Below are 54,956 nucleotides of genomic sequence, written 5' to 3'. Positions count from 1 at the left end.
GCGACCGAGGAGAGCCTGGAGGGCCTGGGCGGCTACGAGGAGGACCTGCTCGACCCGGGCGGATGGGGGCAGCCGCCGGAGCAGTTCCCGCCCGTGCCGCCGCGGGAGGCGGGGCCGGACCCGGTGCTCGATGCCTACGCGCAGGACTGCTTCGCCGGCGACCTCCAGGCCTGCGACGACCTGCTCTTCGAGTCGCCCCCGCTGTCGGACTACGAGGAGTACGGGGGCAGCTGCGGCGGCCGGGTCAAGGCCTACACCGTGGGCAGCTGCACCGAGCTGGAGTGAGGCGGGCCGCCGCCTAGCATCGTCGGACGGATCCGAGCACCGAGGAGCACCAGATGTCACAGCCGCCGTACCCGCCCCCGGGTGAGTCCGACCCCGGAGGCGGTGGAGCGGCGGACGAGTCGCCCCCGCAGCAGCCTCAGTACGGCCAGCCCGCCTACGGGCAGCCCGCCTACGGGCAGCAGCAGCCTCCCTACGGTCAGCCGCCGTACGGCCAGGCGGCCTACGGTCAGCCGCCGTACGGGCAGCAGCAGCCTCCCTACGGTCAGCCGCCGTACGGCCAGCCCCCCTACGGTCAGCCGCCGTACGGCCAGCAGCCTCCCTACGGTCAGCCCGGCGGCGCCGTCCCGCCGTGGGGTCAGCAGCCGGCGCCGGCGAGGAGCCGGAAGGCCCTCGTCGCCGTGGTCGCCGCCGTCGCCGTGGTGGTCGTGGCGCTCGCGGTGGCCCTGGTCGTCGGGCTCCGGTCCGACGACGGCGGGAGCGGCTCCGGGATCCCGGATGCGACGTCGGACCCCGAGGGTCTGGGCGACGACCCCGAGCTCGACGGCTACGCCGAGGACTGCCACGACGGCGACATGGAGGCCTGCGACGAGCTGTACCGGTACTCGCCGCAGAGCTCCGCCTACGAGCTGTACGGCGGGACGTGCGCCGGCCGGCAGTCGAACGGCGAGGCCCGGACGACCTACTGCGTGGACGCCTTCCCGCCCGCCAGCTGACCGGCTCCGGCGGGCCGTGCTGCGCGGCGCGCTCGGCTACGGTCGGATGCGTGCCCACCGACGCAGGACTGCCCGCCGTCCCCGGCCCCGACGACCGGGGGACGCCGGGTGTCCGCGCCTCCGACGGCGACCGCGAGGCGCTGGTCACCCGGCTCCAGCAGGCGCTGGCCGAGGGGCGCCTGGATCTCGACGAGTTCGGTCATCGGGCCGGCGCCGCGTACGCGGCGGTGACCACCGCGGAGCTCGCCGCACTGGTGGCCGACCTGCCGGCGGAGCCGCCGGTCGAGATCGTCGGCAGCCGGCGCCGGAGGAGCAGACCAGCGTCTTCGGTGACATCAAGCTGGCCGGGCCCACGGTGCCGCTGCGGGTCTCCACGGTCTTCGGCGACGTGCGCATGGACCTGCGCGGCCTCCGCACCGGCGCCGACCGGCTCGACCTGTACCTCACCACGTTCTTCGGCGACGTCGACGTCGTCGTCGCCGAGGGCGTGGACGCCCAGATCCACGGCCGCACCGTGTTCGGCGACCGGAAGGTCGACCTGGCACCGGTGCCGCGGGTGGCCGGCACCCCGCGGATCGTCGTCCACGCCCGCACCGTGTTCGGCGACCTGAAGCTGCGCAGCCTGGCGCCGGGGGAGTCGGCGAGCCGCTGGCGTCAGGTCATGGAGCGGATCGCCTACGGCTCCCGGTCGAAGGGCACCGCGGAGTAGGCGCGCAGCTTCTCCAGGGAGTGCAGGCTCTCGATCGACCGGATCGTGCCCGACTTCGAGCGCATGACCAGCGACTGCGTGGTGCAGCCGCCGGAGCGGTACTGGACCCCGCGCAGCAGCTCGCCGTCGGTGATGCCGGTGGCGACGAAGAAGACGTCGCCGCGCACCAGGTCGTCGATGTGCAGCACGCGGTCGAGGTCGTGGCCGGCGTCGAGGGCCTTCTGCCGCTCCTCGTCGTCCTTCGGCCAGAGGCGGCCCTGGAACGAGCCGCCCATGCACTTGAGCGCGCAGGCCGCGATGATGCCCTCCGGCGTGCCGCCGATGCCGAGGATCAGGTCGACGCCGGTGCCCTCGCGGGCGGCGGCGATCGCGCTGGCGACGTCGCCGTCGGTGATGAACTTGATGCGGGCGCCGGCGGCGCGCACCTCGTCGACGAGCTGGGCGTGCCGCGGCCGGTCGAGGATGCAGACGGTGACGTCACCGACCGAGCTCTTCTTCGCCTTCGCGACGCGGCGGATGTTCTCCGCCACCGGCACGGTGATGTCGACGACGTCGGCCGCGGCCGGCCCGGTGGCCAGCTTCTCCATGTAGAAGACCGCCGACGGGTCGTACATGGCGCCCCGGTCGGCGACGGCCATCACGGCGATCGCGTTGGGCATGCCCTTGGCCATCAGCGTGGTGCCGTCGATCGGGTCGACGGCGACGTCGCACTCCGGACCGTGGCCGTCACCGACCTGCTCGCCGTTGTAGAGCATCGGGGCCTCGTCCTTCTCGCCCTCCCCGATGACGACGACGCCCTTCATGCTCACCGTGCCGATGAGCGCGCGCATCGCGTCGACCGCGGCGCCGTCGCCGCCGTTCTTGTCGCCACGCCCGACCCAGCGACCGGCGGCCATCGCCGCCGCCTCGGTGACCCGCACCAGCTCGAGGGCCAGGTTGCGGTCGGGTGCGGGGCGGTCGGTGGAGAACGCACTCCCGCTCGAGGAGACGGGGCCTTCGGGAACGGGCAGCGACACGGGACCTCCTGGAGAGGGACCGCGTCCCGTCCGGCCCCCCGTGAGCGCAGGGCGGAACCCGGGACGCAGGCCATGGGCGGCAGGCTGGGGGAGCTCTCCTGCGATCCTATGTGCATGACCGAAGTCGGCCCCACGAGCCCGCGACCCGCTGACCGCCCGGAGGCGCCGGCTGCGGCGGGGGCGACCGTGCAGGCCCCGGCGCCGTCGCCGGCCGTGGAGCGCGCGAACCGCATGAGCGCGGCCAACATGATCCGCTCGCTGGTGCCCCTGGTGGTGATCTGCCTGCTGCTCGTGGCGTGGCAGGCGTTCCGCACGAGCAACGAGGACACCGTCCGCGACGTCGACCCGGCGAGCACCGTCCGGCTGGCCGCGGAGCGCGCCGGCTACCCGGTGCTGGCCCCGGACGGGCTGCCGGAGGACTACCGGCCGACCAGCGCCCGCACCGACGCCGGCTTCGCCGCGCAGGGCGACCCGGTCACCCTCGAGATCGGCTACCTCACCCCGTCGCAGGAGTTCGCCGGCTTCACCGTCAGCGACGACCTGCGCGCCGAGCCGGTCCGCACCGTGCTCGACGGCGCCACCGAGGAGGAGCCCGTCGACGTCGACGGGGAGCCGTGGACACGGCTCACCACGGAGCGGGGGGAGACCGCCCTGACCCGTGAGGCCGACGGCGTGGTCGTCATCGTCACCGGGTCCGCGGCGGACGACGAGCTGCGCACCGTGGCTGCTGCCGTCGCGCCGGTCGGCGGCTGACGACGGGCGTTGTTGCGGTTCCGTGTCGGGTGTCGGAAGAGTCCTCGACACCCGACCGTCCGCGCGGCGGCCGGCGGGCGGCCGCCGCACGATGACCTCGCACCCGGCGCCACCGCGGCTGCCGGCGGGACGAGGAGCCGACATGCTCGACGACGACGTCTGCGCGCACGGTGACCACCGGGCACCGGTGACCGGGGGGTCCTGCCGGTGCGGGATGGTCACCCGCGTCCCGGTGGCCCGGCCGGTCGCGTCCGGGGACTCCCGGGCGCGGGACCTCATCGCCCGGTGCCTCGCCGGGCGGGGCGGCGTGGCCGACCTGCCGGACCTGCGCCTGCGGGCCGACCGCGTGCTCGACGCGCTGGCCGCGGCCGGGCTCGAGGTGGCCCTCCGGCCCGCGGCGGGCCTCCGCGACGAGCGCCGCTCGGCCTGAGCTCAGTCCTCGTCGTCCGCGGGCGCGGCAGCGGCGAGGCGCTCGCGCGCGCGGTCCAGCCAGTGCTGGCAGAGCGTCGCCAGCTCCTCGCCGCGCTCCCAGAGCGCCAGCGACTCCTCGAGCGTCAGCCCGCCGGCCTCCAGCCGCCGGACGACGTCGGCGAGCTCCTCGCGCGCCTGCTCGTAGGTGGTGGTCGGCTCGTCGGTCTGCTCGGTGTTGCTCACGGTTCCTCATCCTCCCGGTCGACCCGGACGTCCAGCCGGCCCCCGCTCACCCGGACCCGCAGCCGCTCGCCGTCGGCGACCTCGGCAGGGTCCCGGACCAGCGCGCCGTCGGCCCGCTGCACGACCGCGTAGCCGCGGTCCAGCGTCGCGGCCGGGGAGAGCGCCGCCACCCGGGCGCGGGCGTGCTCGAGGTCGCGTTCGGCGCCCTCGACGCGGTGGACGACGGTGCGCCGGGCGCGGGTGCGCAGCTGCGCGACGTCGTCCGCCCGGCCGTGCAGCAGCCGCTCCGGGTTCGCCAGCACCGGGCGGGTGCGGACCGACTCCAGCCAGCGCTCCTGCTGCTCGACCCGGGTGGTGATCAGGTGGCGGGCGCGGGCGCGGAGCCCCTCGACCAGGCGTCGCTGCTCACCGATCTCGGGCACGATCCGGTGGGCGGCGTCGGTCGGGGTCGCGGCACGGACGTCGGCGACGTGGTCGACGAGCGTGGTGTCGGTCTCGTGTCCGACCGCGGTCACGACCGGGGTACGGCAGGCGGCGATGGCGCGCACCAGCCCCTCGTCGGAGAAGGGCAGCAGGTCCTCGACCGAGCCACCGCCGCGGGCCACGACGATGACCTCGACCGACACGTCGGCGTCCAGCTTCCGCAGCCCCTCGATGACGTTCGCCGCCGCCTGCGGGCCCTGCACGGCGCAGTTGTGCATCGCGAAGCGGACCGCCGGCCAGCGCCGCCGCGCGGTGACGAGGACGTCGCGCTCGGCTGCGCTGTCCCGGCCGGTGATGACCCCGACGACGGCCGGTGCGAACGGCAGCGACCGCTTGCGGACGACGTCGAACAGGCCCTCGGCGGCGAGCAGCTGGCGGATCCGCTCGATCCGGGCGAGCAGCTCACCGAGGCCGACGGCGCGGATCTCGGTGGCCCGCAGCGAGAAGGAGCCGCGGGCGACGTAGTAGTCGGGACGGGCGCGCACGAGCACCCGGGCGCCCTCGCTGAGCTCGAGGCCCGGCCGGTCGGCGACGTCGCGGTGGCAGGTGACCGGGACGGAGAGGTCGGCGACCGGATCGCGCAGCGTCAGGAAGACGGTGGCCGCGTTGCCGCGTCGCGACAGCTGGGCGACCTGGCCCTCGACCCACACCTCACCGAGCCGCCCGATCCACTCGGCGACCTTCCGGGCGACCGTGCGCACCGGCCACGGTGCCTCGGGGGAGGAGGGGGCGGTCACGATCCGAGGGTGTCAGACGGGTCCGACACCCCGCGCGGCTCCCCGCTCAGGCGCCGCGCGGGGCGAGCGGGCTGGACCCGACCGCCTGCTCCTCGAGCTTCTCCAGCCGGTTGCGCAGCATCCGGAGGTAGTCCGCACGGGCCTTCGTGGCCTCCTCGTAGGCGACCAGGTCGGCGACCGTGCTGAGCGCGTACCCGCGGAGCCGGCCGCGGAGCTGGGCGATGGAGAAGCTGTCGTACCCGTCGATCGGGGCCTCGGGCGACGCGCCGGCCGCCTCGGGAGCTGCTGCGTCGTCCACGGCCGCGCCGGCCGCGATGGGCGCCTCGTCCGCGGTGGCGCCGTCGCCGGTCACGCCCGTGGCCGCGGCGATCGGCCCGTCACCGCGAGCGATCTCGGTGCCGTCGTCGGTGCTGTCGGTGTAGTCGTCGGGGACCGGGGCGGCGACGCCCTCGTCGGTCACCGCGGCGTCCACGGTGGTGATCGCGCTGCCGTCGGCGGTCAGGACGTCCACCGAGGTGGGGATGTCGTCGATGTCCGCCGCGCCGGCGACGGGCAGCTCGACCGCGGTGTCCTCGGGAGCGGTGAGCTCGGTGTCCGACGCGCCGCCGGCGACGGCGGGCGCGGTCTCCTCGAGCGTGGGAGCGGCCTCGATCGCCTCGTCGATGGCCAGCTCCTCGAGGATCTCCTCGGTGGCCGGCGCCTCCTCGAGGGAGGTCTCGACGGAGGTCTGCGCGCCCACGACGTCGGGCACCTCGTCGGGGACGACGTCGGCGCGGTCGAACGCCGAGCCGCGGAAGCCCTCGGCCGGGGCGGCGTCGCCGTCGTCGTCGAAGGTGGCCAGGCCCGGCTCGGCCTCGCCGCGGATCCCGGTGAACAGCTCGTCGCCCCGGGCGACGAGCCCGGCGTACTGCTGCTGCACCTTCATGGCGTGCTGCATCGCCATGCCGATGACGCGCACCGGGAGGCCGGGAAGGGTCTCGGGGAGCTTGCGTGCTTCGTCGACGACGGTCGCAGCCAGGCCGGCAGCGGCGCGGACAACCTCAGGGATCTCACGGGCCATGGGCACACCTTGCCCCAGGAATCGGAGCTCGACACCCCCGCCGGCACGCCGGTGCCCGTCCGGATGGTGTTCTCGGCCACGCTCAGCGGCCTCGGCAGGGGCCCGGGCCCACGTACGCTGGGTGCATGGCAGATCAGCGCGGACGTGTCCTGCTGGCCGATCCCCGGGGTTACTGCGCCGGCGTCGACCGGGCGGTGGTGGCGGTCGAGCGCGCCCTGGAGATCCACGGCGCCCCCGTCTACGTGCGGAAGCAGATCGTCCACAACAAGCACGTCGTGGCCACTCTGGAGCGGCGCGGGGCGATCTTCGTCGAGGAGACCGACGAGGTGCCCGAGGGCTCGGTCGTCGTCTTCAGCGCCCACGGGGTGTCCCCGGCGGTGCACGAGCAGGCGGCCGACCGGCAGCTGCGCACCATCGACGCCACCTGCCCGCTGGTGACCAAGGTGCACCAGGAGGCCAAGCGCTTCGCCCGCGACGACTTCGACATCCTGCTGATCGGCCACCGCGGGCACGAGGAGGTCGAGGGCACCGCCGGTGAGGCGCCGGCCCACATCCAGCTCGTCGACGGCGCCGACGACGTCGCCAACGTGCAGGTCCGCGATCCGGAGAAGGTCGTCTGGCTCTCGCAGACCACCCTCTCGGTGGACGAGACGCTCGCGACGGTCGACCAGCTGAAGAACCGCTTCCCCGGTCTGCAGTCCCCGCCCAGCGACGACATCTGCTACGCCACGCAGAACCGTCAGCAGGCGGTGAAGCAGATGGCCGCGGAGTGCGACCTGGTGCTCGTCGTCGGCTCCACCAACTCGTCCAACTCGGTGCGCCTCGTGGAGGTGGCCCTCGAGGCCGGCTCGCGGGCGTCCTACCTGGTCGACTACGCCGCCGAGATCGACGAGGCGTGGCTCGACGGCGTCGGCACGGTCGGCGTCACCAGCGGCGCGTCGGTGCCGGAGATCCTCGTCAGCGAGGTGCTGGACTGGCTGGCCGCCCGCGGCTACGCCGACGTGTCGACGGTCAAGGCCGCCGAGGAGCGCCTCGTCTTCGCGCTGCCGCACGAGCTGCGGCGGGCCGAGAAGGCACAGGCCACCGGCGACTGAGCACCCGGAACCGAGGAAGAGCCCGTCACCGGACCACCGGTGACGGGCTCTTCTGCGTCCGGGTCAGCGGCGGGCGATCAGCCGGCCGGTCGCGAGGACGAGTGCCACGGCGGTCGCCATGGCCATCGTCGGGAACCCGCGGATCAGCAGCGTGGCGACGGTCGGCAGGCTGAAGGTGGCCGAGGGGGCCAGCCCGATGTTCAGGGCCGCCACGGCGATGAACACCAGCGGGGGCGCGACGACGACGGAGACCAGGTCGCGGCGGCGCACCGCGAGCGTCGCGACGGTGGTCGAGGCGAGCAGGGCGATCAGCGTGATGCTGCCGAGGCCGACGCCGACGAAGGAATCGATGCCGGCCCCGGCGAGGGTCACGAGGAAGACGCCGAGCACCGCGACCGCACCGCGGATGCGGCCACCGGTCGCCGGCACGGTCTGCGCGCGACTCCGCGTCGCCGCCGCGCGACCGTCGACCGGGCGCGCTCCCGCCGGGCGGGCGGTGGACGGCCGCGATCCCGCGGGACCGCGGTCGGCCGGGCGCAGCGAGTCCCGGCGCGGCGGAACCGGCCGGCTCTCGACGGGGCGCCCGCGCGGTGGGACCGGCGGGCGACCGGGACGTGCGCTGCGGTCGGGGTTCATGGCACGTTCCTCACGGGGCATGCGTGACCCGGTGAACGATCGGTCGGGGGAGCCCCCGCCCTGCCGCCATGCATCGGCCGTACTCGCCGTGGCCATGGCGCACCTCCGTTCCACCGCGGTCGGGCCCGGACGGCCGTCCCTCGATGGTCACGGTAGCGAGCGGAATCGCAACTGCGGCGGACGTCGGGCCCGAGTCGCCGGCTCGACCGTGTCGACTCGGCGACATCGCGTGAGACGTGTGCGTGCAGTGTTCCGTGGGGTCCGGGTGACGTCCGTGGCGTGCCGGCAGGTGCCGGCCGCGGAGGTCAGCCGTGCGTCCCGTCCCGCCCGCTGTCGTCGTGCCGGCGTCCGGCGTCGAACCGGTCCTCGCCGTCGAGGACGACGGCGTCGGTGCCGTCGGTCGGCTCCGGACGCAGGGTGCGCACCGTCGCCTCCAGCGGCTCAGGGGTGGGTACCGGCTGCTCGGCGACGCCCAGGTCGTCGAACCGGCGGGCGGCGGTCAGCACCGAGCGCTCGTACGAGCCGACCGTCTCGTTGAACCGGGTCATCGTCGTCCCGAGGGCCGAGCCCAGCCGGGTGAGGTGCCCGGACAGCGTGCTCAGCCGGGCGTGCAGCCGGCGGCCCACCTCGAGCACCTGGTCGGCGTCGCGGGCCAGCCGCTCCTGCCGCCAGGAGTAGGCGACGGTGCGCAGCAGTGCCAGCAGGGTGCTCGGCGTCGCGATCACGACGTCCCGCGCGAAGCCGTGCTCGAGCAGGCCGGGCTCGGCCTCGAGCGCGGTGATCAGGAAGCCGTCGGAGGGGACGAACAGCACGGTGAAGGGGGCGGCCGGCCGGAAGGCGGTCGGGTAGCGCCGGGCGGCGAGCGCGTCCACGTGCGTCCGCAGCTGGCGGGCGTGCATCGCGATCCGCTGGTCCCGGACCGCCTGGTCGGTGGCCTGGACCGCCTCGATGTAGCCGGTGAAGGGCACCTTCGCGTCGACCACGACCTGGCGGCCGTCGGCCAGGGTGACGACGAGGTCGGGGCGCACGCCGGCGCCCTCGTCGTTGGTGCCGGAGGGCTGCTCGACGAAGTCGCAGTGCTCGAGCAGACCGGCCAGCTCGACGACCCGGCGGAGCTGCACCTCGCCCCACCGGCCGCGGACGTGCGGGGTGCGCAGCGCCGTCACCAGTGCCGCGGTCTCCTGCTGCAGCTGGGCGGAGGTGAGGCCGACGGTGCCCATCTGCTCGCGGAGCTCGCCGTGGGCCGTGGCGCGGGCCCGCTCGATGCCGGCCAGCAGCCGGTGCAGGTGGTCGAGCGACTCGTGCACCGGCTCGAGGCCGGTGTCGGTGGGGCGGCGGCGGGCGAGCAGGGCGACTCCGCCGAGGGTGACGGCGGTGGCCAGCAGCGCACCGAGGAGGAGCCCGAGCAGCAGGGAAGCGGCGTCCATGCCCGCGAGGCTGCCCGAAGGGTCCGACAGAACCGGTCAGGCGGCGGCGACCGGCGCGTGCCGCGCCTCGTGGTCCAGGAGCTGCCGCTTGACCGCCGTGCCCCAGCGGAAGCCGCCCAGGCCGCCGCTGGAGCCGAGCACGCGGTGGCACGGCACGAACAGCGCCGCGGCGTTCCGCGCGCAGGCGTTGGCCGCGGCGCGCACCGCCGTCGGCCGCCCGCACCGGGCGGCGAAGGAGGCGTAGGTGTCCGGCTCGCCCGGGGGGACGGTGCGCAGGACGTCCCACGCGTCCTCGAGGAACGGGCCGGAGCGCTGGCGCACCGGGACGGCATCGATGGCGGCCATCTCGCCGGCGAAGAAGGCCTCGACCGCGTCCAGCACCGGGAGCTCGGCGGAGTGCTCGACCCAGGTGGGCCGGAGCGACCGGTGCACCACGGCGAGCAGGTGCGCGACGTCGTCGGTCCAGCCGCTGGCCAGCACCACCCCCCGGTCGTCGGGGCCGTCGGTGATCACGACGGTGAACGGTCCGGGTGGCGTCGCCACGGTCGCGTAGCGGGCGGGAGGAGGGGTCATGAGGCGCTCCGTTCCGAGAGGGCCGGCACGGGAGCCGGCGGGAGTGGGCTCCGCGCGGGTGGGGTCGGGCGGGTGAAGAGGGACGGTGCGGCGAGCGCCCACAGGTGCATCACCGCGTAGGAACGCCACGGGCGCCAGCGTCCTGCGGCCTCGGCGTCGGTGCTGCCGAGGGTCGCCAGCGAGCGTCGCAACGCCAGGTCGCCGGGCAACCACACATCGGGGTCGGCCAGACCGCGCAGGGCGACCAGCGCGGCCGTCCAGGGCCCGACGCCGCGCACGGCCAGCAGCGCGCGCCCCGCCTCGTCGCGGTCGGCGCCCGGGTCGAGCGCGACCGCGCCGTCGGCCAGCGCGGCCGCCAGGGCGTGCACGGCGGCGCGCCGCGCGCCGGTCAGGCCGACGGTGCTCAGGTCGGCCGCCGCGAGCGCGTCCGGCCGGGGGAAGGCGTGGGTGAGCGTGCCGGCCGGTGTGGCCAGCGGCACGCCGGCCGCGGGCAGCAACCGGGCGGTGAGCGTGCGCGCTCCGGCCACCGACACCTGCTGCCCGAGCACCGCGCGGATCGCGAGCTCCGGGCCGTCCGGGGAGCCCGGCACCCGGCGTCCCGGCGCCGCGGCCACCAGGTCGGCCAGGGCGGGGTCGTCCCCCAGCACGGCGTCGACGGCGGCGGGGTCCGCGTCCAGGTCCAGCATCCGCCGGCACCGGCTCACCGCCGTCCCCAGGTCGCGCAGCTCGGCGAGCTGCAGTCGCGCGACGACGGCGGCGCTGCCGTCCGCCGCGGGGGAGAGGCGGACGACGCCGGGCCCGTGCGGCAGGTCGAGCACGCGGGAGAAGGTGCGGCCGTCCCACTCCTCGAGCCCCGGGACGGCGTGCGCGCCGAGGAAGAGCAGCACCTCGGCCGCGTCGTACGGCGCGCGGGCGGCCAGCCGGAGGGTCAGCTCCCCGGGGGTGGTGGCGCCGGGGGCCGGAGCGGGCCGGCGGCGCAGCTCCGTGGGCGTGGCCGCGAAGACCTCCCGGACCGTGTCGTTGAACTGGCGGATGCTGGCGAACCCAGCGGCGAAGGCGACGTCGGCCATCGGCAGCGGACTGGTCTCGATCAGCAGCCGGGCGGTGTGCGCGCGCTGCGCCCGCGCCAGCGCGAGCGGGCCGACACCGAGCTCGCCGACGACGAGCCGGTGCAGCTGGCGCTCGGAGTAGCCCAGCCGCCGCGCCAGCCCGGGGACGCCGGAGCGCTCCACCTCGCCGTCGGCGATCAGCCGCATGGCGCGGGCGACGACGTCGGCGCGCACGTCCCACTCGGGCGACCCGGGCACCGCGTCGGGCCGGCAGCGGCGGCAGGCGCGGTATCCGGCCGCCTGGGCGCCGGCCGCCGTGCTGAAGAAGGAGACGTTGGCGGACTTCGGCGTGCGTGCGGGGCAGGAGGGCCGGCAGTAGATGCCGGTGGTGCGCACCGCGGTGAAGAACCAGCCGTCGAACCGCGCGTCGCGGCCGACGACCGCCCGGTAGCGGTGCTCGTGGTCCGTCGGCGTGGTCACGGCTCCGAGCATGACAGCCCGCGCCGCGGCGGACCGGCGGTTTTCGGACACCGCCGTCGCAGGGTGGCCGCTGCGATCAGGCCCGGTCGAAGCGGACCGGGTGGCGTGCCTGGTCCCTCGGGCTCGTCGGCATGTCGTCCTCGCTGTCAAGAGCCGCCGTGAGGGTGTGGACAGGCGTCTGACCTGGGGAAACAGGTGGTGCGATGGTTCCCGCAGCGGTACTATTCGTACATGTGTTCGAGTGGTTGTGAGACGCCGAGGGAGTGCCTGACCGGCGCTCTGCGTGCGCTCGCCAGTGAGGACCTGAAGTCCTCGTTCGGGCCGGCGGTGATGGCCCGCACCGGTGCGCTGGTGACGGCCCGCAACCGGCTGGATGCCGAAGTCGCGCGCACCGTCCGCGAGGGTGAGCTGACCCAGGCGGCCGAGCACGACGGCAAGGCGACGATGGCGTCCTGGCTGCGCGGGCACCACCGGTTGTCGAAGGCTGAGGCGGGCCGGCTGGTGCGCAACGGCCGCACCCTGGAGCGGCTACCGATGCTGGCGGCCGCGGCCTCGGCGGGTGCGGTGAGCGCGGAGGTGGTGTCGGTGCTCGCGCCGGTGGTGTCGGAGGTGAACCTGGCCCGCGCCGAAGCGCAGGGCGTGGACATGGCAGCGATCGACGTCCTGCTGACCGAGGTCGCGGTGACCGCTTCGCATGCCGACCTCCGGCAGGCGGTCGGGCACTACCTGGCCCGGCTGGACCCCGACGGCACCGAACCCGACCCCACCGAGCAGCGGTCGCTGTCGTTCACCACGCACACCGACGGGACGGTGTCCTTCCACGGGACGCTGGATGCGGTGGGTGGGGAGAAGTTTCAGGCCGCGGTCGAGTCGATCCAGCAGGCCTCCCGCCCGGCCGGCGACACCCGCAGCCGGGCCCGGCGAGCCGGTGACGCGCTCGTGCAGCTCTGCGACAACGCCCTCGCTTCAGGGGCGTTGCCGATCCTCCGCGGTCACAAGCCTCAGGTGCTCGTGACCATCGATCTCGAGGACCTCATGGACACCTCGACCGGCGCCGGGGCCGCCCGGACCGGATTCGGCGGGATCATCTCCGCCGCGAAAGCCCGCTGGCTGGCGTGCGACGGCAACGTCACCCGCATCGTCATCGGCCCCGAGGGCCAACCCCTGGACTTCGGCCAGACCAAACGGCTGTTCCCCCCGCACCTGCGGCGGGCCATCGAGGTGCGCGACCGGCACTGCGTCTTCGCCGGCTGTGACGCGCCGTCCTACTGGTGCGACGTCCACCACGTCATCCACTGGATCGACGGCGGCGAGACCTGCCTGGACAACGGCGCCCTCCTCTGCGAGCGGCACCACACGAAGGTCCACCACGGCTTCCGGATAGAACGGCAACCGGACGGACGATGGCGCACCTGGCGCCCCGACGGCACCGAGATCCTCATCGGCGAACCGTTCCTGATCAGCGCCTGACTCCTCGGACCCTGCGTCCGCTTCTCAGCGTTCGACCTACCCGAGTTCGACTCCGAGCCGACCCTGCCGTGGCACCGGTATGCCGCCCGGCAGGGCCGGCTCGGAGTCGTGCGCGGGGCGCGGTGCGGGCACGGCCGGGCGGCCGAAGTGCCACCCCTGCCCGTAGTCGACCCCGAGCGTGCGCAGCACGGCGGCCTCCTCGGCGGTCTCGACGCCCTCGGCCACGACGCCGGCGCCGAGCCCGCCGGCGAAGTCCACCAGCGACCGGATGAGGATGCTCCGGACGGCATCGGTGTCCACGCCGGCCACCAGGCTGCGGTCGATCTTGATGACGTCGGGGGAGGTCACGACGATGTGGCGGAGCGAGGAGAAGCCGGCGCCGACGTCGTCGATGGCCAGCCGCAGACCCGCGGCGCGGAACGGTGCGAGCACCGCCAAGAGCTGGTCGTAGTCGTCCACCGGGTCGTGCTCGGAGAGCTCGAGCAGCACGCGGTCGACGGGGAGCTGGGCGAGCAGCTCGGCGCAGGCCGGCGTCAGCAGGGTGCCGGGGGAGACGTTCATGGCGACGTAGCCGTCCACGCCGTCGAGGTGGTCGGCCGCGCGGCGCAGGGCCAGGATCTCCAGCTCATCGCCCCGGCCGACGCTGTGCGCCTCCGCGAAGACGACATCGGGGGTCTGCTCCCACTCGACGGGGAAGCGGCTGAGCGCCTCGGACCCCACGCGGACGCCGGTCGCCAGGTCGACGATCGGTTGCAGCGCCACCACCGGGCCGCCGTCGGCGGTGATCGGCGCGAGCCGTCGCTCGATGCCGCTGCGCCGCTCCGCCTCCTTGACCTGCGGCTCGATGATCACCGAGGCGGCCGAGGCGAGGACGTCCATCAGCGCCTTGTCGCGCTTGGTGAGGTCCTTGTCCGAGGTGAGCCCCGCGGCGCAGAACGTGCCGTACAGCGTGCCGTCCGAGAGCGTGACGGGCACCGACACGTAGCTGCGGATCCGCGGCATCCGCGCCGCCGGAAGCGTCATCGCCGCCGGGAAGTCCTTGAGGTTCGGGATCACGGCCGGGAGCTTCTTGTCCAGGATCGCCTGGCAGAGGGTGGTCTCCTGCACCTGCGTCACGCCCTCCTGGAAGAGGAAGGGGACCGACGACTCCACGACCTCGAGGTGCTGGGTGGTGCCGTCGAGCCGGGAGAGGAACGCCACGGACAGGCGCAGCGACTTCTTCGCCGTCCGGAGCAGCTCGGCGATCTGCTGCTCGGCATCGGTGCGGTTCCTGCCCACGATGGGTTCCTCTCGACTGGTCAGGACAGTCGTCGGCCGATCGGGGTCGGAACTGGAGGGGCAGCTCCTCCGGAGGGGGCACGTAACCTGAACTCCCGTGAGCCTCACCATCGGGATCGTCGGCCTGCCCAACGTCGGCAAGTCGACCCTCTTCAACGCCCTGACCAAGAACGACGTGCTCGCGGCGAACTACCCGTTCGCGACGATCGAGCCGAACGTCGGCGTGGTGGGCGTGCCCGACCCGCGGCTGGAGAAGCTGGCCGAGATCTTCGGGTCGCAGAAGATCATCCCGGCGACGGTGTCCTTCGTGGACATCGCCGGCATCGTGCGCGGCGCCAGCGAGGGGGCGGGCCTCGGCAACAAGTTCCTCGCCAACATCCGCGAGAGCGACGCGATCTGCCAGGTGATCCGGGTGTTCACCGACCCCGACGTCGTGCATGTCGAGGGCAAGGTCGACCCGGCCGACGACATCGAGACGATCAACACCGAGCTCGTGCTGGCCGACATGCAGACGCTGGAGAAGGCGGTCCCGCGGCTGGAGAAGGAGTCGCGCAAGGACAAGGACCGCAAGGTCCTGCACGACGCCGCGGTCGCCGCCCAGGAGGTGCTGAACGAGGGGAAGACCCTCTTCGCCGCCGGGGTCGACCCCGAGCCGCTGCGCGAGCTGAGCCTGCTCACCACCAAGCCGTTCCTGTACGTCTTCAACGTCGACGCCGACGAGCTGGCCAACTCGGCGCAGCTGGACGAGCTGCGGGCACTGGTCGCGCCGGCCGAGGCGATCTTCCTGGACGCGCAGACCGAGTCCGAGCTGATCGAGCTGCCGGCCGACGAGGCCGCGGAGCTGCTGGAGTCGATCGGGCAGAACGAGCCCGGTCTCGACCAGCTCGCGAAGGTCGGCTTCCGCACCCTCGGGCTGCAGACCTACCTGACCGCGGGCCCGAAGGAGGCGCGCGCCTGGACCATCCCGGTCGGCGCCACCGCTCCGCAGGCCGCCGGCGTCATCCACACCGACTTCCAGCGCGGCTTCATCAAGGCCGAGATCGTCTCCTTCGACCAGCTGGTCGAGGCCGGCTCCATGGCGGAGGCCAAGTCCAAGGGCTGGGTCCGCATGGAGGGCAAGGAGTACGTCATGGCCGACGGCGACGTCGTGGAGTTCCGCTTCAACGTGTAGATCGGCATAAGACCGCAGGTCAGCGGCTTGTCGATCCCTCCCAATCCACACTCAGTCCACAAGAATCTGCGAGCAAGGCCTGCGCGGCGGTCCGTGTGCGGTCCTCGGCGCTCGGCCACAGGTGGCTGTACGTGTTCAGCGTCGTGGTGGCGGAGGCGTGCCCGAGGGCCCGCTGCACGGTGACGACGTCGCAGCCGGCCGCGATCAGGCCCGAGGCGTAGAAGTGCCGGAGGTCGTGCAGTCGAAGCCCCGCGATGCCGGCGGCCGCGGTGCTGGTGCGCCAGCGGTAGCCGACAGTGTTCTGGTGCGGGGGCTGTCCCGCTTCTCCGGTGAAGAGCCATCCACCACCCGGGCAGAACGCGGCGACATGCGCCGCCAGGATGTCGACAAGCCCTGGGGCGAGGAAGACGACCCGCTCGCTTCCGTACTTGGGCGGCCGCAACTCGACCCGGCCCGCGCCGCCTCGCTGCACCTGGCGGGTGACTGTGAGCGTGCGCCGCAGGAAGTCGATGTCCTCGACCTGGACGGCGGCGGCCTCGCCGAGCCGCAGGCCGGCGAACGCGCAGAGCGCGACGAACGGGCGGAAGGCGTCGTCGGCGGCCTGGAGGACGCCGCCGACCTGGGCCGCGGTGGGCAGGGTCATCGCGGCTGCCGCCCGGCGGCGCCGGGGGAGCGCGACGCCGACGCTCGGATCACTAGCCATCAGCTTGTCGGCGACGGCGCCGCGGAGAACGCCGCGCACGTTGTTCACCCGCGTGTGCACGGTTCCGGGGGCAAGACCTCGGTTGACCATCCCCTTGACCCAGCCCTCGACATGCGAGCGACGTAGCGACCGCAGCGGGACGTCGGCGAACGGCACCGAACCGGCCGCGAGGTTCATCGCGAGGACCGTCCCCGGTGCCCACACCTGTCGGCTGGACCAGGCCGCGTAGAACTCGGCGAACGTCGTGCGGCCGGCGCCCGGGTCGACGTAGGTGCCCCGGACGATGTGGGCGGTCTGCTCGGTCAGCCAGCGCTGCGCGTCCCGCTTGAGCGCGAACCCCTTCATGATTTGGCGGCCAGATGGATCTCGGAATTGCGGGCGGTAGCGCAGCCCCTTGCCGTCCAGCTCCGTGGGCACCAGCCGGCCGGTGGCCGGGTCCCTGCGGCGCCATCGGTCCTGGATGCTCGCCATGGCTCCGCCCTTCAATCCCGATGGAACCCCACCGGCAACCGACGCGACCGAACGTAGTCCGATGGCCTGACACTGCGCTCGTGCCCCGACGTCGTCCGCGGAGTTCGCCCGCGCGCCGCGCCCGGCCCGGCGGGCATCCGGTCAGCTTGACGTGACCCCGGGAAGCAGAGTGAAGGTCGCGACGTGAGCGGGGCGGACGACCGTGAAATGGCGCCGGTCGAAGGTGGCGATCCGATCGATGCGCAGGCGCTCGGCGATGGCGACGAGCGAGGCGTCGGTTCCGCCGAGACGCAGGTCCGCGTACCGCTCAACCAGGTCGGCCACGCGTGCGACGTCGGCAGTGGTCAACTCTGCCAGTTCTAGCCCGCCGGGCCGGATGTCGCGGAGGAACCGGACCTCGGCGCCGGGTCCACCCCACTCGTTGAGGAGATAACAGACCTCCGCCAGCACGGTGGGTGGAACCAGCAGCGGCTCGTCGAGGGTCTCGAGCAGTCGCGCCGCGGCGACGTGGTTGGTGTCGGCGGTCCGGGCAGCGGCGACGAGGACGTTTGTGTCGACGAGAATCACTCGCGGCCGAAGCCTCCCTGCAGGTATTCGTCAGTGCGGCTGGACAGATCCGCGGGACCACCGCGCACCGAGCCGATGAAGTCGAGCCTCGCGCGCATGGGCTGGGCAGCGTCGTCGCCGCTTGATTGCTCCGGCTCCTCGTCCGCGCGCACAACATGCAGACGGTGACCGGGCCGCACGCCGTGACGGCGCAGCTCGGCGAGCAGCTCGGCTGCATCCTCGGGGACCGTCAGGTCCCAGCCATCGACGGAACTCATGATCACAGGGTATCGGGATACTCGGACGACGAGCCTTGATCGCGCTGGAGCCGCTCCCTCCGCGAAAGTATGCCGGCAGTGTTGGGTCGCCGGAAGGGCGCTGCGCGGCCCTCCGGGCTGGGCCTTCGGCCCACCCTTCCCCCGACCCACCCCAACCGGCCAGGCAGCGGTTATGGGGAGCTGGCCGGGATGTGTCCGGCTGTCGCACTCCGGCAGTCCCGTTTTGGGGTCCCGCTACCGGGACTATCAAGTGATGACGCGTTCGGCCGGGCCCGCGTCGAGTAGCCGTCGCGCATCTGCGGCCTCAGCCTCTCCCAGTACCCCCTGGGGAGGGCTTAGAAGGGCACCATGGGCGTGTCGGGCGAACGACACGCGGGTTGCTGTACTCAGCGTTTTCGCAGGTCAGTCCACAGCGGCTCGTGCGTCATCGGCGTGTCGTCAAAATCGGCCATTGACGTGCTAACTGTCTGTCCCTAACTTCCTCCGCAGGCAGTGCTTCCGGCACTGTCACGATTAGGAAGGGGCCGGTCATGACGGTTACTGACGATCGCATTTCGACAAACATCAGCAGGTATGTCGAACAGCAGGCGCTGGCTATGCCGCTCGTCATGCTGATCCACGAGGACGACGCGGTGGAAACCGCCGATTCCGGTGTGGCCACCGTCGGTGGAAACATCAGTCGGTACGTGCAGCAGCAGGAGCTGGCTATGCCACTCGTCATGCTGATCCACGAGGACGACGCGATCTGATGAATGCGGTCGGGATTGGAGCTGTCAGCCGAGAGCGTGTGCAAGCCAACGCCCGTGCGATCGTAGAGTTCGCGGGACTTGCCGCCTCGACGGAAACACCGAGTCGTCAGGAACTTCAGCAGGCACTGAACATGGTGCAGCGCTTTCCCATACCCGTACTGCCGGATGGCCCATCGCTGATATGGCCAGACACGCCGGGATTTGAGGAGCGGACGCTGCTGCGCCTGATGAACGAAGGGGTCCTTCCCGATGGCTGGCAGCTCCGTCCCGACCAGCAGACAGAGCTCGCCGTGGTCGTGCCGGAGAGCCTCAACGCCTTAACGCCTCTTGGCGACACGCGGGCGGCGGTCGATCTGCTCATCAGCGGCTTCTTCGTCGCCCGGCATCCGCGCTTCGGCGGTGGCAGCGTATCGGACGTGATCGGCTGTATCTGGTTGAGCCCCCGGCGATCATGGGACGTTCCGAATCTCGCTGCCGTGATCTTGCACGAGTACGTGCATAACGCACTCTTTCTTGAGGACATGGTCAGGTCGATCTTCTCGGAGTCCGTTCCGCGGATGGCCGAGGCCGACGGTTTGACTCAGAGTGCAATTCTCAAGGAGCGGCGCGGTTACGACAAGGCGTTCCACTCGGCGGCCGTCGCTTTGGAGTTGTATCGGTACAGGCATGAACTGCCGTTCACAGTGCCGGCCCTATCGCTTGACGCCGTGGCTGAGACTCTTCTTGAATGCCGGGAACGCGATCAGTTCTTGACGGGCAATGGCAAGGACGTGTTGGCAAATATGGAGGATCTGCTCGGAGCGCTGCAGGAGTCCTCGCGACCGATGGAGGCGACCCGATGACCGTCAGCGCTTACAGTCTGCTGGACGCCAACCGCGTGAAAGCCAGCATGGCATTACTCGCGGATGCGATGTCGATTGACACGGACCGGCCGTTGGGCGAGCGCTACGTCACGGCGCTCAGTCAGGTGCAGCCACCGCAGCGCACATACCTCGCTACGGAGCAGGTGGACCCGGCGGTCGCCGGAATCAGTGAGCGCGCGGATGACCTGGCCCTGCTGGCCCTGTTGAGCAAGGAGCACCGCTTCGAGTCGGACGCTGCGGGTATGTCGACGACTGAGCGGGACATCCGCACCGTCAAGGCGGCTCTCTCCCGGCTGAAGGGAGTCGCCGCACCGAGTTACGAGACCGTTCGTCTGTTGGTCGGCCGAGTCTTGGTGGCGGCCTCTCGGACCTCTGAGGGAGGGTCGGCAGGCGGCCTGCTGGGCACCATTTGGACTGCGCCGAAGTCCAACCAGCGCGTTGATTCCATCTGCGAGAACATTCTCCACGAGACGTTGCACCAGAGCCTGTTCCTCGAGGAGATGGTTCGAGGGGTCTTCGGGGTCGATGCCGAGCGACAGTCGCAACCAGACGCCCTCGTCACCAGTTCCATCCGCGCAGACCGCCGGCCGTACTACTTGGCCTTCCACTCCGCGGCCGTGTCAGCGGGGCTTCTCTACGCCCTGGGGGAGGGGGAGCTCGCCGACCAGGTCGATCGACTGCGGCCAGCTCTCGACGTCACCTTGCTCGAGCTGCGCGAGCGGGACTGGGTTCTCGACGACAACGGCAAGCGCCTGCTTGGAGAGCTGGAGTCAATCGCCTCGCCGCAGGCGGCGGTCGTTTGACGCCCCTGACGAAGCTAGTCGACTCGGTGTGGAAGGCGGATGCTGCGGGTGTCCGAGTCTGACGCCAGCGGCTTGGCGGCGGCGTCCTACATCAGGCAATGGTTCGACTCGGCCGAAGTGACGTCTGTCGGTGAGGGCGCAGAGTGTGTCACTGACCAGATTGCCTTCTTGCAGGACGCCGCCGCCGGCGGGGCCGCGCTTGAATTCGGAGCCGGACGTGGATGGCTGGCGTTGCAGCTGGCCGCAGCTGGAATCCCGACGCACGCGCTGGACCTGTCGCCGACCTGCACCGCCCACATCGATTCAGTCGCGGCTGCCGCCCGGCTGACCAACATTCGCGCCGTCACGGCGGACATGCGGACGTACAGGTCGGTGGATCGTTATGCGCTCGTCTACTGCAGCTTCAATACGCTGTTCCACCTCTTGACGCTCGAGGAACAGCAAGACTGCTTCACCAGTGCGGCAGCGAACCTGGGCGAGCAGGGCAGGTTCGTCGTGGACTGCAGCCGGGCTGGCCGTCCGAACCGTGAGGTGACGTTTTTCGCGGCGACTGAGGCGGCACTGACCGTGCAGGCGACCGGCTACGACGACAGGACCGGGATTACGACAGCCTACTTCGCCACGCTGGAAGACTCGGCTCCCGTGCGTCTGCGCCAGATCAGACTTCGCTACTCGTCCGCGGCGGAGTTGGACGATATGGCGCAGCAGGCCGGCCTCAGCTTGGCGGCCAGGTATGCCGACTATCGTCGTCGCCCGTGGAGTCCGACTGCGGACCGGCACATCTCGGTGTACGGCAACTAGGTCCGCCGTTCACAATCCGTCGATAAGCAACCTGCGGACGAAGTCCGAGGTCCGCGCGGCCAGGCTGGCTAACTCTGCGCAGCCTCAACCGTTCTATCCGCTTCCGAACCGTTTAGGCTGCGCTGCCGACCGCTCAGAGCGAGTGCGACCGCGCAGAGCGTTGCGGCGCCGCAGACGAAAACCGTCGTTGCACCGTTCAGGTCGATGAGTACCCCGGCGAGCGTCGAGCCCAGGGCGACTCCACCGTTATTTCCGGTGCTGATCCAAGTCGTGGCTTCGGTGCGGTGGTGAGACGGCGACAGTTGGTCGCTGCCCAGAAAGGCCACGATCAGAGCCGGGCTGCTGGCGATGCCGATGACGGCCAAGGCTCCAGCGAGCCAGAAGGCCGAGGGAGCGACGGCGGCCAGCGCACTTCCGGCCGCTAGCACAACCGCCAGCGCTTGCAGTTGAACGGAGCGGCGGCGCCGGTGCTGGCTTCGGCCCCACAGGAGACCGCCGACGGCACTGGACACTGACAGGACAGCGAGCAGGACGCCGGCGAGCTGTGGTCGGCCGAATTCGCTTATGCGCGCCGCTACGGCGACGGTCAGCGGGCCGGTACCGAAACCGATCGCCGCGGTCACGGCAATCAACATCAGTAGGCCGGGTATGCGAAGGACAGACTGGCGTGCCCGCGGGCGCCGGGTCGCGGTGGCCGCGTGGAGGCGTCTAACAACGGGGGCGGTCGCCAAGCCAAGCGTAGCCCCGAGATTCAGGAGCGCAGTTGCGATAATGCTGGTTGATGCTCCGGTCACGGCGATAACCCCGGTCACAGCCAGGGGGCCGAGCGCGTAGGCCAGCTCCTCGACGAGTCCATCCAACGCGTAGGCGCGTTGCCGCTGATCGGGCTGACCGATCAGTTCCGCCCAAACGGCGCGCATAGAGGGGCCCAATGGAGGGGCTGCCAGCCCGGCGATGGCGGCTAGGACCACAAAGGTCCAGCCGCGGGTCGACGGTTGTTCGGCGGCAAGCGCTAAGAGGATAAGTGCCGTAGCCAGGACTACCGACAGTGCGGGCAAGACCCGAGGCTGTCCGAATCGGTCCACCAGTCGGCTCTTGGCCGGCATGGTCAGCGTCGTGATGGCGAACACGCCAAGCGCTGCGCCAGCCGTTGAATAGCTGCTTGCCCCAGCCACCGTTAGCAGTAGCGCCAAACTGAGCATCCCGTAGGAAAGTCGGCCCAGCGCCGTCGCGACGAATGGTCTTCTTACTTGCGGCGACTGTAAGAGTCGCCGGTAACCGAACTCTGGAACCGATTTTCTCATCTCACGCGTCCTTCGTAGCCCGCAAGTCGGGCTGGCGAGGTCCGAAGCTGGGCGGCGGAGGTCGCACAGGGGCGGGGAATGTGCTCTCCGTCAGGTATGTGGATCCAGCCGCAGGCCCTCTGGGATGTGCCGCCTGTGGCCCACATGTCACCCCCCATACTGCTGACGGCTGCGCGCGCGACTAGAAGCGACGAGTTCGCCCCCGTGGGAGGAATGTCTAGGAAGCTAGCGCGCCCACGATACGGACCGCAAGGTTCCGGATGCCCTCGGTATCAGAAGCGGCGGGTGAGGCGAGAACTTGACGCTTCTGCCACCAGCGCTGCCAGCACGCCAGCGAGCGCTTCGGGTGCTCGGCGCCCGAGAGGACGTGCACATGGGTCTGCGCTATCCAGACTGTCCGAAGGGTCCAGTGAGACGGCTGCAGTGGGGGCGCTGGCGGCCGTAGGGCTTGAGTTCAGATCGGACGTCATCGCCCGGACGCTATCGGGCGGGGAGAGGCAGTGCGTCACCATCGTCCGCACACTGGCTCGACCGGCCCAGCCGGCTGGCCGACGAGCCGACCGGCAACCTTGGTGAAGGGCGCTCAGTGTCCCGCGCTGGGTTTAGTGGAGGCTGTGAACTGACTTGTGTCGGGGCGGGGGTTGCGGCGGTAGTGGTTGTCCTCGTGCTCGGCGGGTGGGACGAGCCCGATATCACCGTGCAGCCGTATGTGGTTGAACCAGTCGATGTACTCGGCGACTGTGATCTTGAGGTCCGTCGATGTTCCAACCATTCAACGATCATTGGCCCTCAGGTCAAATCCAACTTCGGCTTCTCGTGCATCGACTCAGGTCGGCTTACCCTGCCGCATCAGAGGATCCCCCCAGGAGACGGCATCAGAGGATCCCCCCAGGAGACGGCATCAGAGAATCCCCCCAGGAGACGGCATCAGAGAATCCCCCCAGGAGACGGCACGCATGCTACCTTCGGGAGGTAGGTCGGGCCCCGCTTCGCGGGGCCCATCGCCGTTTCTAGGGGTGACCTGTTGGTCATTATTGGGTGGCGTTGGAAATGCACGGCGGAATGAAGGTGTACGTCGGCGACCCGGCCGCCGCCCGTGCCTATGTGGAGGCCGACCGGGGGCGGGCCGATGACTACTACCTGGCCGAGGGGACAGGGTTCGCCCGCCGCTTCACCGCCACCGATGCCCGCGTGGCCGACCTGGTCCCGCTGACCGGCGATGGATACGAGACCTGGGTCGCCGGCCGTGACCCGGACACCGGCCAGCCGCGGGGGCGGCTGCGCGACGACGACCGGGCGGTGCGGTTCGTCGAGGTGGTGGTCAACGGCCCGAAGACCTGGTCGCTGGCCGCCGCGCTGCATCCGGACATCGCCGCCGCGTACGAGGCGGCGCAGGACCGGGCGGCCGGGCAGATCATCGGCTGGCTTTCGCAGCACGCCACCACCAGGGTCGGCCCGCGCGGCGGGCAGGTGCAGGTGCCGCTGGAGGTGCTTGAGGCGGCGACGGTGCGGCACTACACCTCCCGCGCCAACGATCCGCACTGGCATCTGCACCTGCAGATCCTGTCCCGAGTGTTCGCCGCCGGGAAATGGCGAGGCCTGCACACCGTCGGGGTCCGGGACTCGCTCGGGGCGATCAATGGCATCGGGCATGCGGCGATGGCGTGTGACCCGGAATTGAACGCCGCCTTCGCCGCGCACGGCTACACGAAGGACGCTACTGGAGAAATACAGGAGCTCGCCGACTATGCCGGCCCGTTCAGCGCACGGCATGCGCAGATCGCCCGGAATGTGGACCGCTACGAAGCCGAATGGACCGCCACGCACCCCGGCGAACGCCCCGGCCCGGCGCTGCGGCGCGCGTGGGACGCCCGCGCCTGGGCCGACGGCCGCCCGGACAAGGTGACCCCGCAGCCGGGGACGAACGTGGCGGAACGCTGGCGGACGAGGGTGTACGACCTGGGCTACCGCGACCCGGCCGGCCCCGTGGACCTGACGCCCACCCCGGTCGGTGCCCTCGACCGAGACCAGCTGGTGCAGCGCACGCTGGCCCGGCTCGCGGCCGGCCGGTCGGCGTGGAACGCCGCCGACGTCCGCGGCGAGGTCGAGCGGCTGATCGCCGCCGCGGGCGTCGTCGCCGGGGCGGCAATGCGTTTCGAGCTGGCCGAGGACCTCACCGCCCGCGCGATGGACCGCTGCCTGCCGCTGCTGGACCGCGACGGGGTGCCCGAGCACCTCCGGGCCTGGACGTCGCAGCTGGTGCTCGAGGTCGAGGCCGACCTGACCGCCCGGCTCGCCGCCCGCGCCGCGACCGGCGGACCGGACGCGGGCCTGACACTGCCGGTCGGCCTCCCGGGCGGCGGCGCGAGGCTGGATGCCGGCCAGTCAGCGGCGGTCGCCGCGCTGTCCGGCGACCGGCCGCTGGCCGTGGTGGAGGGTGCGGCCGGCGCGGGCAAGACCACCACCCTGGCCGCCACCCGGGCCCTGCTCCACGACCAGGGCCGCGGGATGGTGGTGGTCACCCCGACGCTGAAGGCCGCCAAGGTCGCCGCCGCGGAGGTGGGCGCGGCGGCCGGGTCGGCGGCGTCCCTCGCCTACCAGCACGGCTGGCGGTGGAACGCCGACGGCGCCTGGACCCGGCTCGCGACCGGCGACACCGATCCGGTCACCGGCCGGGTCTACGCCGGCCCGACGGAGGCGGGGGCGCGGCTGCGTCCGGGGGATCTGCTGGTCGTCGACGAGGCCGGGATGCTGGACCAGGACACCGCCCGCGCCCTGCTCACCGTCGCCGACGAATGCCAGGTGCGGGTGGCGCTGCTCGGCGACCGGCACCAACTGGCCGCGGTCGGCCGCGGCGGCGTCCTGGACCTTGCCGCCGACGCAGTCGACCCGGCGGCACACCTGACACTCGAGGCGGTGCATCGCTTCACCCGCAGCGACGCCGGCCTGGTGCTGCCCGACACCGAGTACGCGGACCTGACCCTGGCCATGCGCACCGGCGCCGACCCCGCCGCGGTCTTCGACGCGCTGCTGGCGCGCGGGCAGATCCGGCTGCACCCGGATGCGACCGCGCTGCAGGATGCGATCGCGGCGGCCGCCGCCGGCCACCACCGCCGCGGCGAGTCCGTGGCGGTGGTGGTGAACACGCGCGAGCAGGCCGCCGACCTCAACGCCGCCATCCGCGACCGGCTGGCCGCCGACGGCCGCGTCGACGACCAGCGCGTCGCCATCACCGGGGCCGGGCAGCGGATCGGCGTCGGGGACCGGATCGCCACCCGCCGCAACGACCGCGACCTGGGCGTGGCCAACCGCGACATCTGGACCGTCACCGCCGTCGGCCGAAGCGGCGCGCTGCTTGTCACCCCCGCCGGCCCTGCCAGCGGGGACGTTCCCGGCGGTGTCACCCCGGACCCGCAAGGGACGCGGGTGCTGCCCGCCGACTACGTCACCGCGCACGTGGATCTGGCTTACGCGAGCACCGCGCACGGGGTGCAGGGGGAGACGGTCACTGCCACGCACCTGGTGGTTGGGGAGCGCACCGGGGCGGCGTCGGCGTACGTGGGGATGACCCGCGGCCGGACCGCCAACACCGCCCACCTGGTCGCCGCCAACGTGGACGAGGCTCGTGAGCAGTGGGTCGCTGTCTTCGCCCGTGACCGCGCCGACCTCGGCCCCTCCCACGCTGCTGAACAGGCCGCCGCCGAGGCCGCCCGCTACGCCGCACCTCGTCCCCTGGAGCACGTCGTGGCGGACCTGCATCGGGCGTGGACCGTCGAGCAGAACTGCCTGGACCGGCTGGCCTTCTGGCAGCCGCAGCGCGACCAGCTGCGAGAGGTAGTCGCGCTCGAAGCTCCCCACGCCGGCGAACTCGCGAGGTTGGGGGCCGCCCGGGAGCGGGCGGCGATCGCCGCCCAGCAGGCCCACCAGCGGGCCCAGGCCAGCGCGGCCGCGGTCGCCACCGAGGCCGACCGGATCCGCGACAGACTGCTGGGCTCCTGGGACGGCGAACGCGGGGCCGCCCGCGCGGCGGCGAAGGTCGTGCTCGACGGGCCCGGCCGGCTCGGGCTGCGCCGGGGCGCGGTCGCCCGCGCCGGCGAGCAGCTCGCCGACTGGGCCGACCGATGGCGCGCCCACGTTTCCTCCCTGCCCAGCGATGCGAAGGAGCTTGCGCGCCTGGCCGGCTGGTTCGATGACCGACCAGCGCTGTGGGCGGCACTCGACACCTCCGCTCAGCGCGCCGCCGAAGCCGCCCACCCCGAGCACGGCGCCCAGGGCGCCGCCGCCGACGCCGCACGGCAGCAGCACGAGCAGGCCCGGTCCGCGCTGGCCGAGGCCCACGGCCAACGCGACCAGCGACTCCGAGGATTGGAACCAGCCGCCTGGACCCCCGAGCTCGAGGCGCGGCTCGCCGAGCTGGACCGAGACATCGCCGCCACCCGGCAGGAGCTCACCGACGCCCGGGCACGCATCGCCACCCTCCGGGCCGAACACCTCGCCATCCCCGCCGCCGAACCGGCCCAGGCGCAGCCTGCCGAGCGGCTCGCCCATGAGCACGACGCGTGGCGTGCCCGCCGACGGAACGCCGAGCGGACTGCCCGCCGAGCAGGCGACGTTCGGAGAACCCCGAACGAGTGGCCCGTCCATGTGCCACCGCCACCGCCACCGTCGAGCCTCGGACCACGTCCGGGTGCCGGACCGCGTATGGGACGGTGAGCCCCCCGCAGCCCGTCTACCGACGGGCACATTGCCAGCGAGTACCTGCGCCCATGGCCTTTGGGGGAGACGTCGCGACCGTCACGGAGAGTGCGGATGTGCCCGCCTCAAGACGCTCTGCGACACGCCCGAGCGCGTGGACGTCAGGCAACACTCAGTCCACAAGAATTTCATTTGAGGCCGTCGACCACCAACATCAGCCAACGGCGAAAGCGCAGGTCAACGAGGGTTTTCAGTCATGCTCAAGATCGCTCAATCACGCAGGGAACGTTCCGCTTCAACGTCTGACACGTCGAGTCCACGCAGTCTGTCGCTCACGAGCGGTAGCCGGTCCCCAGGATCCCTCCGGGCACGGGCACCTCACCGTCCGTGGCGCCCGGAACGGGCAGGATGACCGCGTGCCTGATGACCACCTCGATCGCCTGACGTACGCCGCGCAGAACTGGTTGCTCTTCGAGGACACGGCACCCGCGGATGACGAGGTGCTCCTGCGCGAGCGGATCGAGCGGATGAAGGCCATGAGTCCGCAACAACGCCGGACGATGTGGCGCTTGTACGACCAGACGTGGATCGGCACCTGGGACGCGCTCGAGATGGTGGCGAAAGACCTCGGGCAGGATCCCGAGTCGGCCGAGGCCTAGAGGTAGTCCGACAACCGCACGAAGCGGAAGCCGTCCGCGGTGAGCCGCGGCAGGGCGGCAGCGACGCCGGCGGCGGTGCCGCCGGTGGGCTGGTTCAGGTGGCCGATGACGATCGAGCCGGGCGAGACCGACTGCAGCGCGGCGGTCACCTGACGGGCCGAGGATGTCGCACCCGCGTCGCCGTTGACGTCGAAGTTGACCACCGTCTCACCCAGCTCACCGGCGATCCGGACCGCGACGTCGTCGTAGTGCGCCGTCCCGGACCGGAAGAACCGCGGGGCCGCACCGGTCAGCTCGGTCAGCGTCCGCCGGTTGCCGTCCACCTCGTCGAACACCTCCCCGGCACCCGTGGTCCCGGCGATCCCGTAGGCCGCGGCGCCGGTCACCGACAGGGGCAGGTGCACCGTGCCGTGGTTGGCCAGCTCGAACAGCGGGTCGGCGGCGAGCTCCGCGGCCAGGTCGGGGTGCGCGCCGATCCACCGCTGGTTCAGGAAGAGCGTGGCGGGCGTCCCGGTCGCCCGCAGCGTCTCGATCAGCGCGGCGTCGTAGCCGCTGCCGCGCGCACCGCCGCACGCGTCGAAGGTCAGCGCCACGACCCGCTCCGACGTCGGCAGCCGGTTCACCACCCCGGGCACGTCGAGCCCGAACGCCGTCGGCGTCATCCCCGCGTACCGGGCGACGACGTCGGCGCGCGTCGGCACGGCGGGTGGGCTCGGCGGCGGCGCGCTCGTCGTCGGCGTGGCAACCGGGCCGGGGCTCGTCGGAGGCGCCGCCCGAAGCGCGTTGCGCGGCTCCGCCGGCGACGCGCAGGCCGCGGCGAGACCGGCGGCGGCCAGCAGCAGGAACGCCCGGCGCCCGGACGAGCTGGGGTGGGACACGGTCGCGCTCGTTCCCGGGGACCGTCGACGCGGTGGAGCCGGCGCTCCGACGACCGACCGCCCAGCGGCACGCCCCCGTGCCCCGCCCGGCGGGCACCGCGAGGGTGCCGTGGCCAGGGAGTATGCCGAACGGCGCCGGCCGGCGCCCGGCCGACGAGCCGGGCGCCGGGTCAGACGCGGCCGCGCAGGATCCGCCGGAAGTAGACCTGCGGCAGCACGTAGCGGTCGAAGAACCAGGCGGACCGACGCGGCACGAACGGATCCAGCAGCGGCACCGACGGGCTGGGCCGTCCGTCGCGGTCCACCTCGTCGAGCATCAGCCTCCGGCGGCTGACGGTGATCGGCATGACCGTGTAGCCGTCGTACCGCTGCAGCTCCTTCCCGCGGGCGACCGCGGCCAGGTTCGCGCTCAGCACGGCCACCTGCTTGCGCAGCGCCCCGCCCGAGGGGCGCGTGGCGACGTCGGCGGCGTCGCCGATCGCCCAGATCGAGTCGTGCCGCCGGGAGCGCAGGGTGAACGGATCGACGTCCACCTGGCTCGACGACGGCGCGGCCAGCCCGGCGTCGGCGATCCAGCCCGGTGCCCGGTAGTGCGGCACGGCGTGCGCGAAGGCGACGTCGTCCAGCACCCGGCGCCCGGCGCGCGTGCCGAGGGTGAGCGTGTGCGCGTCGGGGTCCACCCGCTCGATCCGCGCCTCGCGGAGCACCTCGACGCCGTAGTCCGCGAACGCCCGCTCCAGCACCTCGTCGGCCCGCGGCACGCCGGTCGCGGTGGGCCCGGGCAGGACGAGGCGGACGTCGAGGTCGCCCAGCACGCCGGCCCGCCGCCAGGCGTCGCAGGCCATGAGGAGCGGCTTCAGCGCGGTCGGCCCGCACGACGCCGGCTCCGGCGGCACGGTGAAGACGACCGACCCGCCGCGCAGTGACGACAGCCGCGGCCACACCGTCGGGGTGCTGCCGGGGACGTAGGACGACGCGGCCCACCCGTCGGCGTAGGCCGCCTGCAGGCCCGGGGTCGCGTCCCAGTCCTCCTCCAGGCCGGGGCACAGGACCAGCGTCGCGCAGGACAGCGTCCGGCCCGACCGCGTCCGCACGGTCAGGGCCTCGGCGTCCACGGACTCGACGCTGTCGCGGATCCAGGTGCACCCCTCGGGCACGACGTCGGCCATGGGGCGCTCGAGGTCGGCCATCGTGGCCTCGCCGCCGGCCACGTAGTTGAGCAGCGGCTTGTACCGGTGCACCGGCTGGGCGGCCACGATCGCCACCCCCTCGGCGCCGTCGCGCAGCAGTCGCGCGGCCAGGGAGATGCCGGCATTGCCGGCGCCCACGATCAGTACCTCGACACGGTCCACGGGACGAGCCTGCCCACCCCGGGCCGATCCCGCGCGGCGGGACCGGCGCGTCAGGGCTGCAGGACCGCCGCGCCCACCTCGGGGGCGATCCGCCGGGCGTACTCCGCGGTCAGGTGCAGGCCGTCGCCGTACACCGGGGTGTTCCCCACGAACGTCGGGCACCGGCTGTCGACGCAGAACCAGGCCTCGGGGTCCACCGACCGCGCGCCGGTCAGGGCGGCCACCTCGCGCTCGCTCTCGACCTGGGTGGCGAAGGTGTCGGCGGGAGCGCCGAGGCAGTCGTCGGGCCCGTTGAGGCTGGTCGGGCACGTCTGCAGGCTCTCCGACCCGGGCGGGGCGCCCAGGATGACCACCCGCGCACCGGAGGCCTGCACCCGACGGACCACGTCGGTGAGCCCCTGCTGGTACACCTCTCGCCGGTCCGAGCCCTCGTCGAGCTGGGCCCGCCAGGAGTGGCTGAGCACCACCACGGTCGGCGGGTTCTCCAGCAGGTGCTCGATCGCCCACTCCCGGTGCTCCACGCACTGGACGAAGGGCTCGCCCTGGAAGAGGGTCCGCTCGGCGATGTTGGGGCAGAGGCCGAACGTCAGGCTCTGCACCGCCCACCCGGACGGGACGAGCGCCTCGCGCAGGGCGGGGATCCAGGCGGCGGCGAAGGAGTCACCGAGGACGGCGACCGACTGGGAGGCGTCGGCATCGCCCCACCGGCACGTGTCGACGTTCTTCTCCGAGATGTGCAGGCACCCCTCGTCCCACTGCTTCGTGAGGTAGCCGGGCAGCTCGTCGAGGCTCGGGTCGAGGTCCTCGGGCCACTCCGTCGCGAACGTGGCGGCCTGGATGTCCCGCTGGAGTGCGGTCGGCGGCGGCATCCCGTCGGCGACGGCCGCGGCGTCCGCTGCGGCGGCGGCGCGGGTCGCCTCGAGCTGGGCGTCCCCGTCGCCGTCCTGCGGCAGCACGACCACCGCGACGACGGTCGCCGTCGCGACCACTGCCGCGGCCAGCCCGACCAGCCCCGCCCGGCGGAAGACCGGCCGCGCACGGGCGCCGTCGAACGGCCGGCCCGGCAGCAGCCAGTTGGAGTGCAGCACCGGCTGCTCGATGCAGTAGTAGGACACCGTGGCCAGCGCCAGCGAGACGCCGACGGCCGCCGCGTAGTACTCCGGTGAGTCGGCCGCCAGGAGCACGCCGGCGACGATCAGCACCGGCCAGTGCCACAGGTACAGCGAGTAGGAGATCGCCCCGACGAAGCCGGCGGGTGCGCTGCCGAGCAGCCAGCGGCCACCTGGACCACCCGGGGTGGCGCCCCAGGCGAGCAGCGCGGCCGTGCCGAGCACGGGGACGGCCGCGGCGGTGCCGGGGAACGGCGTCCGGTCGTCGACGACGAACGCCGCCGCGAGGACGACGGCGAGCCCGCCCCACGCCAGTGCCGCGCGCAGCGGCGCCGGCAGCCGGTGCAGCTGGGTCGCCGACACCGCGACGAGGGCACCCACCCCCAGCTCCCAGGCGCGGGTGAAGGTGGAGAAGTAGGCCGTCGTCGGAGACGCGCTGGTCGCGTGCACCGACCAGGCGAAGGACGCCGCCGTCACCGCGCCGAGCAGGCCCCACAGCACCACGCGGCGGCGGCGCGTGCCGATCAGCGGGACGGCGAAGGCGAGCAGGATGAGCGCCGGCCAGACCAGGTAGAACTGCTCCTCGACGGCCAGTGACCAGAAGTGCTGCACCATCGAGGGCGCCGCGGTCAGCTCGAAGTAGTCGGTCCCCTGGACGGCGAAGTTGATGTTCGCGCTGAAGAGGGCGGCCCAGATGACGTCGGTGACCGTCTCCTGGAAGCGCCCGTCGAGGAAGACGGCGTACGCGGCCGCCGTGGTGGCCGCCAGCGTGACGAGCGCCGCGGGCAGCAGGCGGCGGGCCCGCCGGGCGTAGAAGCCGCGGAAGGAGATCCCGCCGGTCCGGGTCCGCTCGCGCACCAGCAGACCGGTGATCAGGAAGCCCGAGATCACGAAGAAGACGTCGACGCCGATGAAGCCGCCGGCGGGCCACCCGGTGACGTGCGCGGCGACGACGAGGCCGACGGCCACCGCCCGCAGCCCCTGGATGTCGGGCCGGTGGTGGCCCTTCCCGGCCGGCTCGGCCCCGTCGGCGGCTCGTGGCTCCGAGCGACGGGAATCGGCCAGGGTGGTCGCGCCCACCATCGACGTCCTCCTGTGTCAGTGCTCGCTGCGTGCCGCAGCGCAGCACCTGCGTCGGCTCCTCCGTTATCGGCGGATCGACGCGCCCTTCGTCCCGGGGGCGTCAGTCTGCCTCGCGCCGGGCCTGCCTGGACAGGGGGCCGCGTCCCCCGGCGGGGGCGGTCGGCTCAGGTTCCGCAGAAGGTGCGGAACGTGGCGCCGAAGTCCTGGGGCGCGGGCTCGGCGTACCGCTCGTGGTCGGGACGCTCGTCGAAGGGCGAGCCCAGGACCTCGAGGAGCTCCTCGAGCAGCGTCAGGTCCCCGGCGGTCGCGGCGTCGAGCGCCTCCTCGACGAGGTGGTTGCGCGGGATGTACACGGGGTTCACCCGGTCCATCGCCGCGCCGTCCGGGACGAGTGCCCGCCAGCGCTCCAGCCAGCCGTCGATCCCGGCCAGGTCGAGGAACAGCAGCCGCACGGGCTCGGCGTCCCCGCGCGCCGCGTCGGCGAGCCGGCGGAAGAACGACGTCCAGTCGACGTGCCCGGCCCGCAGCAGGCCGAGCAGGTCGTCGACCAGGCCGGCCACCGCGTCGTCGTCCGCGTCCGCGGGCAGCCCCAGCTTCGCCCGCATCCCCTCGGCGAACGCGGCGTCGTACCGCGGCCGGAAGGTCTTCAGGGTCTCGACCGCCAGTGCGATCGCCTGCTCGGCGTCGTCGGCGATCAGGGGGAGCAGCGCCTCGGCCAGCCGGGCCAGGTTCCACTCGGCCGCCAGCGGCTGGTTGCCGTAGCGGTACCGGCCGCCCTCGTCGATCGAGCTGTAGACGGTGTCCGGGTCGTAGGCCTCCATGAACGCGCAGGGGCCGTAGTCGATCGTCTCCCCGGAGATCGTCATGTTGTCGGTGTTCATCACGCCGTGCACGAATCCGACCAGCATCCAGCGGGCCACCAGCGACGCCTGCACCCCGACCACCGCGTCGAACAGGGCGAGGTAGCGGTTCCCGGCATCCGCGGCTCCGCCATCGCCCACCACGACCCCGTGCCGCTCGATGGCGACGTCGGCCAGCCGGCGGAGCAGGTCGACGTCGTCGGTGGCGCGGGCGTACTGGAAGCTCCCGACCCGCAGGTGGCTGCTCGCCACCCGCGCCAGGACGGCGCCGGGCAGCAGGGTCTCGCGCCGGACGCTGCGCCCGGTGGCGACGACGGCGAGCGCGCGGGTGGTCGGGATGCCGAGGGCGTGCATCGCCTCGCTGATGACGTACTCGCGCAGCATCGGCCCGACGGCGGCCAGCCCGTCGCCCCCGCGGGCGAACGGCGTGCGCCCGGAGCCCTTGAGGTGCAGGTCGCGCAGGGTGCCGTCGGCGCCGACCAGCTCGCCCAGCAGCAGGGCCCGCCCGTCGCCGAGCCGCGGTGAGTAGCCGCCGAACTGGTGCCCCGAGTAGGCCTGGGCGACCGGCCGGGCGCCCTCGGGGACCGCCGTGCCGACGAGCAGGCGCAGCCCCTCGGGGGCGCGCAGGACGGCGGGATCGAGACCGAGTTCGGCGGCCAGCGGCTCGTTGAGCGCGAGCAGCCGCGGCTCGGGCGCCTCCTCGGCCTGCCAGGGCACGGCCATCTCCGGCAGGCTGCTGGCGAAGCGGTCGTCGAGGCGGAGGGCCTGGGCCGGGAGGACACTCACCTCACTGACGGTACGTCCGTGCAGGGCGTCGTGTCGGGCATCGAGCGCCCGGCGACCCTGAGCCGAGGATGGGGGACGGATCCGGGGATCACCGGATGGTCCGCGGGCCCGGCGGTCGGCAGGCTCGTCCCATGACCGATGCAGCCTTCTCCGGCCCCGCCGACCAGCCGACCGCACCGCCCCGGCTCCGCCCCGAGGCCCGGCGCAGCGGGACCGACCGGATGGCCGGCGGCGTCTGCGGCGGCCTGGCCGACTACAGCGGCGTGGACGCCGTCCTCTGGCGGGTGGGGTTCGTGGCCCTGACGCTGATCGGCGGCAGCGGCGTCCTGCTCTACCTCCTGCTCTGGGTGCTCCTGCCGCCGCCGGCGCCCGCCGCCGACGGGGCGCTCAGCCCGCTCGAGCGGCTGGCCCAGCGGCTCCACGCCGCCGTCAACGGTTCCCGCGCGACACCGCCGCCCGCGTAGTCGGCGATCCGGGCGCACTCCTCGCAGCGGGTGGCGCCCGGGCTGGCAGCCCAGTCGTGGCCGGCGGCCGCGGCGACCAGCTGTCCGCAGACCGAGGACTCCAGCCCGTCGACGGCGGGCCGGGCCACGGCGTGCACGACGTCGGACCCGGAGGCCACGGCGCCCCGCGGGTCGTGACCGGTCCACACCACGGGCGTGCCGGTCACGAAGAGGCTGGCTGTCATGCCACGAGGATGTCCATCCGAGATGTCGATCGGATGACGGCGGACGGAACATCCCGGGACGAGTGGCCCTGCGGGAAGCCTCAGGGGGACGTCGCGGTTGCCCAGGACAACCGACGTGAAAGGCACCTCCCCATGCGCATCCCGCTGTCCATCCTCGACCTGGCGCCGATCAACCGCGGGGAGACCGCGACCACCAGCATCGCCGCCAGCGTCGCCCTCGCCCAGCGCGCGGAGGAGCACGGCTACGAGCGGGTCTGGTACGCCGAGCACCACAACATGCCGCGGATCGCGTCCTCGGCCACCAGCGTGCTCATCTCGCACGTCGGGGCGCACACCCGCACGATCCGGCTGGGTGCCGGCGGGGTCATGCTGCCCAACCACTCGCCGCTCACCATCGCCGAGCAGTTCGGCACCCTCGAGGCGATGTACCCCGGCCGCATCGACCTGGGCCTGGGCCGCGCCCCCGGCAGCGACCAGAACACGATGTACGCGCTGCGCCGCACCCCGGACTCCGCGGACCGCTTCCCGCAGGACGTGCTCGAGCTGCAGGGCTACCTGAACGGCGAGACCCGGGTGGCCGGCGTCGACGCGATCCCCGGCAAGGGCTCGCGCGTGCCGCTCTACGTCCTCGGCTCGTCGATGTTCGGCGCCACCCTCGCCGCCGCGCTCGGCCTGCCCTACGCCTTCGCCTCGCACTTCGCGCCGCAGATGCTCCAGCCGGCGGTCGAGGCCTACCGCCGCGAGTTCAAGCCCTCCGAGCAGCTCGACCGCCCCTACGTCATCGCCGGCATGAACGTCGTCGCCGCCGACACCGAGGACGCCGCCCGCGAGCAGCTGCAGGCCGTCAAGCGGAACCTCGCCATCGGCCTGTTCGGCCGCGGCCAGTCGCTCACCGACGAGCAGGCCGACCAGCTGCTGGCCCAGGGCGCCGGGCACCACGTGAACGGGATGCTCACGCACACCGCCGTCGGCGGCCCCGGTCAGCTCGCCGAGTACGTCGAGGGCTTCCAGAAGCTGGCCGACGCGGACGAGCTGATCATCGCCCACCAGTCCTCGACGGTGGAGGGCCGGCTGCGCTCGGTCGAGCTCCTGGCGCAGGCCATGGAGCCGGTCCGCGCCTGAGCCCCGCGCTCAGTCGTCGTCGTCGCAGATCCGGAGGACCAGCCGGCCGTCCTCGAGCTCGGCCTCGAAGTCGAGCTCGTCGTCGCCCTGCCGGAACTCGACGTCGGCCTCGCTGTTCTCGCTGTGCACCGAGGTGCTCCAGCCGTTGGACGACGAGACGTTCAGCCGCAGCGCCCCGTCCTCCATGCGCAGCGTGATCTCCCCGGCGTCGGCGACGACGTACCGGCCGTCGGCCGACTCCGCCACCGGCTCGCAGCTCCCGGGCTGCGGGCGCGGCACCTGCCCGGGGCTCGCGGCCCCCGGGGAGCCCGAGGCGTCGGGGGAGTCCGACGCGCTGGGCGGGGCGGAACTCGGCGAGCTCTCCTCGGAGGTCGGGGAGGACGACGTGCTCGCGGCCGCGCTCTCCGGTTCGTCGTCCCCGCCGCACGCCACCAGGACGGACAGCGCGAGGACCGGCAGCAGGGCCGCGGGCGACAGGCGCATGGGGACTCCCTACCGCCTCGGGGCCCACGGCGCCAGGGGTTCGGTGTTTGTCCGACCCGCCCGTGCGGGCAGGCCGACGGGGTGACCTACTCGATCGTCGCCCGGGATCCCGAGACAGGGGAGATGGGCATCGCCACCCAGTCCCAGGCCTTCGCCGTCGGCAACAGCGTGCCCTTCGCCCTGCCCGGCCACGGGGTCATCGCCACCCAGTCGATGGCCGAGCCCATGTACGGCTCGGTCGGGCTCGACCTGCTGCAGGGCGGCTTCACCGCGCAGGAGGTGCTCACCGCCCTCAGCAGCGTCGACCCCCAGCCCGAGCGGCGGCAGCTGGCGATCCTCGGCGTGAACGGCGACCTCGCCGCCTACACCGGCGCGCAGTGCGTGGACGCCGCCGGCCACCTCGTCGGGGACACCTGCGTCGCGCTGGCCAACATGGCCGCCTCCCCGCAGGTGTGGGAGTCGATGGTCGAGCGGTTCGAGAGCTCCGGCGGTCCGCTCGCGCAGCGGCTGCTCACCTCCCTGCAGGCGGGGGAGGAGGCCGGCGGTGACTTCCGGGGACGGCGGTCCGCCGCGATCGTGGTCATCCGCGCCACCACCACCGGCCGCCCCTGGCACGACACCGTGGTCGACCTGCGGGTCGACGACGCCGCCGACCCGATCACCGCGCTGCACGACCTGGCGGTCACCCGCGCCCGCTACCAGGACGTCGTCCGCGCCTTCCAGCTCGCCATCGACGGCGACCCGGTCACCGCCGACCGGGAGCTGGAGCTGCTGCGCCCGATGGACCCGGTCACCGAGCCCGACCAGCTCATGTGGCGGGCGGTGGTCGCGGCACTGGCCGGCCGGGAGGACGCCGCCCGGGAGATGCTCGCGGAGCTCGCCGCGAGCGCGCCCCAGTTCCTGGAGGCCGCCCGGCGGTTCGGCAAGGCCGGCCTGATGCCCGCCGACGTCATCGCGCGGATCGTGCCGGCGCGGAGCTGACCCGGGTCACGGCGCCGGGAACGGGTGCTCGGCGAGCAGTCGCCGGGAGGCCCGGCTGGCCCACGCCTCGGTGACCAGCTCGGTCAGGCCCCGGTCGTCCAGCCGGTCCAGGCGGCACAGCACGGCGGGACGGCCGTCGAAGTGCGAGGTCGTGAAGTAGCGCTCGGGCTCCTCCGCGATCAGCGCCGCCTTCGCCCCCTCGTCCGGTACGGAGGCGACCAGCACCGGCCCGGCCGGGGCGGCGTCCCCGAGCTCGGCCAGGTCGACCCGGTGCAGCGGCCGTTCCCGGACGAACGTCTTCCCCCGGACCAGCCACCGGCGCCGTCCCGACGCCGAGACGGCCTCCGTCGTCGCGGGCAGCGCCAGGCACGCCCGGGCGACGTCGTCCAGGGTCAGCACGGCCCGAACCGTAATCCTGTGCCGGGAGCGACGTCCCCCCGTCGGGGGAGCCGGGACCGGGATGTGGGGCACGAGTGCTCCAGATCACGGCGCCGGGAGCCGATGAGCGGTCATGCGAGCAGGGGCAGCGGAGGTCCTCGAGGACCTGTCCGGCGAGGTGCACGACGACGAGCGGTCGCTGCGCGTCGTCCGCCTGCTCGCCCTGTCCCTGGTGGGCATGTGGGTGGTCGCGCTGGCCGCGGTCGCGTTCGGCGCCGACGCCGTCGGTGAACTGCTGGGCGCCCAGGGCAAGCTGTTCTTCCTCGCCGGCTGCGTGCTCGTCCTCGTCGTCCGCGGCGCCGGGACGCGGGCCGACCGGGCCTCCTGGTGGTGCTTCGCCGCCGCCGTCTTCTGCTACCTGAGCGGGGCCAGCCTCTACGAGTTCCACTACCGCGGTCTGGACGTCGTGCCGCGGCCGGCGTGGTCCGACGTCGCGTACCTCGGCTTCTTCCCCCTGGCCTTCCTCGCCTTCCTGCTGCTGCTCCGGGGCCGCGTCGGCAGGCTCACCGCCGGCATGTGGCTCGACGTCCTCGTGACCGGCTGCACCGCGGCCGCCGTCGCGGCCGCCGCGGGCATCGGTGCGCAGCTGCAGTCCGCGGACGGCGGCGCGCTCGTCGTCGCGACCGCGATGCTGTACCCGATCGGCGACCTGCTGCTGCTCAGCCTGATCGCCGGCGGCCTGGTGCTGATCGGCCGGGGCGCCGGGCCGGGGTGGTGGTGGGTGACCGCCGCGCTGACCATCTTCGTCGTCACCGACACCGTCTACGCCTACCAGCTGGCCCACGGCAGCTACACCGTCGGCGGGCCGCTGGACATCGCGTGGGGGCTGGCCTTCGTCTGCTGCGGCATGGCCGCCACCCAGCGCACCCCGCGCCGTGCCGCCGGGCGGGCCGACGGGAGCAGCGTCCTGCTCATCCCGGGCATCTGCGCGCTGACCGCACTGGCGCTGCTGTTCGTCGGCTACCTGGCCACCGGCGACCCCGTGGCCGGCGCCTTCGCGCTGCTGGCCGTCCTCGCCGCCCTGGCGCGCACCGTGCTGACCATCCGCGACGTGCGGGCGCTGGCCGACAGCCGCCGGCAGGCGCGCACGGACGAGCTGACCGGGCTGCCCAACCGGCGCTCGGTGTTCGAGGCGCTGACCGCCGTCGACGACCGGCTGGCCATCGGCTCCCGCACCGCCGTCCTCGTGCTGGACCTGGACCGGTTCAAGGAGATCAACGACTCGCTCGGCCACGCCGTGGGCGATGCGCTGCTGGCCCAGGTGGGCCCGCGGCTGCGCGACGAGCTGCGCACCGGGGACGTCCTGGCGCGGCTCGGCGGGGACGAGTTCGTCGTCCTCGCCCACGAGCTGGACGCGGGTGAGGCGACGGCCCTCGGCGAGCGCCTGCGCAGCCGGCTGCAGCGCCCGTTCACCTACGGCGGCATGGGCCTGAGCATCGACGCCAGCGTCGGCGTGGCGATCGGGCCGGGCGACTCCCGCAGCGCCGCCGAGCTGCTCCAGCTGGCCGATCTGGCCATGTACTCGGCCAAGGCCACCCGCTCCGGGGTGACGGTGTACGACGAGGCGCGCGACGGGCACGGCCGCCACCGGCTCGAGGACGTCGCCCAGCTGCGCCGCGCCCTCGAGCAGGACGAGCTGGTGCTGCACTACCAGCCCAAGCTGGCGCTCCCGACCGGCGCCGTCGACGGGGTGGAGGCGCTCGTCCGCTGGCAGCACCCCACCCGCGGCCTGCTGTACCCGGACGCGTTCATCGAACTCGCCGAGTCCGCGGGCCTCATGGCGCTGCTGACCAGCCGGGTCGTCGACATGGCGCTGGCCCCCGCTGCCGCGCCTGGGCCGACCGCGGCCGCCGGCTCACCATGGCCGTCAACGTCAGCCCGTCCAACCTCGTCGACGAGGCCTTCCCGGACCAGGTGCGGGCCCTGCTGTCCCGCTACGACCTGCCGGCGGAGTCCCTCGTCCTGGAGGTGACCGAGAGCCTGCTCATGGAGGACCGGGAGCGCGCCGTGCGCGTGCTCGGTCGGCTGCGCGAGGACGGCGTCGGCGTCGCCATCGACGACTACGGGACCGGCTACTCGAGCCTGGCCTACCTCGCGTCCCTGCCGGTGACCGAGGTGAAGCTGGATCGCACCTTCGTCGGCGCGATGACCGGCAGCCCGCGGGCCGAGTCGATCGTCACCTCGACCCTGCAGCTGGCGCACGCGCTCGGGCTGGTGCTGGTGGCCGAGGGCGCCGAGGACCAGGAGACCGTCGACGCGCTGACTGCGCTGGGCTGCGACGTCGTGCAGGGCTACCACCTGAGCCGGCCGCTCGCGCCCGAGGTGCTGTGGGAGTGGCTGGAGGACCGGGCGGCCGTGCCGTCGTCATCCTCCGGATGAGACCTCGGCGCCCCTGACCCCGGCGCCGGACACGAGAGAGGCCCCCTTCGATTCCTCGGAGGGGGCCTCTCTCGGTGCTCGTGTCGCTCAGCTCTTGGGGCGGGCCCCCGCGCGCAGGGCGCCGAGCAGGTCGTGGTTCAGCCGGGAGATGGTCTCCATCGAGATGCCCTTGGGGCACGCGGCCGAGCACTCGCCGATGTTGGTGCAGCCACCGAAGCCCTCGCGGTCCTGCTGGGCGACCATGTTGACCACGCGGTCGTCACGCTCGGGCTGTCCCTGGGGGAGCAGGCCGAGGTGGGTGACCTTGGCGGCGGTGAACAGCATCGACGAGGCGTTCGGGCAGGCCGCCACGCAGGCGCCGCAGCCGATGCAGGTCGCGGCGTCGAACGCGTTGTCGGCGTCCTTCTTCGGCACCGGGGTGGCGTGCGCCTCGGGCGCGGTGCCGGTCGGGACGCTGATGTAGCCGCCGGCCTGGATGATCCGGTCGAACGCGCGCCGGTCGACGGCGAGGTCCTTGACCACCGGGAACGCCGACGCGCGCCACGGCTCGACGTCGATCGTGTCCCCGTCCTTGAACGAGCGCATGTGCAGCTGGCAGGTGGTGGTCTGCTGCGGGCCGTGCGCCATCCCGTTGATCATGACGCCGCACATGCCGCAGATGCCCTCGCGGCAGTCGTGGTCGAACGCGACCGGGTCATCGCCCTGCAGGATCAGCTGCTCGTTGAGCACGTCGAGCATCTCGAGGAACGACATGTCGGGGGAGATGTCGGTGACCTTGTAGGTCACCATCTTCCCCTTGACCGTCGGACCCTGCTGGCGCCAGATGCGCAGCGTGAGGTTCATGCCGCGCTTCTCCGGCGCGCCGGCGGCGCCGGACCGGGGGCCGTCCTGGGTGAGGGTCACTTGTAGCTCCGCTGGGCGAGGTGGACGTACTCGTATTCGAGGGCTTCGCGGTGGAGCACGGGGGGCTGGCCCTCGGGCGTCCACTCCCAGGCGGCGACGTAGGCGTAGTTCTCGTCGTCGCGCAGCGCCTCGCCCTCGGGGGTCTGGCTCTCGGCGCGGAAGTGGCCGCCGCAGCTCTCACGGCGGTGCAGGGCGTCGATGCACATGAGCTCGGCGAGCTCGATGAAGTCGGCGACCCGGCCGGCCATCTCCAGCGTCTGGTTGAACGAGTGCCAGTCGCCGGAGACCTTGACGTTGGTCCAGAACTCCTTGCGGATCTCCGGGATCCGGTCGAGGGCCTTGCGCAGGCCCTCCTCGGTCCGCTCCATGCCGCAGAGATCCCACATCAGCTTGCCGATCTCGCGGTGGAAGGACGCCGGGGTGCGGGTGCCGTTGATGCTGAGCAGCTTCTGCACCTCACCCTGCACGTTCTGCAGCGCCTCGACGGCGGCCGGGTGGCTCTCGTCGACCTTCTCGAACGGGCCGTCGGCGAGGTAGCTCGAGATCGTCGAGGGGAGCACGAAGTACCCGTCGGCGAGACCCTGCATGAGCGCGCTGGCCCCCAGCCGGTTGGCGCCCTGGTCGGAGAAGTTCGCCTCGCCGATCACGAACATGCCGGGGATCGAGGACTGCAGGTCGTAGTCCACCCACAGCCCGCCCATCGTGTAGTGCACGGCCGGGTAGACCCGCATCGGCGTCTCGTAGGGGTTCTCGCCGGTGATCTGGGCGTACATGTCGAAGAGGTTGCCGTACTTGGCCTCGATCGCCGGGCGCCCCAGCCTCTTCATGGCGTCGGCGAAGTCCAGGTAGACGCCCAGCCCGCCCGGGCCCACGCCCCGACCCTCGTCGCAGACGTTCTTGGCCTGCCGGGAGGCGATGTCGCGGGGGACCAGGTTGCCGAACGCCGGGTAGATCCGCTCGAGGTAGTAGTCGCGCTCGGCCTCGGGGATGTCCCGGGCGTCGCGGGTGTCGCCGCGCTCCTTGGGCACCCAGACGCGGCCGTCGTTGCGCAGCGACTCCGACATCAGGGTCAGCTTCGACTGGTAGTCGCCCTTGACCGGGATGCAGGTCGGGTGGATCTGGGTGTAGCAGGGGTTGCCGAAGTAGGCGCCCCGCTTGTGCGCCCGCCAGATCGCCGTGGTGTTCGAGCCCATGGCGTTGGTCGACAGGTAGAAGACGTTGCTGTAGCCGCCGGTGGCGAGGACGACCGCGTCGGCGAAGTGGCTGGTGATCTCGCCGGTGACGAGGTCGCGGGCGACGATGCCGCGGGCGCGGCCGTCGACGACGATCAGGTCGAGCATCTCGGTACGGGCGTTCTGCTCGACGGTGCCGGCCGCGATCTGCCGCTCCAGGGCCTGGTAGGCGCCGTAGAGCAGCTGCTGGCCCGTCTGGCCGCGGGCGTAGAAGGTGCGCGACACCTGGGCGCCACCGAAGGACCGGTTGTCCAGCAGACCGCCGTACTCGCGGGCGAACGGCACGCCCTGGGCGACCGCCTGGTCGATGATGTTGACGCTCACCTCGGCCAGCCGGTACGAGTTGCTCTCGCGCGAGCGGAAGTCGCCGCCCTTGACCGTGTCGTAGAACAGCCGGTGCACGCTGTCGCCGTCGTTCCGGTAGTTCTTGGCGGCGTTGATCCCGCCCTGCGCCGCGACGCTGTGCGCGCGGCGCGGGCTGTCCTGGTACCAGAACGACTTGACGTTGTAGCCGGCCTCGCCGAGCGTCGCGGCGGCGGCGCCACCGGCCAGGCCGGTGCCGACGACGATGATCGTCATCTTGCGGCGGTTGGCCGGGTTGACCAGGCGGCCGCGGAACTTGCGCTCGCTCCAGCGCTCGGGGATCGCGACGTCCGTGGGCGCCTTGGTGTCGGCGATCGGGTCGCCTTCGGTGAAGAGTTCGAGAGGCATTCCGGGGGATCCTTAGTCGATCAGACCGAAGAGGATGGAGAAGGGCGTGAGCAGGAAGCCGACGGTCAGGATCGTCGCGATCGCGGTGGCGGCGTAGTTGACGGTCACCTCGCGACGGCGGTTGCTCTGCCCGAGGGTCTGCGTGGCGCTCCAGATGCCGTGGCGCAGGTGCATGCCCACGAGGATCACCGAGATGGCGTAGAAGAGCGTGACGACGGGGTTCTGGAAGCTGGCGAGCATCCGGTCGAAGGGCTCGCCGTCGCTGCCCTCGGCGTTCACCGCACCCAGGGTGAGGTCGAGGAGGTGGAAGATGATGAACGCCAGGATGATGACGCCGCCCCAGCGCATCGTCCGGGAGGCGTAGCTCTGGGCCACGGCCTTCTTGGTGACGTACCGCTCGGGGCGGGCGCTGCGGGCCTGGCGCCACAGCGAGACCGCGGCCCAGATGTGCGCCACGACGGCCACGAGCAGGATGATGCGGATCAGCCACAGCGTGGTTGCGCCCGGCAGTGCCGGGTTGCCGATCGTGCGGAGCCACTCCGAGTAGTGGTTGAACTCGTCGGCGCCCGCGAACGCCTTGAGGTTCCCGATCATGTGCGCGATCAAGTACAGCACCAGGATGATGCCGCTGATCGCCATGACGGCCTTCTTGAAGACCGAGGTGGTCTTCGCCGCCTTCGGTGTCCTGCGCTGAGTCGAGTCCGTCACCGTCACCACGGCGCCCAAACTAGGACGTTCCCGGTCCGGCCACCACGTCAACGCGCGGTGACACAGCTCTCGTAAGGGTTGCCTTACCGCCGCGGGGGCCGTTCACTGGCGGGTCGCACTGCGCTCGGATGGGGAAGAGTGGGCGCATGCCTGGACCCACCCGCGGCTTCCTCGGCCGCCGTCGCGACCGCGATCCCCGCCTGCCACCGGGCCAGTACGACGCGGGCTCCGACTGGCCGGTGCTCACCGCCGAGCCGACCCCGCGCATCGCGCCGGAGACCTGGTCGATCACCGTCGACGGCGCGGTGGAGGCGCCGGCGACGTGGACCTGGGACGAGGCGCACGCGCTGCCGCGGTCGGAGTACCGGGGTGACATCCACTGCGTCACCACCTGGTCGAAGTTCGGCACCTGGTTCGCGGGGGTGTCCGTCGACACCCTGCTCGACGCCGTCCGCCCGACCGCCGACGCGCACTTCGTCATGGCGACGTCGAAGACCGGCTACACGACCAACCTGCCGGTGGAGCACGTCACCGGCGGACGGGCGTGGATCGTCTGGGAGTACGACGGCAAGCCGCTGCCGATCGAGCACGGCGGCCCGGTGCGGCTGCTCGTGCCGCACCTGTACTTCTGGAAGAGCGCGAAGTGGATCAGCAAGCTGACGCTGCTGCACCGCGACCAGCCCGGCTTCTGGGAGCAGAACGGCTACCACGACCTGGGCGACCCCTGGCGCCAGCAGCGGTACCAGGGTGACTGAGGACGCGGCCGTCCTCGGGGCGGGCGTGCCGGATGCCCCGGCCGGCGGCTGGCGCACGGCGACGGTCTCGGGGGTGCGGCGGCCGATCCAGCGCTCGGTGCAGCTCCGCCTCGACGTCCACGACCGGATCGACCACCTACCCGGCCAGCACTACGTCGTCCGGCTGACCGCCGAGGACGGCTACACGGCGCAGCGCTCGTACTCGGTCGCCTCGGCGCCCGGCGACCCGCTGGTCGAGCTGTTCGTCGAGCGGCTGGACGACGGCGAGGTGTCGACCCACCTCGCCGACGTCGTCGAGCCCGGCGACGAGCTGGAGGTGCGCGGGCCGATCGGCGGCTGGTTCGTGTGGGACGGGACGGCCCCGGCGCTGCTGGTCGCGGGCGGCGCCGGCGTGGTCCCGTTCGTGTCGATGCTGCGGCACGCCCGCGCCATCGGCCGCGATGACCTCCTGCGGATCGCGGTCTCGGCGCGCACCATGGCGCAGCTGCCCTACGCCGAAGAGCTGGTCGCGGCCGGTGCGCTGGTGGTCCTCACCCGCGAGCAGTACGGCATCCGCCCGGCGGGCCGGCTGCGGGCGGAGGAGCTGCTGCCGCTGTGGGAGGAGGGCCAGACCGCCTACGTCTGCGGATCGGCGGCTTTCGCGGAGGCGGCGACCCAGCTGCTCGTGGCGTCGGGGCGGCCGGCCGCGTCCATCCGGGTGGAGCGCTTCGGGCCGAGCGGCGGACCCGCCTGAACCGGCGACGGGGCCGGGACGGCACCTGCCGCCCCGCCCCCGTCGCCGTTCCGGATCAGACGGTCGGCGGCACCATCGAGGCGCGCACCAGCGGGGTGCGGTCCCAGGCGCGGTGCATGCCGAGCGCGGCGACCGTGGCGGCGGCCAGCTTGGCGTTGGCCTTCTTCCCGGTGAGGACGCCGGGCGCCGTCGGGTCGATGCCGGCGGTCTTCAGCACCGCGACGCCGTCACCCCAGGCGCCGACGGCCTTGAGGTGGCGGAACGCCTCCTGCAGCATGACCAGCGCGCGGAAGTCGCCGTCCTTGGGTGCACCGTCGGCGACGACGATCGCGTCGAACTCGATCGACCGGCCGGTGGCGAAGGTGCGCTCCACGATCTCGACCGTCGTGCCCTTCACCAGCTGACCGCCGTGCGGGGCGATCACCCGGAGCAGCGCGCCCTCGGCCTCGAGCGCCTTCCGGAGCGTGGCGATGCCCGCCAGGTCGGCGCCGGGGCCGGCGACGACGCCGACGATCCGGCCCTCGATCGGGAACGGGGTCGGCCTGATCTGGCGCAGGGCGGGGGACTCCGACCGGGACTTCGCCACCTTGATCTTCTTCGGCACCGGCAGGCCCAGGCCGGTGGCCACCTGCGCGCAGAGGTCGGCGTCGATGCGGGCGAGCACGGTGAGCGCCCGCTCCTTGATCGCCTGCTCGTAGCACTTGCCGAGCTCGAAGGTGTACGCGTCGATCACGTGCTGCTGCTCGACGGAGGTCAGGCTCTTGTAGAACAGCGCCGGCTGGGAGAAGTGGTCGTCGAACGACGCCGGAGCCGTCCGGCCGACCTCGCCCTCCACGTGCCGCGGCACCTGCACGTAGCCGCCCTCGGACCAGTCCGACGGGAACGGCACGCCGGCGTCGACGCTGTTGGGCGTGTACGGCGCCTGCCCGGTGTGCACGGCCTGCTGGTGGAAGCCGTCCCGGGTGTTGTCGTTCACCGGCGCGTGCGGCCGGTTGATCGGGATCTGGGTGAAGTTCGGACCCGCGAGCCGGGTGAGCTGGGTGTCCAGGTAGGAGAAGTTGCGGCCCTGGAGCAGCGGGTCGTTGGTGCCCTCGATGCCCGGCACCAGGTGCCCGGTGTGGAAGGCGACCTGCTCGGTCTCGGCGAAGAAGTTCGTCGGGTTGGCGTTGAGCACCAGCGTGCCGATCGGCTGCACCGGCGCGAGCTCCTCCGGCACGATCTTCGTGGGGTCGAGCAGGTCGATGCCCTCGAAGGTCTCCTCCGGGGTGTCGGGGAAGACCTGGATGCCGAGCTCCCACTCGGGGAACGCGCCGTTCTCGATGGCGTCGTACAGGTCGCGGCGGTGGAAGTCCGGGTCGACGCCGGCGGCGATCTGCGCTTCCTCCCAGGTGAGGGAGTGCACGCCGAGCTTGGGCTTCCAGTGGAACTTGACGAGGACGGTCTCCCGCTTCTCGTTCACCAGCCGGAACGTGTGGACGCCGAAGCCCTCCATCGTCCGGTAGCTGCGCGGGATGCCGCGGTCGCTCATGTTCCAGATCGTGTGGTGGGTGGCCTCGGTGTGGAGGGTGACGAAGTCCCAGAACGTGTCGTGCGCCGACTGCGCCTGCGGGATCTCGCGGTCGGGGTGCGGCTTGCCCGCGTGGATGATGTCGGGGAACTTGATCGCGTCCTGGATGAAGAAGACCGGCATGTTGTTGCCGACCAGGTCCCAGGTGCCTTCCTTCGTGTAGAACTTCGTCGCGAACCCGCGGGTGTCCCGCACCGTGTCGGCGGAGCCGCGCGAGCCCAGGACCGTGGAGAACCGGACGAACACCGGCGTCTCCAGGCCCTTCTCGGCCAGGACGGCGGCCCGGGTCACCGAGGCGCCCGCGCCGTTGGCGGTGAAGACGCCGTGCGCGCCGGCGCCGCGGGCGTGGACCACGCGCTCCGGGATCCGCTCGTGGTCGAAGTGCATGATCTTCTCGCGCAGGTGGAAGTCCTCGAGCAGGACCGGACCACGCGGGCCCGCCTTGAGCGAGTGGTCGGTGTCGGGCAGGCGGACGCCGTTCGGGGTGGTCAGCTTGTCGCCGGCCTGCCCCCGGGGGTCGCGACCGTCCTTCGGGCCGTCGTAGCCGACACCGGTCGGGCTGACGGTCCGGGGAGCGGACTGGTCGGGCTTGCGTGCGGGAGGCATGGGGGAGCTCCTGATCCGAGAGCGGATGACGTCCCCCGGCGCTACCCGGCGCGGGCTGCTGCACACCCGTGATCCGGACGGCGCCCCAGGTCAGGGTGCGGGGTCCCGGCGGAGCGCGGCGAAGTCGCGGCCGTGCGGGAGCCCGGCCACGAGCGCGAGCAGTGCGTCGTGCAGCACGCCGTTGCTGGCCAGCACCGTGCCGTCGCCGGACAGGACGTCGCGGCCGGAGAGGTCGGTGACCCGGCCGCCGGCCTCGCCCACGAGCAGCGGCAGGACGGCGAGGTCCTCGTAGCCCATCGGCTGCCCGGCGATCACCAGCGCGTCGGCCAGGCCGGTGGCCAGGTCGACGTCGCCCTTGGTCCACGGCTGGAGGTACAGCTCGCGGTGCAGGGTGACCAGCAGCTCCTCGGACCAGGCCAGCGGGTTGAGCATCTCCACCAGGGCGCCGCGCAGCCGTGCGTGGTCGTTGACCCGCACCTGGCGGACCGGCCGGCCGGCGACCGAGTGCCAGCAGCCCAGGCCGCGGCCGGCGTAGAGCACCTCGTCGCTCATCGGGTAGCCGGCCACCGCGACCGCCGGGCCCTCGGCGTCCTCCACGGCCAGCAGCACGTTGAACGTCGGCACCCGCTGGGCGAACAGGCTGGTCCCGTTGATCGGGTCGAGCAGCCAGCGGCGCTCGGCGGTGCCGGCGGTGGGGCGGGCCTCGTGCCCCAGCACCGCGTCGTCCGGGTAGCGGGCGCCGATGCGGGTGCGCAGCAGCCGCTCCACCTCCACCTCGACCGGCGTCGTCGTCCCGTCGTCGGCGGTGCGGACGGGGGCGGCCTCGGTGAACCGGCGGGCCGCGATCCCACCGGCCTCCTCGACCAGCTCCACGGCGTACTCGAGCAGGTCGCGGTCCACGGTCGCTGATCCTGCTGCCCCGGCGGCGCCCGGGCGACCCGACCCGGAGGAGTGGCCCGGCGTGTGGCCGCCCGGGTGGCGGGTAGCGCCCCTCCGCCGCGGCCGCCCCGCGCCCGGCGGAGAAGGGGACCCGTGACCACCGACGAGGCACGCAGTGAGCTCGGGGAGACCGACGCCCCGCAGGAGGACGAGGTCGCCCAGGCGTTCGACCGGATCGTCAGTGAGGGGGCACAGCGGCTGCACCGCACCTGGCGCGAGGTGCTCACCACCGGGCTCGCCGGCGGGCTCGAGGTCGGCGTCGGAGTGGTGGCGCTGCTGGCGGTCTACGCGGAGACGGGGAGCCACCTGCTCGCCGGCCTGGCGTTCAGCGTCGGGTTCATCGCGCTGCTGCTGGCCCGCAGCGAGCTGTTCACCGAGGGCTTCCTGGTGCCGGTGACCGCCGTCGTCTCCGGGCGCGCGGGCGTCGGCCAGCTCGCGAAGCTGTGGGGCGGGACGCTGGTGGCCAACCTGGTGGGCGGCTGGCTGGTCATGTGGGTGGTCGTCCACGCGCTGCCGGAGCTGGGCGCGACGGCGGTCGAGTCGTCGCTGTCGTTCGTCGACGCGCCGCTCGACCTCCGGTCGGCGTGCCTGGCGTTCCTGGCCGGCAGCGTGATCACCCTGATGACCCGCATGCAGCACGGGGCCGACACCGAGGGCGGCAAGATCGTGGCGGCGGTGGCGGGCGCCTTCGTGCTGGCCGGGCTGGTGCTGTTCCACTCGATCCTGGACTCGCTGATCATCTTCGCCGGGATCCACGCCGGCGGGCCGCTGGACTACGGCGACTGGATCGCCTGGTTCTGGTACGTCACCCTGCTCAACATGGCCGGCGGCCTGCTGGTGGTCACGCTGCTGCGGCTGGTGCGCAGCAAGGAGCTGATCGAGCGCGAGCGGGCGGCCGTGCGCCGGGGGGACTAGGGGCGCGCCCCTTCCGCCGCGGTGTCGGGCTGGTCATGCTGTCGCCCGTGATCGAGGTCGAGGCGCTGACCAAGGCGTACCGGTCCAAGGTCGCCGTCTCCGACCTCACCGTCACGGTCCACCCGGGCCGCGTCACGGGGTTCCTCGGGCCGAACGGCTCGGGCAAGACGACGACGATGCGCTGCGTGCTGGGGCTCGCCCGGCCCACCTCCGGGACGACGCGGGTGCTCGGCCGGCCCTACCGCGAGCTGGCGCACCCGATGCGCCGGGTCGGGGCGCTGATCGATCCGCGCGCGCGGCACCCGGGGCGCACCGCCGCGGCCCACCTGCTAGCGCTGGCCCAGAGCAACGGCCTGCCGGCCTCCCGGGTGGACGACGTCCTGGACCAGGTCGGGCTGGGCGAGGTCGCCCACGACCGGGTCCGCGGCTTCTCCCTCGGCATGGGCCAGCGGCTGGGCATCGCGGCCGCGCTGCTCGGCGACCCCGACGTGCTGCTGCTCGACGAGCCGGTCAACGGGCTGGACCCCGAGGGCATCCGCTGGGTGCGCGAGCTGCTGCGGGATCTCGCCGACGAGGGCCGCACCGTGCTCGTCTCCAGCCACCTGATGAGCGAGATGGAGGACACCGCCGACCACCTCGTCGTCCTCGGGCGGGGCCGGCTGCTGGCCGACGTGCCGATGGCCGACCTGCTGGGCGCGCACTCCGCCGTCCGCGTGCGCAGCCCCCAGGCGCCGCTGCTCGCCGCGGCGCTGCAGCGGGCCGGCGCGACGATCGAGCTGCAGATCGACGGCTCGTTGCGGGTGGAGGGCCTCGACCCGGACCAGGTCGGCGACGTCGCCTACCTGGCCGGCGTCCGGGTGCACGAGCTGACCCCGGTCACCGCCTCGCTCGAGACCGCCTACCTGACGCTGACCGGCGACGAGGTCGAGTACCGGACGGCGGCCCGGTGAGCCGGGGCGTCCCCTTCTCGGCGGTGCTGCGCAGCGAGTGGACCCGGCTGTCGTCCCTGCGCTCCACCTGGTGGGCCACGGCGGTGTTCGTGGTCGTCGTGGGCGCCGCTGGGGCGCTGGCGGCCGCCGGCACCGACACCGCGGAACGGGCCGAGGTCGCCGTCCAGACGGCGCTGATCGGCTTCGGCTTCGGTCAGCTGGCGCTGCTGGTGATCGGGGTGCTCGCCGTCACCGCGGAACTCGCCTCGGGCAGCGCGCTCGCCACGCTCGTCGCCGTGCCCCGGCGCACCCGGCTGCTGCTGGCCAGGACCGTCGTCGTCGCCGCGTGGTGCCTGCTGCTCGGGATCGCCCTCGCCGCGGCGTGCCTGCTCGCCGCCCGGACGCTCACCGCGGTTCCGGGCGGCGTCGACCCGACCGATCCGGAGGTGCTGCGCACGCTGGGCCTGCAGGTGGGCGCGGCGGCGCTGGTGGGGGTGCTCGGCGTGGGCCTGGGCGCGGTCCTGCGCTCCACCGCCGGGGCCGTGGGCCTGGGGACGGCGCTGGTGTTCGTGCTGCCCCCGGTGCTCGCGCTCTCCGGCCCCCGGTGGGCCGAGCGGCTCTCCGCGGCGCTGCCCATGCTGCGGGTGGGGCAGGACGCCTTCTTCTCCGTGCCGACCAGCTGGCCGGTGGGGATGGGCGTCGTGGCGGCGTGGGCCGCCGGCGCCTGGGTGGTCGGCGCGGTGCTGCACGAGCGGCGCGACGTCTAGCCGCTCGGCGGCGGGGGTGCCGTGGTCGTGGGTGGCGCCTCGGTGGTGGGAGGCGTCGTCCCGGTCGGGGGAGCGGTGGTGGTCGGCGGGGCGGTGGTCGTGGGCGGCGCCGTCTCGGTCGGCGGTGCGGTGGTCGGCGGCGCGGTCTCGGTTGGTGGTGCGGCCTCGGGCGGTGGTGCGGTCTCGGTCGGTGGTGGCACGGGCGCCGGCGGGACCGGGGGGGCCAGGGGCGCCGTCGTCGCCGCGGCCGTGCGCCGGGCCGCGGGGGTGGACCGCGGCGTCGTCCGCGCGGCGGTCGGCCGGGCCACGACATCCTGCGCCCGGGGGGCAGGGGCCGCCGCCACGGGCTCCGGGGCGGGGGTGGTCGCAACGGCCGGAGCGGCCGGGGGCGGCGCGACCTGCTGCGGCGACCGTTCCGGCGCGAAGGGGCCCATGAGCGCCCCGCCCGACGACGTCGGCGGCCGCGCCGTGGCCACGGGCTCGCTGCCGCCGGCGGCCGCGGCCGTCCCGCTCGACGCCGCGGGGACCGCCACGAGGGCGACCCAGGCGACCGCCGCCACGACGCCCACGACGAGCAGCGCGTCGATCGGCCGCCGCCAGCGCGGCAGGTCCAGCCACTGGGCGGCCGGCTGCTGCCGCCGGCCTGGGGACACCCCCCGGGTTCCACGTTTCTGGGCCACGGCCGCCTCCCCGTGTCGCTGCTGCTGGGCACTGCGACCGCACGATGTCGGAGCCGGTCGGGCCCACGAGTCGTCGCCGTCGTCGCTGCGGACCGGGCCGGCGGCCGCACGGTGAGGCGCCACGCAGCGGCACCGGGAGGATGCGCGGTGTCGCGCGCCTCAGCCGCGCGCGGCCCGCCCGATCGCCGTGAGGTAGCGCCGCGTGCCCAGGCGCTGGAGACCGAGGCTGAGCGGGCCCGCCAGCCGGGCGGCGCGGCTCGCGAGCCGGAAGAACACCCGGATCTCGTAGACGACGTCGCCGTCCGGCAGCAGTCGCAGGGTGAACCGCTCCTCGCCGCTCTCCGGATGACCGGCCAGCGTGCCGTAGGAGAAGCCGCGCTCGTCGCCGCCCGTCTGCGCCCAGACGACCCGGCAGGGCAGCTCGTGGCCCAGCCGGGCGAAGCCGGCCGTGAGGACGACGACGGTGCCGGGCACGCCGGCCGGGCCGCTCGCGCGCACGCGGAACCCGACGCTGCGCTGGGCCCGCCAGTCGAAGACCGCGGCCGCTGCCCGCTCGAAGTCCGCCCGCCCGGCGCCGACGACTGCGGAGTAGCTGCCCGTGCGGTAGCCGGCGGGGAGCTCGGCCTCCCCGGTGGCGCCGACCTCCGGGTAGTTGAACGGCGCGTCGACCAGCCCCGCAGGGTCGGTCGCGCGGAGGAGGCCCATGGGGCGCAGTCTTCCCGTCCGGGGAGCGGAGCGCCCGGGCTGGCAGGCTGCCGGCGTGGACTCGGTCACCGCGACCGCCACGCGGGATGTGCGGTCCGGCGACCCGCCTGGTCGCACGGGCTGATGTCCGGGTACCGGGTGTCGCCGTCCCGGTAGGGTCGCCGGCACTGTGCTCGCCTCCGTCACCGCCACCCGCTACGTCACCCCGCTGCGCGAGGGTGGCTCGCTGCCGGGGCTCATGGAGACCGACGACCTCGGCACCTACGTGGTCAAGTGGCGGGCCGCCGGGCAGGGCGTGAACGTGCTGGTCGCCGAGGTGGTCTGCGGCGAGCTGGCCCGCGCGCTGGGCCTGCCGGTGCCCACGATCGTGACCGTCGACGTCGCCCCGGAACTCGCCGTCGGGGAGCCGGACGTCGAGGTGCAGGAGCTGCTCCAGCGGTCGGCGGGGCTCAACCTCGGTCTGGACTACCTGCCCGGAGCGCTGGACTTCGAGGCCGGCGCCGACGGTGTGGACGGCGGGCTCGCCGGCCGGGTGCTGTGGTTCGACGCGCTGGTCGGCAACGTCGACCGCTCCTGGCGGAACCCCAACATGCTGTTCTGGCACGACCGGCTGCAGCTGATCGACCACGGCGCCGCGCTGACCTTCCACCACCACTGGCCCGGTGCCGAGGCCGCAGTGGCCCGGCCCTACGACGCCTCGACGCACGCGCTGATCGAGTTCGCCCCCGACGTGCCTGCCGCCGACGCCGCGCTGGCACCCCTGGTCACCCGGGAGCTGCTGGACGGCGTCCTGGCGCTGGTGCCCGACGAGTGGCTGCAGGGCGATCCGGCCGACGAGCTCCGGAACCGCTACGCCGGCCAGCTGCTGGCCCGGCTCACCGCCCGGGACGCCTGGCTGCCGGGGCTGGTCGCGGCCGCCGAGGCCGGGGGAGCGGGCCGCCGGCGGGCGCCGCGCGGGGAGAACCGGCCGTCGTGGCTGGGCCCGCCGCCGCCCGAGGGGGTCACGCAGCGATGAGAGACACCTTCGAGTACGCGGTGCTGCGGGTCGTGCCGCGGATCGAGCGCGGGGAGTTCCTCAACGCCGGCGTGCTGGTCTACTGCCGGCAGCGCGACTACCTCGGCTCGCGGGTCCACCTGGACCCCGAGCGGCTGCGTGCGCTCGACCCCACCGCGGACGCCGCCGGGATCGCCCGGGCGCTGCAGGCGGCGGCCGACGTGTGCGCCGCCGATCCGGGTGCGGGGGCGGCCGGCCGGGAGGCGCTGGGCTCCCGGTTCCGCTGGCTCACCGCGCCGCGGAGCACCGTGATCCAGCCGGGGCCGGTGCACACCGGCCTCACCGAGGACCCGGACGCCGAGGCCGACCGGCTGTTCGGGCTCCTGGTGCTCCCCGTCGTCGCCTGATCCCTGACTTTCGGTGCAGAAAGTCCGCGGCGGCACCGGATCGTCTGCACCGGAAGTTCGGTGGGGGCGTCCGGTCAGGGGAGGAGCGCGTCGATCCGGCGGGCGAGCTCGAGGTCCAGCTCGCTCACGCCGCCGGCGGAGTGGCTGACCAGCGACAGGTGCAGGGTCCGCCAGCGCAGGTCGACGTCGGGGTGGTGGTCCAGCTCCTCGGCGACGTCGGCGATCGCCACGATCGCGGCGACGGCGTCCCGGAAGCCGGGCAGCTCGACGGTGCGGCGCAGGCCGTCGGCGTCGCCGGACCACAGCGGCAGCCCGGCCAGCGCGGTGGCGACGGCGTCGGGGGAGAGGCGGGGAGGTCGGGGCATGCCCCGATCCTCCCGCCGATCAGCTCAGGTGTGCAGGCCGCACTCGGTCTTGGTCGACCCCGCCCAGCGCCCCGCGCGGGGGTCCTCGCCGGGAGCGACGGGCCGGGTGCACGGCGCGCAGCCGATGGAGCCGTAGCCCATCTCGAACAGCGGGTTGACCGGCACCTGGTGCTCGGTGACGTAGGCGTCGACGTCGGCCTGGGTCCAGGCCGCGATCGGGTTCACCTTCACCATGCCGCGCTTGGCGTCCCAGTCGACCAGCCGGGTGTCCGCACGGGTCGGGGACTCGTCGCGGCGGACGCCGGAGCCCCACGCGGTGTACCCGGCCAGCGTCTGGGCGAGCGGCTTGACCTTCCGCATCTCGCAGCAGAGGTCCGGGTCGCGATCGTGCAGCTTCGGCCCGAAGGAGAGGTCCTGCTCGCCCACGGTCTGCGGCGCGGTGACGTTGACCAGCGTGATCGGCAGGACGGAGGTGATCCAGTCGCGGGTGCCGATCGTCTCGGCGAAGTGGTACCCGGTGTCGAGGAAGATGACGTGCACGCCGGGGATCGCCCGGCTCGCCAGGTGCGCCAGCAGCCCATCGGCCATGGACGACGTGATGGCGAACCGGTCGCCGAAGGTCTCGCCGGCCCAGCGGAGGGCGGCCAGCGCCTGCTCGACCGGGTCGGCGATCGCGGAGAAGCGGGCGTCGGCCTCGGCGGCCAGTTCCGGTGTCGCTGCCAGTGCGGTCGTCATCCCTGCTGGACCCCCGTTGCGAGTAGGCGGACGGAGAACGCCCGCAGGCAGGCGCCGCAGCGCCAGCCGTCGGTCGAGTCGTCCTCGTAGGGGGTGAGTTCCTCGTCCCCGCAGTACGGGCAGTGGAACACCGGCAGCTGCCGCTGTCTTCCCCCGGACGAGTCCTCGCTCACAGCAGCCAGGCCTCCTCGGCCCGCGAGACGTAGTGGGCGAAGGACTCGCCGTCGGTCCGGCGCTCCACGAAGCCGCGCAGCACGCGCTCGCAGTAGTCGACGGTCTCGGCCTTGGTCACCTTGTGGCCGCGGAACTTGCGGCCGAACGTCGCCTCGACGCCGAGGTGGCCGCCGAGGTGGACCTGGAAGCCCTCGACCATCTCGCCGTTGTCGTCGCGCACCATCGAGCCCTTGAACCCGATGTCGGCGGTCTGGAAGCGGGCGCAGCTGTTCGGGCAGCCGTTGACGTTGATGCCGATCGGCACGTCGAAGTCCGGCAGCCGCTTCTCGAGCTCGGCGTAGAGGTCCTGGGCGTGCTGCTTGGTCTCGACGATCGCGAGCTTGCAGTACTCGAGGCCGGTGCAGGCCATGGTGCCGCGGCGGAACGCGCTCGGCCGGACCTGCAGGTCGTGCGCGGCGAGCGCATCGACCAGCGCCTCGACCCGCTCGTCGGCGACGTCCAGGATGACCAGC

57 protein-coding genes and 1 pseudogene (2 of these 58 running past the window's edge) are annotated in these 54,956 nt (G+C 73.1%); 27 read left to right on the top strand and 31 right to left on the bottom strand.

What is annotated here, in order from left to right; all coding sequences use genetic code 11:
* The 4 genes and pseudogenes from CRP29_RS02550 to CRP29_RS23145 all read left to right on the top strand — a co-directional run.
* Positions 1-285, top strand: partial view of a hypothetical protein gene (locus CRP29_RS02550; protein WP_097193470.1) — the 3' portion only. 315 nt of this gene lie to the left of the window's left edge; the window shows 285 of its 600 coding nt (coding positions 316-600); the start codon falls outside the window, past its left edge; the stop codon is at positions 283-285.
* Positions 286-338: 53 nt separating this feature from the next.
* On the top strand, positions 339-998 hold the full coding sequence (locus tag CRP29_RS22555) for a hypothetical protein (protein WP_176522799.1): 660 nt from the start codon (positions 339-341) through the stop codon (positions 996-998).
* Positions 926-1,207: pseudogene (locus tag CRP29_RS23700) on the top strand (DUF1707 SHOCT-like domain-containing protein); the annotation flags it as partial. The gene CRP29_RS22555 and the pseudogene CRP29_RS23700, both read left to right, overlap by 73 nt.
* Before the next feature lie 146 nt (positions 1,208-1,353).
* A complete protein-coding gene (locus tag CRP29_RS23145; RefSeq protein ID WP_245852511.1) occupies positions 1,354-1,707 on the top strand; it encodes a cell wall-active antibiotics response protein in 354 nt (117 codons plus the stop codon).
* Here the strand turns inward: CRP29_RS23145 and glpX are convergent.
* Positions 1,674-2,723 carry a class II fructose-bisphosphatase gene (glpX, locus tag CRP29_RS02535; protein WP_176522798.1) on the bottom strand — a complete coding sequence of 350 codons (1,050 nt, stop codon included), beginning with the start codon at positions 2,721-2,723 and terminating at the stop codon, positions 1,674-1,676. The two genes, CRP29_RS23145 and glpX, sit on opposite strands and share 34 nt — an antisense overlap.
* Positions 2,724-2,837: 114 nt before the next feature.
* Here glpX and CRP29_RS02530 point away from each other — a divergent pair, with 114 nt between their 5' ends.
* Positions 2,838-3,476 carry a DUF4245 domain-containing protein gene (locus tag CRP29_RS02530; RefSeq protein WP_097193469.1) on the top strand — a complete coding sequence of 213 codons (639 nt, stop codon included), beginning with the start codon at positions 2,838-2,840 and terminating at the stop codon, positions 3,474-3,476.
* A gap of 142 nt (positions 3,477-3,618) precedes the next feature.
* Complete coding sequence (locus CRP29_RS02525; protein ID WP_097193468.1) at positions 3,619-3,906, top strand: hypothetical protein; 288 nt, start codon at positions 3,619-3,621, stop codon at positions 3,904-3,906.
* Positions 3,907-3,908: 2 nt separating this feature from the next.
* Here CRP29_RS02525 and CRP29_RS02520 read toward each other — a convergent pair whose 3' ends face one another.
* The 3 genes from CRP29_RS02520 to CRP29_RS02510 are packed head-to-tail and all read right to left on the bottom strand — an operon-like array spanning position 3,909 to position 6,410.
* Entirely contained in the window at positions 3,909-4,130 is a 222-nt protein-coding gene (locus CRP29_RS02520; RefSeq protein ID WP_097193467.1) for an exodeoxyribonuclease VII small subunit, read from the bottom strand.
* Positions 4,127-5,350, bottom strand: coding sequence for an exodeoxyribonuclease VII large subunit (gene xseA, locus CRP29_RS02515; protein WP_097193466.1), 1,224 nt, complete (start codon positions 5,348-5,350; stop codon positions 4,127-4,129). The genes CRP29_RS02520 and xseA overlap by 4 nt, the downstream gene beginning before the upstream one ends.
* A gap of 46 nt (positions 5,351-5,396) precedes the next feature.
* Positions 5,397-6,410, bottom strand: coding sequence for a hypothetical protein (locus tag CRP29_RS02510; RefSeq protein ID WP_097193465.1), 1,014 nt, complete (start codon positions 6,408-6,410; stop codon positions 5,397-5,399).
* Positions 6,411-6,535: 125 nt separating this feature from the next.
* Between CRP29_RS02510 and CRP29_RS02505 the strand changes: the two genes are divergently transcribed.
* The gene (locus CRP29_RS02505; RefSeq protein ID WP_097193464.1) at positions 6,536-7,504 is read left to right on the top strand and encodes a 4-hydroxy-3-methylbut-2-enyl diphosphate reductase; all 969 of its coding nucleotides are present in this window, start codon (positions 6,536-6,538) and stop codon (positions 7,502-7,504) included.
* Between the two features lie 63 nt (positions 7,505-7,567).
* On the opposite strand, the gene CRP29_RS22360 is transcribed toward CRP29_RS02505, so the two are convergent.
* From CRP29_RS22360 to CRP29_RS02485, 4 genes are all read right to left on the bottom strand, one after another.
* Positions 7,568-7,933, bottom strand: coding sequence for a DUF6542 domain-containing protein (locus CRP29_RS22360; protein WP_141437030.1), 366 nt, complete (start codon positions 7,931-7,933; stop codon positions 7,568-7,570).
* A 512-nt stretch (positions 7,934-8,445) separates the two neighbouring features.
* Positions 8,446-9,567, bottom strand: coding sequence for a DNA recombination protein RmuC (locus CRP29_RS02495; RefSeq protein WP_245852336.1), 1,122 nt, complete (start codon positions 9,565-9,567; stop codon positions 8,446-8,448).
* A 36-nt stretch (positions 9,568-9,603) separates the two neighbouring features.
* Positions 9,604-10,140: a methylated-DNA--[protein]-cysteine S-methyltransferase gene (locus tag CRP29_RS02490; protein ID WP_097193462.1), complete on the bottom strand. Its 537-nt coding sequence runs from the start codon at positions 10,138-10,140 to the stop codon at positions 9,604-9,606.
* A complete protein-coding gene (locus CRP29_RS02485; RefSeq protein WP_245852333.1) occupies positions 10,137-11,669 on the bottom strand; it encodes an AlkA N-terminal domain-containing protein in 1,533 nt (510 codons plus the stop codon). Before CRP29_RS02485 ends, CRP29_RS02490 begins: the two co-directional genes overlap by 4 nt.
* A gap of 231 nt (positions 11,670-11,900) precedes the next feature.
* Here CRP29_RS02485 and CRP29_RS02480 point away from each other — a divergent pair, with 231 nt between their 5' ends.
* Complete coding sequence (locus tag CRP29_RS02480) at positions 11,901-13,139, top strand: HNH endonuclease signature motif containing protein (protein ID WP_097193460.1); 1,239 nt, start codon at positions 11,901-11,903, stop codon at positions 13,137-13,139.
* 36 nt (positions 13,140-13,175) lie between these two features.
* Here the strand turns inward: CRP29_RS02480 and CRP29_RS02475 are convergent, their stop codons facing one another.
* Positions 13,176-14,417 carry a sensor domain-containing phosphodiesterase gene (locus tag CRP29_RS02475; RefSeq protein WP_097193459.1) on the bottom strand — a complete coding sequence of 414 codons (1,242 nt, stop codon included), beginning with the start codon at positions 14,415-14,417 and terminating at the stop codon, positions 13,176-13,178.
* Positions 14,418-14,514: 97 nt separating this feature from the next.
* Between CRP29_RS02475 and ychF the strand changes: the two genes are divergently transcribed.
* Positions 14,515-15,588, top strand: a complete 1,074-nt coding sequence (gene ychF, locus CRP29_RS02470) for a redox-regulated ATPase YchF (RefSeq protein WP_097193458.1) — start codon at positions 14,515-14,517, stop codon at positions 15,586-15,588.
* A gap of 19 nt (positions 15,589-15,607) precedes the next feature.
* Here ychF and CRP29_RS02465 read toward each other — a convergent pair whose 3' ends face one another.
* The 3 genes from CRP29_RS02465 to CRP29_RS02455 all read right to left on the bottom strand — a co-directional run bounded on the left by CRP29_RS02465 (position 15,608) and on the right by CRP29_RS02455 (position 17,586).
* Positions 15,608-16,762, bottom strand: a complete 1,155-nt coding sequence (locus CRP29_RS02465) for a tyrosine-type recombinase/integrase (RefSeq protein ID WP_097193457.1) — start codon at positions 16,760-16,762, stop codon at positions 15,608-15,610.
* A gap of 141 nt (positions 16,763-16,903) precedes the next feature.
* Positions 16,904-17,329 carry a type II toxin-antitoxin system VapC family toxin gene (locus CRP29_RS02460; protein WP_097193456.1) on the bottom strand — a complete coding sequence of 142 codons (426 nt, stop codon included), beginning with the start codon at positions 17,327-17,329 and terminating at the stop codon, positions 16,904-16,906.
* Positions 17,326-17,586 carry a hypothetical protein gene (locus CRP29_RS02455; RefSeq protein ID WP_141437029.1) on the bottom strand — a complete coding sequence of 87 codons (261 nt, stop codon included), beginning with the start codon at positions 17,584-17,586 and terminating at the stop codon, positions 17,326-17,328. Before CRP29_RS02455 ends, CRP29_RS02460 begins: the two co-directional genes overlap by 4 nt.
* 530 nt (positions 17,587-18,116) lie before the next feature.
* Here CRP29_RS02455 and CRP29_RS02450 point away from each other — a divergent pair.
* From CRP29_RS02450 to CRP29_RS02435, 4 genes are read left to right on the top strand one after another with little or no spacing between them, the layout of a single operon-like run.
* A complete protein-coding gene (locus CRP29_RS02450; protein ID WP_097193454.1) occupies positions 18,117-18,335 on the top strand; it encodes a hypothetical protein in 219 nt (72 codons plus the stop codon).
* Positions 18,336-18,373: 38 nt separating this feature from the next.
* Positions 18,374-19,177, top strand: a complete 804-nt coding sequence (locus CRP29_RS02445; protein WP_141437028.1) for an aKG-HExxH-type peptide beta-hydroxylase — start codon at positions 18,374-18,376, stop codon at positions 19,175-19,177.
* The gene (locus CRP29_RS02440; RefSeq protein ID WP_097193452.1) at positions 19,174-20,001 is read left to right on the top strand and encodes a hypothetical protein; all 828 of its coding nucleotides are present in this window, start codon (positions 19,174-19,176) and stop codon (positions 19,999-20,001) included. The genes CRP29_RS02445 and CRP29_RS02440 overlap by 4 nt, the downstream gene beginning before the upstream one ends.
* Positions 20,002-20,049: 48 nt before the next feature.
* Positions 20,050-20,802: a class I SAM-dependent methyltransferase gene (locus CRP29_RS02435; RefSeq protein ID WP_176522797.1), complete on the top strand. Its 753-nt coding sequence runs from the start codon at positions 20,050-20,052 to the stop codon at positions 20,800-20,802.
* Between the two features lie 68 nt (positions 20,803-20,870).
* Here the strand turns inward: CRP29_RS02435 and CRP29_RS02430 are convergent, their stop codons facing one another.
* Positions 20,871-22,106, bottom strand: a complete 1,236-nt coding sequence (locus CRP29_RS02430) for an MFS transporter (protein ID WP_097193450.1) — start codon at positions 22,104-22,106, stop codon at positions 20,871-20,873.
* Positions 22,107-22,689: 583 nt separating this feature from the next.
* A complete protein-coding gene (locus CRP29_RS23745; RefSeq protein ID WP_141437027.1) occupies positions 22,690-22,878 on the bottom strand; it encodes an IS3 family transposase in 189 nt (62 codons plus the stop codon).
* A gap of 290 nt (positions 22,879-23,168) precedes the next feature.
* Between CRP29_RS23745 and mobF the strand changes: the two genes are divergently transcribed.
* Both mobF and CRP29_RS02420 read left to right on the top strand, forming a co-directional pair.
* The gene (mobF, locus tag CRP29_RS02425; RefSeq protein ID WP_097193449.1) at positions 23,169-26,819 is read left to right on the top strand and encodes a MobF family relaxase; all 3,651 of its coding nucleotides are present in this window, start codon (positions 23,169-23,171) and stop codon (positions 26,817-26,819) included.
* A gap of 398 nt (positions 26,820-27,217) precedes the next feature.
* Entirely contained in the window at positions 27,218-27,460 is a 243-nt protein-coding gene (locus CRP29_RS02420; RefSeq protein ID WP_097193448.1) for a hypothetical protein, read from the top strand.
* Here the strand turns inward: CRP29_RS02420 and CRP29_RS02415 are convergent.
* From CRP29_RS02415 to CRP29_RS02400, 4 genes are all read right to left on the bottom strand, one after another.
* A complete protein-coding gene (locus CRP29_RS02415) occupies positions 27,457-28,338 on the bottom strand; it encodes a polysaccharide deacetylase family protein (RefSeq protein ID WP_097193447.1) in 882 nt (293 codons plus the stop codon). The genes CRP29_RS02420 and CRP29_RS02415 overlap by 4 nt on opposite strands.
* A 170-nt stretch (positions 28,339-28,508) precedes the next feature.
* Complete coding sequence (locus CRP29_RS02410; RefSeq protein WP_097193446.1) at positions 28,509-29,690, bottom strand: NAD(P)/FAD-dependent oxidoreductase; 1,182 nt, start codon at positions 29,688-29,690, stop codon at positions 28,509-28,511.
* Between the two features lie 50 nt (positions 29,691-29,740).
* On the bottom strand, positions 29,741-31,882 hold the full coding sequence (locus CRP29_RS02405; protein WP_097193445.1) for an acyltransferase family protein: 2,142 nt from the start codon (positions 31,880-31,882) through the stop codon (positions 29,741-29,743).
* Positions 31,883-32,046: 164 nt separating this feature from the next.
* Positions 32,047-33,528, bottom strand: a complete 1,482-nt coding sequence (locus tag CRP29_RS02400; protein WP_097193444.1) for a protein adenylyltransferase SelO — start codon at positions 33,526-33,528, stop codon at positions 32,047-32,049.
* 131 nt (positions 33,529-33,659) lie between these two features.
* Here CRP29_RS02400 and CRP29_RS02395 point away from each other — a divergent pair, with 131 nt between their 5' ends.
* Both CRP29_RS02395 and CRP29_RS02390 read left to right on the top strand, forming a co-directional pair.
* Positions 33,660-33,992, top strand: coding sequence for a PspC domain-containing protein (locus CRP29_RS02395; RefSeq protein WP_097193443.1), 333 nt, complete (start codon positions 33,660-33,662; stop codon positions 33,990-33,992).
* A gap of 356 nt (positions 33,993-34,348) precedes the next feature.
* A complete protein-coding gene (locus tag CRP29_RS02390) occupies positions 34,349-35,338 on the top strand; it encodes an LLM class flavin-dependent oxidoreductase (RefSeq protein WP_097193442.1) in 990 nt (329 codons plus the stop codon).
* Between the two features lie 9 nt (positions 35,339-35,347).
* Here CRP29_RS02390 and CRP29_RS02385 read toward each other — a convergent pair whose 3' ends face one another.
* Positions 35,348-35,821, bottom strand: a complete 474-nt coding sequence (locus CRP29_RS02385; protein WP_097193441.1) for a hypothetical protein — start codon at positions 35,819-35,821, stop codon at positions 35,348-35,350.
* Between the two features lie 81 nt (positions 35,822-35,902).
* Here CRP29_RS02385 and CRP29_RS02380 point away from each other — a divergent pair, with 81 nt between their 5' ends.
* A complete protein-coding gene (locus CRP29_RS02380; RefSeq protein ID WP_097193440.1) occupies positions 35,903-36,802 on the top strand; it encodes a DUF1028 domain-containing protein in 900 nt (299 codons plus the stop codon).
* Between the two features lie 6 nt (positions 36,803-36,808).
* Here the strand turns inward: CRP29_RS02380 and CRP29_RS02375 are convergent, their stop codons facing one another.
* Positions 36,809-37,201 (bottom strand): MmcQ/YjbR family DNA-binding protein, encoded by a 393-nt coding sequence (locus CRP29_RS02375; RefSeq protein WP_097193439.1) that lies wholly within the window; start codon positions 37,199-37,201, stop codon positions 36,809-36,811.
* A gap of 112 nt (positions 37,202-37,313) precedes the next feature.
* Between CRP29_RS02375 and CRP29_RS23500 the strand changes: the two genes are divergently transcribed.
* Together CRP29_RS23500 and CRP29_RS23495 are read left to right on the top strand one after the other, a co-directional pair.
* Positions 37,314-39,212 carry a diguanylate cyclase domain-containing protein gene (locus CRP29_RS23500; RefSeq protein WP_097193438.1) on the top strand — a complete coding sequence of 633 codons (1,899 nt, stop codon included), beginning with the start codon at positions 37,314-37,316 and terminating at the stop codon, positions 39,210-39,212.
* Positions 39,101-39,619, top strand: a complete 519-nt coding sequence (locus tag CRP29_RS23495; protein WP_097193437.1) for an EAL domain-containing protein — start codon at positions 39,101-39,103, stop codon at positions 39,617-39,619. The genes CRP29_RS23500 and CRP29_RS23495 overlap by 112 nt, the downstream gene beginning before the upstream one ends.
* 87 nt (positions 39,620-39,706) lie before the next feature.
* Here the strand turns inward: CRP29_RS23495 and CRP29_RS02360 are convergent, their stop codons facing one another.
* From CRP29_RS02360 to CRP29_RS02350, 3 genes are read right to left on the bottom strand one after another with little or no spacing between them, the layout of a single operon-like run.
* Positions 39,707-40,522 (bottom strand): succinate dehydrogenase/fumarate reductase iron-sulfur subunit, encoded by an 816-nt coding sequence (locus tag CRP29_RS02360; protein WP_245852330.1) that lies wholly within the window; start codon positions 40,520-40,522, stop codon positions 39,707-39,709.
* A complete protein-coding gene (locus CRP29_RS02355; protein ID WP_097193436.1) occupies positions 40,519-42,465 on the bottom strand; it encodes a fumarate reductase/succinate dehydrogenase flavoprotein subunit in 1,947 nt (648 codons plus the stop codon). Before CRP29_RS02355 ends, CRP29_RS02360 begins: the two co-directional genes overlap by 4 nt.
* A 12-nt stretch (positions 42,466-42,477) precedes the next feature.
* Positions 42,478-43,173: a succinate dehydrogenase cytochrome b subunit gene (locus CRP29_RS02350; RefSeq protein WP_245852327.1), complete on the bottom strand. Its 696-nt coding sequence runs from the start codon at positions 43,171-43,173 to the stop codon at positions 42,478-42,480.
* Between the two features lie 146 nt (positions 43,174-43,319).
* Between CRP29_RS02350 and CRP29_RS02345 the strand changes: the two genes are divergently transcribed.
* Positions 43,320-43,928, top strand: coding sequence for a molybdopterin-dependent oxidoreductase (locus tag CRP29_RS02345; protein WP_097193434.1), 609 nt, complete (start codon positions 43,320-43,322; stop codon positions 43,926-43,928).
* On the top strand, positions 43,921-44,661 hold the full coding sequence (locus tag CRP29_RS02340; protein WP_245852324.1) for an FAD-binding oxidoreductase: 741 nt from the start codon (positions 43,921-43,923) through the stop codon (positions 44,659-44,661). Before CRP29_RS02345 ends, CRP29_RS02340 begins: the two co-directional genes overlap by 8 nt.
* 55 nt (positions 44,662-44,716) lie before the next feature.
* On the opposite strand, the gene CRP29_RS02335 is transcribed toward CRP29_RS02340, so the two are convergent.
* Complete coding sequence (locus tag CRP29_RS02335) at positions 44,717-46,834, bottom strand: catalase (protein ID WP_097193433.1); 2,118 nt, start codon at positions 46,832-46,834, stop codon at positions 44,717-44,719.
* 90 nt (positions 46,835-46,924) lie between these two features.
* Positions 46,925-47,734: an inositol monophosphatase family protein gene (locus CRP29_RS02330; protein ID WP_217991426.1), complete on the bottom strand. Its 810-nt coding sequence runs from the start codon at positions 47,732-47,734 to the stop codon at positions 46,925-46,927.
* A gap of 132 nt (positions 47,735-47,866) precedes the next feature.
* On the opposite strand from CRP29_RS02330, the gene CRP29_RS02325 reads away from it, so the two are divergent.
* Genes CRP29_RS02325 through CRP29_RS02315 form a run of 3 tightly spaced genes read left to right on the top strand, consistent with a single transcriptional unit; the run spans position 47,867 to position 50,384 of the window.
* The gene (locus CRP29_RS02325; RefSeq protein WP_097193432.1) at positions 47,867-48,688 is read left to right on the top strand and encodes a formate/nitrite transporter family protein; all 822 of its coding nucleotides are present in this window, start codon (positions 47,867-47,869) and stop codon (positions 48,686-48,688) included.
* Positions 48,689-48,723: 35 nt separating this feature from the next.
* Positions 48,724-49,638, top strand: coding sequence for an ABC transporter ATP-binding protein (locus tag CRP29_RS02320; protein ID WP_217991425.1), 915 nt, complete (start codon positions 48,724-48,726; stop codon positions 49,636-49,638).
* On the top strand, positions 49,635-50,384 hold the full coding sequence (locus CRP29_RS02315; RefSeq protein WP_097193431.1) for an ABC transporter permease subunit: 750 nt from the start codon (positions 49,635-49,637) through the stop codon (positions 50,382-50,384). Before CRP29_RS02320 ends, CRP29_RS02315 begins: the two co-directional genes overlap by 4 nt.
* Here CRP29_RS02315 and CRP29_RS22550 read toward each other — a convergent pair.
* Positions 50,381-51,037 (bottom strand): hypothetical protein, encoded by a 657-nt coding sequence (locus CRP29_RS22550; RefSeq protein WP_176522796.1) that lies wholly within the window; start codon positions 51,035-51,037, stop codon positions 50,381-50,383. The genes CRP29_RS02315 and CRP29_RS22550 overlap by 4 nt on opposite strands.
* 186 nt (positions 51,038-51,223) lie before the next feature.
* Entirely contained in the window at positions 51,224-51,769 is a 546-nt protein-coding gene (locus tag CRP29_RS02305) for a DUF1990 domain-containing protein (protein ID WP_097193430.1), read from the bottom strand.
* Positions 51,770-51,938: 169 nt separating this feature from the next.
* On the opposite strand from CRP29_RS02305, the gene CRP29_RS02300 reads away from it, so the two are divergent.
* Together CRP29_RS02300 and CRP29_RS02295 are read left to right on the top strand one after the other, a co-directional pair.
* Positions 51,939-52,784, top strand: coding sequence for a HipA family kinase (locus tag CRP29_RS02300; protein ID WP_097193429.1), 846 nt, complete (start codon positions 51,939-51,941; stop codon positions 52,782-52,784).
* The gene (locus tag CRP29_RS02295) at positions 52,781-53,170 is read left to right on the top strand and encodes a DUF3037 domain-containing protein (protein ID WP_097193428.1); all 390 of its coding nucleotides are present in this window, start codon (positions 52,781-52,783) and stop codon (positions 53,168-53,170) included. Before CRP29_RS02300 ends, CRP29_RS02295 begins: the two co-directional genes overlap by 4 nt.
* A gap of 74 nt (positions 53,171-53,244) precedes the next feature.
* On the opposite strand, the gene CRP29_RS02290 is transcribed toward CRP29_RS02295, so the two are convergent.
* The 4 genes in view from CRP29_RS02290 to CRP29_RS02275 are tightly spaced (at most 24 nt apart) and all read right to left on the bottom strand, a layout consistent with a single transcriptional unit that may run on beyond the window.
* On the bottom strand, positions 53,245-53,535 hold the full coding sequence (locus CRP29_RS02290) for a 4a-hydroxytetrahydrobiopterin dehydratase (RefSeq protein ID WP_097193427.1): 291 nt from the start codon (positions 53,533-53,535) through the stop codon (positions 53,245-53,247).
* A gap of 24 nt (positions 53,536-53,559) precedes the next feature.
* The gene (locus CRP29_RS02285) at positions 53,560-54,270 is read right to left on the bottom strand and encodes a phosphoadenylyl-sulfate reductase (protein ID WP_097193426.1); all 711 of its coding nucleotides are present in this window, start codon (positions 54,268-54,270) and stop codon (positions 53,560-53,562) included.
* Complete coding sequence (locus tag CRP29_RS02280; protein ID WP_097193425.1) at positions 54,267-54,443, bottom strand: Insertion element protein; 177 nt, start codon at positions 54,441-54,443, stop codon at positions 54,267-54,269. The genes CRP29_RS02285 and CRP29_RS02280 overlap by 4 nt, the downstream gene beginning before the upstream one ends.
* On the bottom strand, positions 54,440-54,956 hold the final stretch of the coding sequence (locus tag CRP29_RS02275; RefSeq protein ID WP_097193424.1) for a nitrite/sulfite reductase. It continues 1,157 nt past the right edge of the window; 517 of the gene's 1,674 nt are visible here — the last part of the coding sequence; its start codon lies beyond the right edge, outside the window — the gene reads right to left on this strand; it ends in the stop codon at positions 54,440-54,442. Before CRP29_RS02275 ends, CRP29_RS02280 begins: the two co-directional genes overlap by 4 nt.

Origin of the sequence: Blastococcus aggregatus (genome assembly GCF_900221005.1) — a bacterium.
Lineage (GTDB): Bacteria > Actinomycetota > Actinomycetes > Mycobacteriales > Geodermatophilaceae > Blastococcus > Blastococcus aggregatus.
The sequence above is the reverse complement of the archived record's forward strand: the minus strand, read 5'-3'. Positions and strand labels throughout refer to the sequence as shown.

Excerpts from the sequence above, each read along its gene's own strand:
- CRP29_RS02345 (WP_097193434.1), top strand. The coding sequence starts at position 43,320 with ATGCCTGGACCCACCCGCGGCTTCCTCGGCCGCCGTCGCGACCGCGAT.
- CRP29_RS02405 (WP_097193445.1), bottom strand. The coding sequence starts at position 31,882 with ATGGTGGGCGCGACCACCCTGGCCGATTCCCGTCGCTCGGAGCCACGA.
- CRP29_RS02510 (WP_097193465.1), bottom strand. The coding sequence starts at position 6,410 with ATGGCCCGTGAGATCCCTGAGGTTGTCCGCGCCGCTGCCGGCCTGGCT.
- CRP29_RS02385 (WP_097193441.1), bottom strand. The coding sequence starts at position 35,821 with ATGCGCCTGTCGCCCGCGGCCCTGCTGCCGGTCCTCGCGCTGTCCGTC.
- CRP29_RS02495 (WP_245852336.1), bottom strand. The coding sequence starts at position 9,567 with ATGGACGCCGCTTCCCTGCTGCTCGGGCTCCTCCTCGGTGCGCTGCTG.
- CRP29_RS02490 (WP_097193462.1), bottom strand. The coding sequence starts at position 10,140 with ATGACCCCTCCTCCCGCCCGCTACGCGACCGTGGCGACGCCACCCGGA.
- CRP29_RS02480 (WP_097193460.1), top strand. The coding sequence starts at position 11,901 with ATGTGTTCGAGTGGTTGTGAGACGCCGAGGGAGTGCCTGACCGGCGCT.
- CRP29_RS02285 (WP_097193426.1), bottom strand. The coding sequence starts at position 54,270 with ATGACGACCGCACTGGCAGCGACACCGGAACTGGCCGCCGAGGCCGAC.
- CRP29_RS02355 (WP_097193436.1), bottom strand. The coding sequence starts at position 42,465 with ATGCCTCTCGAACTCTTCACCGAAGGCGACCCGATCGCCGACACCAAG.
- CRP29_RS02505 (WP_097193464.1), top strand. The coding sequence starts at position 6,536 with ATGGCAGATCAGCGCGGACGTGTCCTGCTGGCCGATCCCCGGGGTTAC.
- CRP29_RS02440 (WP_097193452.1), top strand. The coding sequence starts at position 19,174 with ATGACCGTCAGCGCTTACAGTCTGCTGGACGCCAACCGCGTGAAAGCC.
- CRP29_RS02395 (WP_097193443.1), top strand. The coding sequence starts at position 33,660 with ATGACCGATGCAGCCTTCTCCGGCCCCGCCGACCAGCCGACCGCACCG.
- CRP29_RS02290 (WP_097193427.1), bottom strand. The coding sequence starts at position 53,535 with ATGCCCCGACCTCCCCGCCTCTCCCCCGACGCCGTCGCCACCGCGCTG.
- CRP29_RS23500 (WP_097193438.1), top strand. The coding sequence starts at position 37,314 with ATGCGAGCAGGGGCAGCGGAGGTCCTCGAGGACCTGTCCGGCGAGGTG.
- CRP29_RS22555 (WP_176522799.1), top strand. The coding sequence starts at position 339 with ATGTCACAGCCGCCGTACCCGCCCCCGGGTGAGTCCGACCCCGGAGGC.
- CRP29_RS02430 (WP_097193450.1), bottom strand. The coding sequence starts at position 22,106 with ATGAGAAAATCGGTTCCAGAGTTCGGTTACCGGCGACTCTTACAGTCG.
- CRP29_RS02390 (WP_097193442.1), top strand. The coding sequence starts at position 34,349 with ATGCGCATCCCGCTGTCCATCCTCGACCTGGCGCCGATCAACCGCGGG.
- CRP29_RS02320 (WP_217991425.1), top strand. The coding sequence starts at position 48,724 with ATGCTGTCGCCCGTGATCGAGGTCGAGGCGCTGACCAAGGCGTACCGG.
- CRP29_RS02335 (WP_097193433.1), bottom strand. The coding sequence starts at position 46,834 with ATGCCTCCCGCACGCAAGCCCGACCAGTCCGCTCCCCGGACCGTCAGC.
- mobF (WP_097193449.1), top strand. The coding sequence starts at position 23,169 with ATGAAGGTGTACGTCGGCGACCCGGCCGCCGCCCGTGCCTATGTGGAG.
- CRP29_RS02465 (WP_097193457.1), bottom strand. The coding sequence starts at position 16,762 with ATGGCGAGCATCCAGGACCGATGGCGCCGCAGGGACCCGGCCACCGGC.
- CRP29_RS02305 (WP_097193430.1), bottom strand. The coding sequence starts at position 51,769 with ATGGGCCTCCTCCGCGCGACCGACCCTGCGGGGCTGGTCGACGCGCCG.
- CRP29_RS02295 (WP_097193428.1), top strand. The coding sequence starts at position 52,781 with ATGAGAGACACCTTCGAGTACGCGGTGCTGCGGGTCGTGCCGCGGATC.
- CRP29_RS02530 (WP_097193469.1), top strand. The coding sequence starts at position 2,838 with ATGACCGAAGTCGGCCCCACGAGCCCGCGACCCGCTGACCGCCCGGAG.
- CRP29_RS02455 (WP_141437029.1), bottom strand. The coding sequence starts at position 17,586 with ATGAGTTCCGTCGATGGCTGGGACCTGACGGTCCCCGAGGATGCAGCC.
- CRP29_RS23495 (WP_097193437.1), top strand. The coding sequence starts at position 39,101 with ATGGCCGTCAACGTCAGCCCGTCCAACCTCGTCGACGAGGCCTTCCCG.
- CRP29_RS23745 (WP_141437027.1), bottom strand. The coding sequence starts at position 22,878 with ATGGTTGGAACATCGACGGACCTCAAGATCACAGTCGCCGAGTACATC.
- CRP29_RS02525 (WP_097193468.1), top strand. The coding sequence starts at position 3,619 with ATGCTCGACGACGACGTCTGCGCGCACGGTGACCACCGGGCACCGGTG.
- CRP29_RS02450 (WP_097193454.1), top strand. The coding sequence starts at position 18,117 with ATGACGGTTACTGACGATCGCATTTCGACAAACATCAGCAGGTATGTC.